The sequence below is a fragment of the Collinsella aerofaciens genome, assembly GCF_028209395.1.
Lineage (GTDB): Bacteria > Actinomycetota > Coriobacteriia > Coriobacteriales > Coriobacteriaceae > Collinsella > Collinsella aerofaciens_AZ.
Window position 1 is genome coordinate 1 of record NZ_JAQLDQ010000004.1, and the last position, 57,671, is coordinate 57,671.

Genomic DNA, 57,671 nt, shown 5'->3' on the forward strand with positions numbered 1-57,671 from the left:
GCGCCTTTAGACGCGAGCCCGGGGCCCGTGGGTTATACCCTAAGAGCAAACCACCCTTTTTAAGGGTGGTTCTGATTCAATCTAAGAGCTAGTCTTGCACCCTTAGGGTAAAAAACACATCGGCAAAAGTATTTGCGAATAGAAAGTTCCCTTTATTTACAGCTTCAACTCGAGGGTCATTTAATTTACCGATATAAATTAATGCACACACTCCGTCTACAAAATCTCGACGACTCTTCTCTGAAAGAAGAGATTCATTCGGCGCGGATTCATTAATTTCAATAATCGAGGAATCTAGCTGGTTTAAAAAACGCTTACTATGGCTCGCCAAATTGTAGACAGAAGAGAATGAGTGGCCGCATTTAACCTCATACCATTGTTCAGGTTCATAATAAGAGAGCACTATCAAAACCGGAAGAAGCGCGAACTTCGGAAAGACTTCAGCGGTTCTATAGGAATAAGAGGGCGAAATATATATGAATTCAAAAATGGTTCTAATTTGATCGAACAACCTGTTTAAAGCACGACAAGATGCGTTTTTATAGTCAAGTAATTCTCCGATTATATCGATAAACGGATGACCCCTGTTAACTCGTAGCCCCTTAAACTCTAAGTAATCCAAAGGCATAATGCGTTGAAGCTCAAAACGCTTATCATAAAACCGTTCGAGATAAGCCCTTCCAACAAAACTAGAACCATAAACCCCTTCAAGCGAATGGGAAAGCTGAACAATATCCGTAGAATAAACGACGATTACATTTGGAAGTTGAAATATGGCTTTTGTCTGCTCTAATAGACGAATAGCGAATTCAGGCTTACAGCGATCCAAATCATCAATAAACAGAATGGCAATTTTGCAACTCTTGGAATTAGACTCGTAATTAGTCGATTTAACTTCTGCCGTAACTGAGTTCGGGTCCTATAATCTTCAAGAAAATCCTTTTCATCGGTACAATCGGTAAGATTTCGAATATTGATATCGATATTATGAATTGCAAGAATGCAGTTAATGATTTCTGAAATTAAAAGCGGAATATTTATTGAGGTATCTACGCAACTCTCACCGATAGACTCGCTAAAGGAAGCTAAAAGAGGGAGAAGCGGATCGTCAAAAAAATCGTTCTCCCAAGCATTAAAATACAAGGGAACGAAATGGCAAATATCGTTATTTTGTAATAAATCCTGAAGTTGAGAACCCAATTCAATATAGTTATTACCCAAAGCCGGATTGAGGCTTTTTAGAATCCATTCAATTTGTTTAACAAAAAAAGTCTTACCCGTTCCCCAAGGTGAATCAACTACAAACGTATAAGGTGGCTTGACCATTAGCAACATCTTTAGGAAGTTGGCAATATCATCCTTTCTGCGCAACGAATTTCTATCGAAAGCGGATTGAATAGCAAGTGAAGTTGGCTCTTCATCCACGCGTTTAATAATAGTTCGTCCTACAGAAGCCATACGATGACTAGCCCCTCTTGAATAGATCTCTCGTGTACATTTTGTCCGAGATGTCCACGAACTCGTTGCCCTAACGTTTATCGACGTTCACGTCGCAGCCGGCCTTGAAGGTCTCAGGGCCGTGCGTCACCTCGGAGCTGAAGAACTCCGGCTCGTCCAGCGTAGGCTCGTAGACCACCACGGGCACGCCCTTAGCCTTCACGCACTTCATGGCGCCCTGGATGGAGCTCGCGCGGAAGTTATCGGGTTGGACTTCATCGTCAGGTATTACATGCCCGCGACCGGCATCTTATCTAGTCGCTACCCTTGCTGGCCTTTCTTGATCGAGTCCGCAATGGCATTAACAAATAGGTCCTGCATTTGCGGCGCAGACATCATATTGCCGACAAGGGAACCCATCAGCTGCTTGGTCATTTCATTCTGCGCGTTGGAGTTCGCCAGCTCGAGGGAGTATCTATGCTCCGCTTCGAGTTTCTCCATCTCAAGCTTATGGGTCTCCTTTAAGTTGTCCAAATCAACTTCGTGCTGTTTCATGAGCTTTTCGATTTCATGCTCATTTGATTCTTTGAGCGTTTGAATATCTGAAGCAGATTTATTTCGAGCAACTAAATAAGAGCTGATGCCCGAAACAATTGAGGCGATTATCGAAACGATATACGGCGCAATAGTTGATAGCTCCATGATGCTATTCCTTACTGCCCCTGCGCGCGGTAGCGCGCCTCGGTGGCCTCCTTGGCCGGGCGCCACCAGGCCTCGTTGGCGACGTACCAGTCGATGGTGGCCTTCAGGCCCTCGGCGAAGTCGGTGTGCGCCGGCCTCCAGCCCAGCTCGCGCTGGAGCTTGGTGGAGTCGATGGCGTAGCGGCGGTCGTGGCCGGGGCGGTCGGCGACCCAGTCGAAGTCCTCGGGGTCGCGCCCCATGGCCTGGAGGATCATGCGGAGCACGGTGATGTTGTCCTTCTCGCCGTCGGCCCCGATGAGGTAGGTCTCCCCCATGCGGCCGCGGGTCAAGATGTCCCAGACGGCCGAGGAGTGGTCCTCGGTGTGGATCCAGTCGCGGACGTTCTCGCCCTTCCCGTAGAGCTTGGGGCGGACGCCGTCGACGATGTTGGTGATCTGGCGCGGGATGAACTTCTCCACGTGCTGGTAGGGGCCGTAGTTGTTGGAGCAGTTGGAGATCGTGGCGCGCAGGCCGTAGGTGCGGGTCCAGGCGCGCACGAGCATGTCGGAGCTGGCCTTGGTCGAGCTGTACGGCGAGCTCGGGTGGTACGGCGTCTCCTCGGTGAACTTGGCCGGGTCGTCGAGCGCCAGGTCGCCGTAGACCTCGTCGGTGGAGACGTGGTGGTAGCGGATGCCGTATTTGCGGACGGCCTCCAGCAGGCGGAAGGTGCCCTCCACGTTGGTGCGCAGGAACGGCTCCGGGTCGGCGATGGAGTTGTCGTTGTGGCTCTCCGCGGCGTAGTGCACGATGGCGTCGTGGCCGGGGACAATCTTATCGAGGAGCTCAGCATCGCAGATGTCGCCAACGACGAGCTCGACCCTATCCTCGGGCAGCCCGGCGATGTTCTCGGGGTTGCCGGCGTAGGTCAGCTTGTCCAGGACGGTCACGTGCACGTCGGGGTGGTTGTCCACCACGTAGTGCACGAAGTTGCTGCCGATGAAGCCGCAGCCGCCCGTGACGATGATGTTCTTCGGGGAGAAGGTCTCCTCTGCCATGTCCATGTCTCCTCAGTTCCTAGTACTCGCGCGGGCTGTTGACGATCTCGCCGGCGGCGACCTTCTTGAGGTGCTGGCCGTAGACCGACTTGCCGTAGGCCTTCGCGGCCTCCTCCAGCTCGGCGGTCGTGATCCAGCCGTTCTCCCAGGCGATCTCCTCGGGCACGGACACGGGCAGGTCCTGGGAGTGCTCCACGGCGCGGACGAACTCCGCGGCCTCGTGCAGGCTCTCCATGGTGCCGGTGTCGAGCCACGCGTACCCGCGGCCGAGGGTGACGACGGACAGCGTCCCCTCCTCCAGGTACATCTGGTTGAGCGTGGTGATCTCCAGCTCGCCGCGCGCGGACGGCTTGACCCCATGCGCCTTGGCGGCCACGTCGCCCGGGTAGAAGTACAGGCCGGTGACGGCGTAGGAGCTCTTGGGCTCCGCGGGCTTCTCCTCGATGGAGACGGCCCTGCCCTCGCGGTCGAACTCCACGACGCCGAAGCGCTCGGGGTCGTCCACGTGGTAGCCGAAGACCGTGGCGCGGCCCGACTCGGCGTTCTGGACGGCGCGCGTCAGGTGGCGCGACAGGCCGTTGCCGTAGAAGATGTTGTCGCCGAGAACGAGGGCGCACGGCTCGCCGGCGATGAACTCCTCGCCGATGGTGAAGGCCTGCGCCAGGCCGTCCGGCGAGGGCTGCTCGGCGTAGGAGAGGTTCACGCCGTAGCGCGAGCCGTCCCCGAGCAGGCGCTCGAAGTTGGGGAGGTCGGTCGGCGTGGAGATGACCAGGATGTCCCGGATGCCCGCCAGCATGAGGGTGGACAGCGGGTAGTAGATCATGGGCTTGTCGTAGACCGGCAGCAGCCGCTTGGAGGTCACGAGCGTGAGCGGGTACAGGCGCGTGCCGGACCCGCCGGCGAGGATGATGCCTTTCATTTGTTATAACCTTTCTTTTCTCGCGGCCCTGCGACCAGCGCGGTTTCCGAGAAGACGGGCGCAGCAGTCGACTCCGAAGGCGATGAACTCTGTCAGGTTCCCTTCCCGGAGAAGTTGCGAGGAGACCGCCTTGACGAGTCGCCCGCCCTCACCTATCTCGCTCGCATGCATAAGGACATCTGAGTGCGACTCCAGGAACATACCAACAGCGCGATTGCGCACGAACTGCTGGCTAGGGGTCAGATTGTGGGAGTGATAGACTTCAGCACCCGGCTCATATGCGACCTTCAGACCCGACGCTACGAACCTGGCGGCCATGAGCATGTCCTCGTTGGTGTTGACGTACTCAAATCCGCCGCAGTCGAGATATGCCGTCCGTCTGTAAGCCGAACAGGAATCTGAGGCAAAGAACGTCTTGATGCCGCATTTATTCAAATCGCTTTTTGAACGGACAGAGGGCGAATCGGGATAATTGAAGCTGCGGACAAGCTGCTCAAAACGGCGGGCATCCGCCTTGGGCAGCTGCCTACCGCTGACCAAGGCGATGCTTGGGTCCCCAACCATGGGGGTGACGAGCCGCTCAAGATAAGCATCGGAAGCCGGAAGTGCGTCTTGGGTTAGAAAGCAAACGAAGTCACCAGTCGTTGCCCTCAGGGCCATATCCCTTGTTGCCCCATGGTTAAAGTCACAGCGTTCGATTTGCAACAGGCGAATCCCCTCGTGCATTTTGACCAAAGGCACTGTGTCGTCATCTGATGCGGAGTCGACGACCAATATTTCCATCGGACGCAAAGACTGACGCTCGAGAGCCGCTAAGAGATCTTCGATTTCGTGTTCAGCGTTAAGGGTCGGAATGATAACGGAAACGTCCACCTATCGCCCCGTCCTCTTCTTGCCGAACATAGCACCAAAGGTGCCGGTAAAGCATTTCCAGTCCATACGGAAACAGCGGTTCCGCACGTAATGAAGTTCGATCTTTTGACGTGTCCCGCTCTCGAAGGTCGCGGCGTTGCGGTCGGTTGCCTGCCACAGGCCTGTGATGCCAGGCTGAACAGAAAGCAGCTCAGCCTTCTCCTCGTCGGAAAAGTGCTGCTCCAGCTCATCTCTTGTAATAGGTCGCGGACCAATGACGGAAAGATCACCGTTCAGCACGTTGAGAAACTGCGGCATCTCGTCAATCGAACACTTGCGAATGAAGCTCCCGACTTTGGTAATGCGGGGGTCATCGTCGACCTTGCGCTCGACTTCCCACTGATGAAGCTGCTCAGGGCTCAGATATTTCTGCACGTCGCCCGCATCGGCGACCATGCTGCGGAGCTTAAGGATCTTGATAGTCTTTCCGTGCATGCCAACACGCTCCTGTGCATACACAGGGCTTCCAGAAGACTCAAGACAAATGAGTGCGCACACAATCGTGATGGGAATAATCAGCACCACACTCACGCAAAGGCTGAATACAAGATCGAAAAGTCGTTTTAAAAATCGATAAGCCAATGTACCGCTTGGCTTTATCTCTAAAGCAACCGAGTCTGGCTTCACGACTGCAACACCGGCATATTCAGTTTTATCTCCCACTATTTCCTTCAAACCTACGTCCCCGCCCCGGGGATCCTCCCTGTCCCGTTAAACAGTCGCCCGCATTTAGGCGATCGCCTTTTTAAGGTTGCGCATGACGCGCTGCTCGGCCGAAAGCACGGCAAGGCCAACGCGCGTAGTTACGCGTCGGCCGCACAGGTTGAGCTCCAGATAAGCAGTGCTCTTGCGTCTATTAATGGTTTTGATAAGGCCTTCGTGGCCCAGCAGCGGACCTGCCGTCACTACGACCTGGTCGCCGTCTTTTAAGGCCTCGCTCATGGGCACTACGCGGTCTCCCCTATGCGTAAAGCCGCCAATAAGCTGAACCTCTTCTTTTGCCAGCGGCACAAACTGACCGTCCTGGGAAAGCACCCGGGCAAAGTCGTCCATGCGCAGCAGATACTGTTGCACGGTGCGGGGATCTGCCGTATCGCAGATTAGATAACCGGGAAAGAGCGGCTTGATCGTCTTGACCCATTCGCCGTGTATCTTAATCTCGGTTTGATATTGGGGATAAAAGAGCTCTTGCATGGCACCAGCCGGCACCATGTGCTCGATGCGCTCGCGCATTACATCTTCTCGACCGTTAATGACCTGGATCACATACCACACGAGCATCACCCCCCCCCTGCTGTCTTACATGTTGCTCACGGGGTTTGGGTATGGCTTCGCCAAGGCGCTTGTGCGCGAAGGCGCTCCATATTCAAACCCTGAGCCCAGTTAGACAAGCACGTGGCTCTGCCCCACCGTGAACGGTATGCATAGAAGCAGCGCTGAGGTCACAGGCACGTATCGCAAGAATGCCCACAACCTCAGCTGGCTGCGTGCGATCCGGTCAAGTGATTTCAAAACTGGACCGCACGCAAACAGCTGAAGGACTGCTACGTTTTGCCATGCAATCTATTAATTATTTGCACCTGTGAATTAACTCAATACAAATAAACAACGTCGCATGACTTCTTTATTGGAGCTCGTGGTTTTTCTGACACCGCCGTTACGGCCGGATGCTGATCGACCCTGCGCTTTGTGGCTTGCTGGAGCCGTGAGCACAGTTGAACTCATGTAACGTTAGGTATCCTAGCACAAGCTGATAGCGAAACTGATTTGGCTTGTGGCGAACAACATATCGTTCATTTAGCGTGCTTAAGGGGGTTGTTTTGGGATGTTGTTCACGTTGATGCAGGTTATTGAGGCGTTGTCAATAATTGGGAGCGTTCCTGAAGCCCAACTGGAGCAGCGAGCTACACTGGTAATCGCGTTTGGATAACAAACTATGTACAGACATGGGAAATAAATTGTGCAACTTTTTGTTGGCGTAGGTGGGGTTTGTGGCGTATGACGTTTTCGCATGAAAAAAGGCCTTCGGAATACCGAAGACCTTTGCATTCACAATGGTGGAGACGAGGGGGATCGAACCCCTGACCTCTTGACTGCCAGTCAAGCGCTCTCCCAGCTGAGCTACGCCCCCGTGACGAGGAGATACTATAGGGGAAGTTGACGCGACGTGCAAGGACTTTTTTGGGTCAGACTCCAAATGCCCATTGATATAAGTAAGCGATGGCGGTGCCGGTGTGGACTTGGATCGTGGCTGTTGACCTAACGACGTTGCTGATGCCCGTGTCGGCTAGTAGACCTAACGAAGCGTGATCTAGCTCCCACTCTAGGCCGCGTTCGCTTACCACCGTCCCAGGGGCTATAGCAATGATAGAGAACGTCTTGTCCACGACGCCCTCGATGGTCCACGATTCGCCTTCATGCAGAATGCGGGCCGTGATCTCGTCCTCGGCAATCCAGACGGGGGCGTCTTTGTAGTTGGCTAGTAAGCCTAGGACGCTTAGGGCCATATCCGGGCGGCCACCGGTGGCGCAGGTCGCAACCACTTCGGCACCCGTCCAGCGACGGCGGACGGAGTCGAGCGCCAGCGCCAGATCGGTATAGTCCTTGTACGGGTCGTGGCGCTCTACTTCAAAGGCTTCGGCGGCATCGACCAACGCGCGGCCCGCATCGCTCACCGTGTCGGCATCCCCCACATAGACGTCGCAGCTCAGGCCAGCGCCCAGTAGCGCATCAAGTCCGCAGTCCACGGCGACAATGTGGTCGCACTCCCCTGCTAGCCTACGCAACAGATCCGCGCTCGCCACAACGGGCGAGCCACAGACCACTAATACCTTACAAGCCACAGCCCTCGCCTATCCCTCAAACGAAAGTAAACGGGCCAAATCCAGGTCCTCATAGCTGTCGATAAAGATATCGCAGTTGGCGCGCACATCGTCGCGCTCCATACGGCCATGCGGGTCATAGATACCCACGCGCTTAAAGCCGGCGGAGCCAGAGCTCTTTAGGCCAAAGACGGCGTCCTCAAACACCCATGAGCGCTCAAACTTGTGCCCATGGCGCCCCTCCAGACGGCGAAGCGCCAGCTCGTATACGTCGGGGAACTGTTTGGAACGTCCCGCCTCGCCCGTGGTGGTCACAAACTCCATGTAGGCATCGAGCCCGGCGCCCGCAAGCGCAGACTTAACCAGCTCGGCTGGCGTAGACGTGGCAACGCACATGGCAATGCCCGCCGCCTTCGCCTGCTCCAAAAATGCCAAGAGCCCCTCGCGCGGTGGCACCTTGGAGTAGCCATCGATCAGGATGTCGCTCAGCTCGCGATACAGCTTCTCGCCATTCGCTCCAATGCCCCAGGTGTCGTGGTAGGCCTGGCACTCGTCCTCGAGCGACAAATGCTCAAATTGGGCAAAATCGTCGACCGTTACGTCAACTCCGTGGCGGTGCAATAACTCGGGCTGAGCATAGGCCCAAACGGGGGTGCTATTAACCAGTGTTCCGTCGCAATCGAAAATAAAAGCGACATTGGGAGCAGCGGTCTGGGACATAAATGTACCTTTCGATGTCAAATGGTAAACATCCTGCTAAAAACGTTTTACCAAACGTCAGACTAACAATCTTGAAACCCTAATTGGTAAAACTGTCAAGAGTTTTACCATCGCAATTCTGCCAGTGGTCTAAACATGGCGCTCGCCGATTAAACACCGCCGCAAATCCACTTTTCTCCATAAAAGTAACGAACAGGTGTTATCGTATTTCGTGCCGAAAGTTCCACCGAGCACGCGAGGTGGAACGAATCATAGAACTATCGCCGTCCCTTCGATTCGTGCAGCCTTGGACCTTTCGCATCTAGTCACCAAGGCAACACGCTGCCGCGTCATGATGGGATCAAACGTGAGCGATACAAAGCTAAAGCCAGCAACAAAAAAGCCTGCTACCCGTAAAGCCGCCCCGCACGCGCCGGAGCTCACCAAGGACGATGTCTACCTGTTTGGCATCGGCACGTGGGAGCGCAGCTGGGAAAAGATGGGCGCGCACCCCGACACGCAGAACCGTACGCGCGGCTGGCGTTTTTGCGTTTGGGCGCCCGGCGTAAAGAGTGTTCACGTCATTGGCGAATTTAACGACTGGGACGAGCAAGCCAACCCGCTGGTGCCCATGCATACGAGCGCTATTTGGGAAGGTTTTATTCCTGGCGCCGAGCAGGGCCAGCTCTATAAATATCTCATCGAGACCAACGAGGGCGAAAAGCTCTACAAGGCCGATCCGTACGCCTTTAAGGCCGAGTGCCCTCCGGGTACCGCCAGCGTGCTGTGGACCCTCGATGGCTACCAGTGGAACGACGCGGCTTGGCTCAAGCGACGCGCCGGCCATAACCACATGTCGCAACCCCTTAACATCTACGAGGTGCATATTGGCTCGTGGAAGCGCCACGGCGACGCGCCGCAGGGCGAGCCCGACGAGTACGGCAACTACCCCGGTCCCATGGACCCCTTCCCCGCGCAGCGCGGTGAGTTTTACACCTACGACGACCTGTCGGTGGAGCTCGTGGACTACGTCCGCGATATGGGCTATACGCATATCGAAGTCATGCCGCTTATGGAGCATCCCTTCGATGGCTCCTGGGGCTACCAGACGACCGGTTACTACGCCGCCACGTCGCGCTACGGCAACCCGCAGCAGCTCATGCACTTTATCGATGCGTGCCACGAGGCGGGCATCGGCGTGATCATGGACTGGGTTCCCGGCGGTTTTTGCGCCGACTCCCACGGCCTTGCCACCTTTAACGGCCACATGCTGTTTGAGCACGAGATTCACCCCAACTGGGGCACGCACAAGTTTGACTTCGCCCGCGGCGAGGTACGCTCCTTCCTGGTCTCCAACGTGCTGTACTGGCTTGAGAACTTCCACGTGGACGGCATTCGCATGGACGGCGTGTCCAGTATGCTGTACCTCAACTTTGGCATTGACGATCCCAGCCAAAAGAAGTTCAACAAGTACGGTACCGAGGAGGACCTGGACGCCAGCGCGTTTATCCGCCAGGTCAACTGTGCTGTTGAGGCGCACTACCCCGACGTGATGATGATGGCCGAGGAGTCCACCGCGTGGCCGCTCGTGACCTACCCGCCGCAGGACGGCGGCCTGGGTTTCCACTACAAGTGGGACATGGGCTGGATGAACGACACCCTGCACTACATGCAGACCGATTTTCCGTGGCGCCCCGGCAACCACGGCCTGCTCACGTTCTCCATCATGTATGCCTTTACCGAGAACTTTATCTGTCCGCTGAGCCACGACGAAGTCGTGCACGGCAAGTGCTCGCTCATCGGCCGTATGCCGGGCGACTGGTGGCGCCAGTTTGCCGGCCTGCGCACGCTGGCCTTCTACCAGATGACGCACCCCGGTGCCAAGCTCAACTTTATGGGCAACGAGATCGGCCAGTTTATTGAATGGCGCTACTACGAGTCCATTCAGTGGTTCCTGACCGAGGAGTACGAGACCCACCGTCATCATCAGGCGTTCATCAAGGCGCTTAACCACCTGTATACCGCCGAGCCCGCCCTGTACGAGCGCGGCTACACCGACGATGGCTTTACCTGGATCGACGCGGACAACTCCAAGCAGTCCATCGTGAGCTTTGTCCGTCAGGGCGAGGACGTCGATGACGACCTGGTGATCCTGATCAACTTTGACCCGGAGAGCTATGAGAGCTTCCGAGTGGGCGTGCCGCGCGAGGGCGATTGGGAGGTCATCTTTGACTCCGACCGTCCCGAGTTTGGCGGCAGCGGATACGCCGGCGAGGAACCCTACACCTGCTCGAGCGAGCCCTATCCCTGGAACGGGCAGATGGACTCTATCGAGATTAAGGTGCCCGGCCTGGCAGGCGTGGTGCTTAAGCGCCGCGGTCCCAGCAGCTATAAGCCGCCCGTGATCGAGGAGCCCAAGAAGGCGGCGCGCAAGTGTGCGTCCTCGGTGAAGCCCAAGACCGCGGCTGCCAAGAAGGCTCCGGTTAAGGCGAAGTCCGCCAAGCCCGCTGCCAAGGCTACGGCTAAGCCCAAGGCCAAGAAGGCAACCAATAAAAAGGCTGCTCCCAAGGCTAAGACAGGCGCTGTTAAAGCATCTGGCAAGGATGCGTAGCAAAGCCGTTACAGCTGTAATCACCCGCCCCGCGGGGGCGTAGGATACAAGTCAAAACCGTTCCGGGAGAAACATCCCCGGGGGAAAGGAACGTATGAATAAGATCTTCGACAACAAGCAGGAGTTTACCGAGCTCTATCGCGATGCTGTCATGAGCATCAGTGGCAAGAGCGTCGAGGCCGCCAGCGACCTCGACCGCTTTAACGCCCTGGCCAAGCTCGTGGCCGAGAAGGCACGCACCGTTGCCACCAAGAGTGACGCCCGCGTCACCGCCGAGGGCAAGAAGCGTGTGTACTACTTCTCGATCGAGTTTTTGATCGGCCGCCTGCTCGACAACTATCTGCTCAACTTTGGCGTGCGCGACATGGTCGCCGAGGCGCTCGACGATATGGGCTTCGACCTTTCCGTCATCGAGAACCAGGAACCCGATCCGGCACTGGGCAACGGTGGCCTGGGCCGTCTGGCCGCATGCTTCCTGGATTCCATGGCAGCCGAGGGCATCGCCGGCTACGGCAACGGCATGCGCTACCGCTACGGCCTGTTTAAGCAGGAGATCGTTAACGGCAGCCAAGTCGAGGCTACGGACGAGTGGCTCACCCACGGGTATCCCTGGGAGGTCCGTCGTCAGGACAAGGCCGTGACTATTAAGTTTGGTGGCCATGTTGAGGGCTTTGAGGAGAACGGCCGCACGTTCTACCGCACGGTGGACACGCAGGATATCCTGGCCGTCCCTTATGACATCCCCGTCGTGGGCTATGCCGGCGAGACCGTCAACAAGCTGCGCGTCTGGGCCGCCGAGCCGGTCGAGGAGCACTTTGACCTGGAGGCCTTCAACCGCGGCGACTATGCCCTGGCCGATGCTGAGCGCGCCGAGGCCGAGGCCATCAGCGCCATCCTCTACCCCAACGACGCCGGCGAGCACGGCCGTCTGCTGCGTCTGAAGCAGGAGTACCTGTTTGTCTCGGCCGGCATCTACAGCCTGCTCGACACCTTTGAGAAGGAGCACGGCGAGAACTGGGAGCTGCTGCCGCAGTTTGTGGCCATCCACACCAACGACACGCACCCCGCCATGTGCGGCCCCGAGCTCATGCGCATCCTCATCGACGAGAAGAAGCTCGAGTGGGATGACGCCTGGAACATCGTGACGCAGGTCGTGAGCTACACCAACCACACCATCCTGCCCGAGGCCCTGGAGAAGTGGCCCATCGGCATGTTCTCCAAGCTCCTCCCCCGCGTGTACCAGATTATCGACGAGATCAGCCGTCGTTGGCACGAGTCGTTCGACACCACGCAGGAGGGCTGGCAGGAGCGCCTGCGTCAGACCGCCATCCTGTGGGACGGCGAGATTCGCATGGCCAACCTGTCCGTGATCTGCAGCCACAGCGTCAACGGCGTGGCCAAGATCCACTCCGACATCATCAAGAACATCGTGCTCAAGGACTTCTATGCCCTGACGCCCGAGAAGTTCAACAACAAGACCAACGGCATCTCGCACCGTCGCTTCTTTGCCGAGGCCAACCCCACCTACGCCAAGCTCGTGACCGAGGCCATTGGCGACGGCTGGCTGAAGAACGCCTTTGAGCTGGAGAAACTCAAAGAGTTCCAGAACGATACCGAGTTCCTGAAGGCCGTGGGTGCCTCCAAGCGCGCCAACAAGGAGCGTCTTGCCGCCTACGTTAAGGCCGAGACCGGTCTGGTCATTGACCCCAACACCGTCTTCGATGTTCAGGTAAAGCGCTTCCACGCCTACAAGCGCCAGCTCATGAACATCATGAAGGTGATGGACATCTACAACCGTCGCATCGCCGATCCCAACTTCCACGTAACGCCGACGACCTTCATCTTTAGCGGCAAGGCTGCCTCGAGCTACACCTTTGCCAAGGAGACCATCCGCCTTATTAACTCCGTGGCCGACGTCATCAACAACGACCCGCGCGTCAACGAGGTCATGAAGGTCTGCTTTATCCCCAACTTCCGCGTGAGCAACGCCCAGCTCATCTACCCCGCCGCCGAGATCTCGGAGCAGATCTCCACGGCCGGCAAGGAGGCCTCGGGCACGTCCAACATGAAGCTCATGATGAACGGCGCCATTACGCTGGGCACCCTCGACGGCGCCAACATCGAGATCGCCGACCTGGCCGGTCGCGAGAACGAGGCCATCTTTGGTCTGACCGCCCCCGAGGTCGAGCAGCTCTGGGCGTCGAACAGCTACTTTGCGTGGGATACCCTCAACGGCGACCGCGAGCGCCTGGGCCGCGTGATGGACGAGCTCAAGGACAACACGTTTGCCGGCCTTTCGGGCAACTTCGAGAGCATCTACAACGAGCTCATGAACAACAACGACCCCGACCTGGTCATGGCAGACTTCCGCAGCTACGTGGATGCGTGGGAGAAACTCACGGGCAGCTATGGCGACCAGGAGACCTGGAACCGCAAGGCCCTGCTCAACACCGCCTCTAGCGGCTGGTTCTCGAGCGACCGCACCATTCGCGAGTACCGCGACGAGATCTGGCACGCGTAAAGGCGCGCGAGCTCCCCTATGCCAGCACGGCATTACTCGACGGGCGTGACGTTGCGCCGCGCCCGTCGCTAATGGGTTTAGGAACATCGATGACAGAAGGAGAAATCGATGAGTAAGAAAGAATGCATCGCGATGCTCCTCGCAGGAGGACAGGGCAGCCGATTGGGGGCACTCACCCAAAAGATCGCTAAGCCGGCGGTTAGCTTTGGTGGCAAGTTCCGCATTATCGACTTTTCGCTGTCCAACTGCTCCAACTCGGGCATCGACACGGTGGGCGTTCTGACGCAGTACCGTCCCTACCTGCTGCATGCCTATGTGGGCTCCGGCGAGGCCTGGGATCTGGACAGCCGTGACGGCGGCGTATCGATCCTGCCGCCGTACGAGACGCAGACCGGCGGCGCATGGTATGCGGGCACGGCCGACGCCATTACGCAGAACCTCGACTATATCAAGGCCAACGACCCCAAGTACGTCCTGATTCTTTCGGGCGATCACCTGTATCGCATGGACTACCGCAAGATGCTCAAGACGCACATTGAGAACAACGCCGACCTCACGGTGAGCGTTATGCCCGTGCCGTGGGAGGAGGCCAGCCGCTTTGGCATCCTGACCACCGACCCCGAGGACGGCCGCATCACCAAGTTCACCGAGAAGCCCGATAAGCCCGATTCGAATCTCGCGTCCATGGGCATCTACATCTTCTCGGCCGACGTGCTGATCGAGGCGCTCGAAGAGGATGCTCTGGACCAGCGCTCGAGCCACGACTTTGGCAAGGACATCATCCCCAAGCTGCTCGGCGAGGGCAAGCGCCTGTACAGCTACGAGTTCCACGGCTTTTGGAAGGACGTCGGCACCATCGCCAGCTTCCACGAGACCTCGATGGACCTGCTGGGCAATAACCCCGAGTTCGATCTGTTCGACAAGCACTTCCCCATCATGTCCAACATCACCACGCGTCCGCCGCACTACATTGGCCCGGACGGCCGCCTGGACGACTGCCTGGTCTCCAACGGCTGCAAGATCTACGGCACCGCGCGCCACTCGATCCTTTCGACCGATGTCATCATCGAGGAGCGCGCTGTGGTCGAGGACTCCGTGCTGCTGCCGGGTGCGCACGTTAAGAGCGGTGCGCACATCTGCCGCGCTATTTTGGGCGAGAACTCCACGGTCGAAGAGGGCGTGAAGCTCGGCTCTGTCGATACCACCAAGGATACGGCCGTCGTTGGAAATGACGTCGTTATCGGGAAGGGGGAATGATCCGATGATCAATCGCAAGGCCATCGGTTATATCACCGCTAACTACTCTTCGACCTACGGCAGCGTGCTGCTCAAGGACCGCCCCATCGCGTCCGTTCCGTTTTTGGGCCGCTACCGCCTGATCGACTTTCCGCTGTCCAACATGATGAATGCCGGCATTAAGACCGTCGGCGTCGTCATGCCGGGCAACTACCGCTCGCTGATCGACCACGTGGGCTCGGGTAAGGACTGGGGCCTGGACCGCAAGAAGGGCGGCCTGTTCATGGTGCCCGGCAACGCGTATGGCACCACCAAGGGCGGCATGCGCTTCCTGCTGCGCGACATTATCTCCAACAAGACGCTGTTCCAGCGCTCGGACAAGCCCTATGTTGTGATGATGGGCACCAACATCATCTTTAACATGGACCTCAACACCATCATCGACGCGCACGAGAACTCCGGTGCCCAGATGACCGTGGTGTACTGCAAGGCCACGCGCAACGTCGATGACGAGACCAAGCTGCAGATCAACGAGAACGGCCGTCTGACGGGCGTGAGCGCCGGCGTCGTGTACGGCGACAACGCCTCTATGGACTGCTGCATCGTCAACCGCGAGACGCTACTCGAGATCATCGACCACTACCAGGCCGCCGACTATCTGGACCTGCTCGAGGCACTCCAGGGCGACTTTGGCAACATCGACGTGTGCAGCTACGAGTACAAGGGCGAGGTCGTGGGCGTGTTTAGCGAGAAGTCGCTGTATCGCCGCAGCATGGACCTGCTCGACCAGACCGTGGCCGACCAGCTCTTCGACCCCGAGCGCCCGATCCTGACCAAGGCCCACGACGTTCCGCCTTCGCGCTACGCGACTGGCAGCCACGCGTGCAACTCGATCATCTCGGCCGGCTGCATCATCAAGGGCACCGTGCGCAACTCGATCCTGTCTCGCGGCGTCGTGGTCGAGGAAGGCGCTTCGGTGACCAACTCGATCATCAACCAGAGCTGCATCATCAAGAGCGGCGCCCGCGTTGAGAACGCCATCCTGGACAAGAACAACGTGGTTCCCACCAACACCGAGCTTCGCGGCACGCCCGAGAACATCTTGGTGCTGGGCAAGGCTCCGTTAACTTCCGACACCACCATCGTACGTTAACGTTGGCACCGCAACATCGCTCGTAACATGCAGAATAGCCGCCCGGTTAGCGCCAGGCGGCTATTCTCGAATTGCAACATGGGAGACAATATGGCTGATTCCAGCAAGAAGATGCAAATCGTGTTTGCCTCGGCCGAGTGCGCACCGTTTGTGAAGACCGGTGGCCTGGGCGACGTGGCGGGCTCGCTGCCTGCGGCGCTTGTGCGCGCTGGCGCCGAAGTCATCGTGATGGTGCCCAAGTACGCCACTATCAAAGACGAGTACAAGGCGCAGATGGAGCACTTCTCCGACTTTTACGTGAGTCTGGGCTGGCGCAATGAGTACTGCGGACTCGAGAAGCTCGAGCACGACGGCGTCACCTATATGTTCATCGATAACGAGCGCTACTTTGCGCGCGACTATCCGTACGGCTTCTTTGACGACGGTGAGCGCTTCGCGTTCTTCTCCAAGGCCATCACCGAAAGCCTGCAGCACCTGCCGGCCGGCTTTGAGTGCGACATTCTGCACTGCAACGACTGGCAGACGGCGCTGGCGCCCGTGTTTTTGCGCGAGTTCTACCAGGGCCTGCCGCTGTACGACCGCGTCAAGACCGTGTTCTCGATCCATAACGTGGCGTTCCAGGGCCAGTTTAGCGACACCGTGATGGAGGACATCCTGGGCGTGGCGCATATTCCGGCGGCCGCCTCGCAGCTGCGTTGCGACGCCTGCAGCATCAACTACATGCTGGGCGCGCTGCGCTATGCCGACGCCATCACTACGGTGAGCCCCACCTATGCCAACGAGATCCAGACGCCCGAATTTGGCGAGGGCCTGGACGGCGTGCTGCGCGAGCGCTCCTATGCGCTGCAGGGCATCCTCAACGGCATTGACGTGGCGGCCTTTGACCCGGCAACCGACAAGCGCATTGCCGCCAACTACACGGTTGACGACCGTTCCGGCAAGGCCGTGTGCAAGGCCAAGCTGCAGGAAGAGCTGGGGCTCGAGGTTCGCGACGACCGCCCGCTCATGGTGATGGTCACGCGTCTGACGCGCCAGAAGGGCATGGACCTGGTCATGTACGCGCTCGACCGCATCTTGGCCGGCGGCGTGCAGGTGGCGGTGCTGGGCACCGGCGACCGCGACTACGAGGACGGCCTGCGCTACTTCCAGGACAAGTACCCCGGCACCATGGCCGCACGCATCGAGTTTGACCCGGCGCTGTCGCAGCGCATGTACGCCGCCGCCGACATGTTCCTGATGCCTTCGAAGTTTGAGCCCTGCGGCCTGTCGCAGATCATCGCCATGCGCTACGGCACCCTGCCCATCGTGCGCGAGACCGGTGGCCTGAAGGACACCGTGCAGCCGTACAACGAGTTTACCGGCGAGGGCACGGGCTTCTCGTTTACCAACTTTAACGGCGACGAGATGGGCGATGCCGTGTTCCGCGCGGCACGCTTGTTCTGGGACAACCGCGATGCCTGGAACCAGCTGGTCACGCAGGCCATGAGCCAGGACTTTAGCTGGACGCGCTCGGCCGATAAGTATCTGGACCTGTACTTCTTTATGCATCCGGAGATTGAGAGGCCGGCGTCTGTTGTCGACGAGCCTGAGGCTGCAGCTGAGCCGGAGTCCAAGGCCGAGGAGAAGCCGGTTGAAGCTGAGCCCGCAAAGGCCGAGCCTGAGGTGAAGGCTGAGGTTGCTCCTGAGGCAAAGGCTGAGGTCAAGCCCGCTGCAAAGCCCGCAGCTAAGAAGACCACGACCCGCAAGACGACCACTAAGAAGGTTACGACGACCAAGTCTGCCGCGACTAAAACAACGGCTGCCAAGGCAACGACCACGCGCAAGCGCACGACCGCCGCTGCCAAGAAGGCCGCCGAAGCCGAGGCTGCTCCCGAGGTAAAGGCCGAGGTCGCTAAGGCCAAGCCGGCCACCAAGGCTCCGGCAAAGACTGCTGCCAAGAAGACAACGGCAGCCAAGAAGACCACGGCAACGAAGTTGACGACCACGAAGGCCGCCACGACCAAGTCAGCCGCAAAGCCGGCAGCCAAGGTCGAGGAGACGCCTGCAGAGTCCAAGGCGGAGGTAACCGTCGAGACCAAGCCCGCCGCCAAGACCACCACGCGAAAGCGCACGACGACGGCCAAGAAGACCACGGCAAAGACCACGACTCCCAAGGCAGAGACTAAGCCAGCTGCTGCCAAAGAGGAGCCCAAGGCCGAGGTAAAGACTAAGCCGGCGCCGAAGGCCGCTGAGGTCAAGGCCGCACCGAAGGCAGAGACTAAGCCCGAGCCTGCCAAGGAGACCCCGGTCTCCCCCGCCGCTCCGGCAGAGAAAAAGGCCCCGTCCAAGAAGACGTCCGTCCGCAAGGCAACGGCCACCCGCAAGCGCCGCTAGCCCACAGACGATCCAAAACCTAATCAAACCCTATGCAAGGGGCGCTCCAACCGGGCGCCCCTTCTCTGTAGGTAGTTGGTAAAACGATTTTCTAGGACAACCGTTCGCCGATGGTAAACGGATGTTGTTTATACAGCCTGTGTACAACAGATATACTTACATCCTGTGCGTAAAGCCCATGGCCCGCAGGCCGTGATTCTATTGAACTGGACCGTATTATGAGATTGATTCACAACAGCCGTCTGCCGCAGTTTCGTACTCCGTTTGGCGCTGTGACCACTGGAACTTCCGTTTCGCTATCGGTGATTTTGGAGGATGCCGACCCCAACCAGGCAACGCTTACCCTGCGTACCTGGGTCGATGAAATCGGTGAGTCTCTGTATCCCATGACGCACGAGGGCGACGGCATATTTACCGTAGAGCTTGAGTGCACCGAGCCCTGTCTTATTTGGTACAGCTTTATCTGCAACATCGAGGGCCAGCCCGAGGTCCGCTTGGGTGCACCGCAGGGTCGCACCGGTGGCGAGGGTGTGACCTACGATTACGCCGAGGTCCCGTCGTTCCAGATTACCGTCTACAAGCATCGCGAGAACCGTCCCACCTGGTACGAGCGGGGCATGGTCTACCAGATCTTCCCCGACCGCTATGCCCGCGACGAAAACTGGCGCGAGCGAACGCTGGCCGAAGTTGAAAAACCGCGCAACGGAATCCAGCGCCGCATGGTCGAGGACTGGAACGAACCGCCCGAGTACGAGCGTGCCGAAGACGGCTCCATCAAGACCTGGGATTTTTACGGCGGCTCGCTCAAGGGTATCCAGAATGACCTGCCTCGCATCGCCGAACTGGGCTTTACAGCCATCTACCTCAACCCCATTTTTGAAGCCGCGAGCAACCACCGCTACGACACCGCCGATTACACCAAGATCGATCCGATTCTGGGCACCGAGCAGGACTTTACTGAGCTGTGCGAGGCGGCCGAGAAGCTGGGCATTTCCATCATTCTGGACGGTGTGTTCAACCACACGGGCGACGATTCGATCTACTTTAACCGCTACGGCAACTATCCCGGTGTCGGCGCGTGGCAGAGCGAGGACTCTCCGTGGCGTGATGCGTTTTATTTCCACGAGGACGGCTCGTACGACTGCTGGTGGGGCGTGGGCAATATGCCCGCCATCAATGAGAGCTCCGAACTGGTACGCGAGCGGATTCTGGGCAAGGACGGTATCATCCGCAAATGGCTGCGCGCCGGTGCCCATGGCTGGCGCCTCGATGTGGCCGACGAGCTTTCCGATGACTTCCTGACCGAGATCAAAAAGGCCGTGCTCGCCGAGAAGCCCGACGCGCTGCTGCTCGGCGAGGTCTGGGAAGATGCCTCCAACAAGATCAGCTACGGCCATCTGCGTCGCTATCTACAAGGCTCCGAGCTCGACTCGGCCATGGATTACCCCTTCCGCGACATGGTCATCGGCTTTTTGATGGGCTACAAAAACGCCTACCAGGCAGCCGAGGATATCGAGACCCTGCGCGAGAACTACCCGCGCGAGGCATTATCCTGCGCGCTCAATCTGCTGTCGAGCCACGACCGCCCGCGCATTATCTCGGTGCTCGGCGGTGGCCCCGACGAGTCGCAGCTGCCCGAGAGTGAGCGCAGCAAATGGCGCCTGGACGAGAACTCCATGGGCCTGGCCAAGAGCCGCTTTTGGCTGGCGACGCTCATGCAGATGACGTTCCCGGGCGTTCCCTCAATCTATTACGGTGACGAGTACGGCTTGGAGGGACTCACCGATCCGGGTAATCGCCGCACCTTGCCGACCAAGGAAGACCTGCACGACTTCGATACGTTCGCAATCGTCAAGAACGCATCTGCTGTGCGCCGCGCGCTGCCGTTTATGATCGACGGTGAAATCAAGGCCTTTGCGCTCAATGACGAGGTGCTGGCCTACAACCGTACCGGTAAAGACGGCGAGTCCGCGACCGTCATCATCAACCGCAGCCTGCGCAACTCGCATCGTGTGACGATTCCGGCGCTCGACGAATGTGCAAGTGACGTGATCAGCGGTCATGAGTGCGAGATCCACAACGGCACGGTCACGCTCGACCTGTACCCGCTCGGTTCGTCGATCATCTATCACCACGCCGAGCAGCGCCTGCAGGAGCCGCTCGATCACGGTGCGGGTGTTGTATGCCATATCACATCAGTGCCGACCGACGACGGCGAGCCCGGTACGATCGGCGCGCCCACGCGTCGTTTTATCGACCATCTGGCCGCCATGGGCATGCGCTACTGGCAGGTTCTCCCCGTCAACCCCACGGACTTCTTCCGCTCCCCTTACGCCGGTCCTTCGGCCTTTGCAGGCAATATCGACCTGCTGCCCGAAAGCCACGAGGAGCTGGCAGCCGACTTTGAGACCTGGAAGGCCCGCGGAGGCGAGGATGCCGATCCGCTGTACACCGCGTTTAAACATCGCAATGCCGATTGGCTCGAGAAGTACTGCGTCTACATGGCCGTCAAAAAGTACTTTGAGGGCGAGTCTCGCCACAATTGGCCGGCAGATGTCGCTCGCTACAACGAGCATCTAATCGACGACAAGCGCTTCCACAACGAGGCCGAGCTTCAGGCGTACATGCAGTACCGCTTTGACCTCGCTTGGTGTGAGCTCATGAACTATGCGCACAAGAAGGGCATCGAGGTCATCGGCGATATTCCTATGTACGTGTCCGACGATTCGGCAGACGCGTGGAGCGAACCCGAGAACTTCTGGCTGTCCGATACCGGCAAGGCGATTGAGATTTCCGGCGCGCCGCCCGACAACTTTGCGCCCGAGGGCCAGATGTGGGGCAACCCGACGTTCCGCTGGGACCACATGAAGCAGAACGGCTATAGTTGGTGGATGGATCGCCTGCGCCGCGCGTTCTCGCTCTACGACCGCGTGCGTCTGGATCACTTCCTGGGATTCCACAGCTATTACAGCATTCCCGCGGGCAAGGCATGCGCCGACGGCCGCTGGCTGGCGGGCCCGGGCAAGGACCTGTTCCAGACCGCCTATGACGAACTGGGTCCGCTCAACTTTATCGCTGAGGACTTGGGCTATCTGACGCCCGGTGTTCGTGCCATGGCATCGACCTGCGGTTTCCCCGGCATGGACGTGCTGGAGTTTAGCGACTACGACGTTCGTTGCGGTGTGCATCCCACGCCCGGCAAGATTCTGTACACCTCGACGCACGATACGTCGACACTCGCCGGTTGGTGCACGCGTTCCTTTGCGGGCGGCGATGAACCGAGCGGTGTTGATGCGGCGGCCAAGCTGATGGGTGACGCGCTGGCAAGTGACGCTCCCCTGGTGATGATGCCGCTGCAGGATGTCCTGGGGCTGGGCGACGATGCGCGCATGAACGTTCCGGGCGTGGCCACGGGTAACTGGACTTGGCAGGCTGACGAGGCCGACGTTGCGGCCGCCGAGGACAAAACCGCACAGCTCCTGCGCAACAACCATAGATTCTGGGGCGAAGCGTGATAAAACCCCCGATATAGGGTACAGTTACAGACGTTTGAATTTTTGCGGGCAGAGTAATCTGCCCGCTTTGTGCTGAAAAGGAAGTATTATGGCGCGCTACGATTACAAGTGCTCGAGCTGCGGCAACGTGTTTGAGGTTGAGCATCCCATGTCCGAGACTCCCGAGGTCGTGTGCCCCAGCTGCGGTGCCCCGGCGGCCAAGACGTTCTCGGCCAGCGGCATTAAATTTGAGGGCAGCGGTTTCTACAACACCGACCAGCGAAGCGGCGGCGCCAGCACCAGCGCCACCAGCGGCTGCTGCGCCAACTGCCCGCACAACCACTAGAAACAACGCGGCCCCGCGATCAACGCCGATCGCGGGGCTATTTCTTTGCTCTATGGGTAGTTAATTAAGCTACCCAGGTTTCCTTGTGAGTTGCGGTGAAATAAGGACTGTTTGGCGGGCAGAAGCGGCTTTTCATTCCCTATTTCACCGCAACTTAGTCGTTACTTGTGGACCAGTCTGGCGCAGAAGTGGCCGTCGTAGGAGTCGGCGTTTACCGGCACGCTTTGGAAGAGGCCTCGATCGTTCTGGCGTACGGATACGAGCTTCTTGGCCTGATCGAACTCGGGGAGTTGCAGAATCTGTGCCTCGGAAAGCGGTGCCACGCTAAAGCCGGCACCCTCGGGAGAAGCAAGGAACGCGTCCACCACCTGCGTGTTCTCCTCGTCGAAGACGGAGCACGTCGCATAGATGAGCTCGCCGCCGGCAGCCACGCGCGCGGCGGCTTCCTTGAGCATCGACAGCTGCAGTTTGGGCAGCTCAACCGTCACATCCTTTTCGGTCAGACGCCACGGAATCTCGGGATGACGACGCATGGTTCCGGTGCCCGAGCACGGCGCATCGATAAAGACCGTGTCGAATTTAACCGGCTCGCCAAGCATGGCATCAAACGATGTGAGCACCTCATCAAGCTCGCAGGCATCGCCCGAAACCGTACGAACGCCCTGAATACCCGCCTTGTGAAGGCGCGCGAGATTTAGGTCGCACTTACGGTCATGAAGATCAAGTGCCGTATGCAGACGCTCATAGCCGGCGCGCTTGGCCTGGCACATCATCACATAGGTCTTGGTACCGCGACCGGCGCCAATCTCAAGGCAGCTTCCAGGGCGCGTGGCAGCTGTGGCGATGAGCTGAGCGTTAAGGTCCGAGGCCACCGCGGCAGCACGCTCAAACACACCCGAAGCAACGGTAACCTGGGCATCAACCGGAGCATGGCAGCCCGGGAAGACAGGCGCGACGAGCTGCGAGATATACGGATCGGGCTTAGTCGCAAAGGCGTTCTCATGCAGGGCCAGCGGCGCGGGGGCCAGATTGCCGGCAAAGTTAAGCGCACCCTCGGGCGTGTCAAACGACGCCATAATACGAGCGCACAGCCAACGCGGCAGACCCATCAGGCGCGACAGACGAACCAAGCGTCGCTCAGACTCGTCTACATCGGACGCCGTGGCAAAGTCCTCAACGTTGTCCGCGACCTTATGCAGCACGGCATTGGCCAAACCGGCGGCAGACTTAGCTCCGCTGCGCACCAGCTCAACGCCCTGACTCACCGCAACGCGGCCAGGCGTATGCAGATAGAGCATCTCGAAGGCTGAGATACGAAGTGCCATGCGAACACGCGGCGCAACCTTTTTAGGCTTATCGAGAAACTGATCGAGCAGCTCGTCCAAAATACCCTGCGTAGCGGCCACACCCAGCGCCAAGCGGGCGGCAAAAGCGGAATCGCGCTGGTCAATAGCCTTGGCCGATGCGCGAGTGGACAGCACGTCACGCGCATACATGCCGCGGCGATCGGCCTCCATTAGCACATCGAGCGCAAGTTTGCGCGCGGGAGACAGCTTGCTCATGACAAAACACCCCAGATAAGATCGGCGCCTTGCAGCCCAGCAGCCCAAGCAGAAGCGGCCATGGCACGCTTGCCATCGGGCTTAACCTCGAGCAACTCAACCGGGCCATCGGAAAGACCAAGGTAGACGCGCTTGGCTTGAACGGCAACAGCGCCTTCGCCAAGCGACACATCAGCCGGCTCAGCATCGAGCACGCGAACCGACTTGCCGGCAATCACACAACGAGCGGGAGCGGTGTCGGACGAGGCAAGCACATGACGCACACAATCAAGTGCCGCCATCTGAGGGTCAAGACGCATCTCCTGCTTAGAAATCTTGGCAGCATGGGTAACAAGCGACTCATCCTGTTCAATCCACACGGCGGTGCCATCGGCAAGCGAAGGAAGCGTATCGGCAAGCAGTTTGCCGCCAAGCTCACCAAGCTCCATGGTCAGCGCCTCAGCATGCTTACCAGCAACCAAGGTCGAGGCCTGCGCACAATAAGCGCCGGTATCCACGCCATGCCCAATACGCATAATGGAAACGCCGGCAACCTCATCACCAGCGAGAATCGCACGCTGAATGGGAGCAGCCCCACGCCAACGAGGCAGCAAGGACGCATGAACATTCACAATACCAAGCGGCGCCATATGCAGCACGTCATCCGGCAAAATGCAACCATAGGCAGCCACGCAGAAAATGTCAGCCTGGGCAGCCTTAAGCGCCTCAACGACCTCAGGCGTCATACGATTAGCCTCAACAACCGGCAACCCCAGCTCAAGCGCTTTAGCCTTAACAGGAGACGGCTCCAGCTTCTTACCACGCCCGCGAACAGCATCAGGACGAGTAACAACAAGCGCAATCTCGTTACCAGCCTCAACAAGCGAAACCAGCGAAGGCACAGCAAAATCAGGCGTACCCATAAACACAATACGCATAAAGAACGTCTCCCCTCAACCAAAGCCGAGACGGCTACAAATAGCGGCGGAAAGCCAAGTCACCAGCCCATCCGCAATAACATTTCAACAAAAACAAATATACCCAAAACCAAAGAAAGAGCCGCATAAAAGCAGCCCTCCCAACAAAGCACCTATCAGCGAAGACGCCCCTCCCTGGCCCGACGGCACCCGGGCGAAACGAAGAGCGACAACGTAGTCCCTGGGATGGGGCCCACACATATCGTCCCGCGCGCAGTTTCGCAGCGCAGCGAGAATGTTTGAGCACGGGATGATATGTGTGGGCCCCATCCCAGGGACGGACAATTAACCTATTCGGTCTCGCCCGGTCGAGCGCCGCGGGCCAGGGCGTCCTGGTACTCCTTGACTGCCTTGAGCCTCTGCATGGGCTTCAGTCGCTCGAACATGGTGTTGCCGTGCAAGTGATCGATCTCGTGCTGCAGGCACACGCAGAACAGGTCGCCCGTGGCCTCGTAGCGAATCAGGTTGGCGTCCAAGTCGTACGCCTCGACGACGACATGGTCAGGACGCTCGATCTCGCAGCTAATGCCGGGGATGGACAGGCAGCCCTCGCTAAACGGCACCAGATGGTCGCTCTGCTCCACAATCACGGGATTGATGAGCACGTACGGGTCGTAGTCGTTTTTGTCGCTGTAGTCGCAGTCGATGGTGACGAGCTGAATGAGCTCGCCGATCTGCGGGGCAGCCAGGCCGCAGCCGCCGTTCTCGAACATCATCTTCTTCATCTTCTCGGCAAGCGTCTCGATCGCCGGGGTGATCTCCTCGATGACGGCGCACTCCTGGCGCAGACGAGGGTCGGGCGACAGTACGATTCCGTTGGCTTCCATGGCCATCCTTTCGGGTTGTTACATCAAATCATAGGCGTCGACGTCAACGCTCACACTCACGCCGCGCACAGAGCCCACCTCTTTGAGGCAGGCGTCGATATCATCAGAGACATGGTACCCCACGGGCGACTTCACAAGCAGATGGAAGCGGTAACGGTCCTTGGCTCTCTCGATTACACACGAAGCCGGGCCCAGCACCTGCGGCACGGCACTCCCCGCCTGCAAAAAGTCGGGCGCGGCAGCATGCCAACGGCGCTTGAGGAGCTTTGCAATGCGCCCGATGTAGTCCTGTGCTTCGTCTCGGTTCGCTGACCACACCAAGATGTTGACCAGGCGAACAAAAGGCGGGTACAGCGCGTCGCGGCGCTGGTCCAGGTCGTAGTCGGTAAAGATCGAACGGTCATGCTCAGCGACGGCGCGAATGACCGGGTCCTCGGGCAGGTAGGTCTGGATGATGACCTCGCCGGGGCGATCACCACGACCGGCACGGCCGGCGACTTGCTCCAGCAGATCGTAGGCGCGCTCCCCTGCGCGGAAGTCCGGCAGCTTGAGGGCGAAGTCGGCATTGACCACACCCACGAGCGTGACCTCGGGAAAGTCGAGGCCCTTTGCGATCATTTGGGTGCCCAGCAGCACCGCGCAATCGGCGGCATCGAACTTCTCAAGCAGCTTTTTGTGCGCATCCTTGCCGCGCGTGGAATCGGCATCCATACGAATAATGGCGACGTCCTCGGGCAACATCTGGTGCAGTGCGTCCTCGATCTGCTGCGTACCCAAGCCCATTTTTGCCAGGTAGCGACTGCCACATTTGGGGCAACGGCTCGTGGGCGCGGGATACGGCTGCACGCGCCAAGACGAACCGCATGTGTGACACTGCAGCGTGTGCGTGCGCTCGTGATACGTAAGCGCGGTGGAGCAGTGGTTGCAGGTGGGGACGCAGCCGCACTCGCGGCACATAAGGAACGGCGCAAAGCCACGGCGGTTATGCAGCAACACGGCCTTCTCGCGGCGCTCGACCACACGCTCCAGGCCTTCCATCAGCGGTTTTGAGAACATAGAGCGGCTGCCGTGCGAGAACTCGCGGCGCAGGTCGGCAATGCGGACTGTCGGCAGCACGGCGTGTCCCGGGCGCTCGGGCATCTCGACGCGCGTCCAGGTGGCACCGTTATACGTGCCACGGCGGCAGCGGTCGAGGGCCTCAGCAGAAGGCGTGGCCGAGCCCAGCGCGAGCGGGCAGCGATAGCGACGCGCCATCTCGGCCGCCACTTCGCGCGCATGGTAGCGCGGGCTGGAACCCTGCTTGTAACTGGTCTCGTGCTCCTCGTCGATGATGATAAGGCCCAAGTCGCTGAGCGGGCAAAAGAGCGCCGAGCGGGCGCCCACGACCACGCGCGCGGCACCGCTGGCGACCATATCCCATTGGTCCAAGCGTTCACCGGCCGAAAGGCGCGAGTGGAAGACCGCAACCGTTTCGCCAAAGCGCGAGCGAAAACGGCCGACGGTCTGGGCCGTCAGCAAGATCTCGGGCACGAGCACGCAGGCCGAACGGCCGGCTGCCAGCACGCGCTCGATGGCGGAGAGGTAAACCTCGGTTTTGCCGGAACCGGTGACGCCATCGACGAGCACCACGTCGCCGTGTGCATCCAGGCGAGCTCGCTCAATCTGCGCGAGCGCCTGCTGCTGGCCGTTGGTGAGTGCCACCGGCGCCTTACCGCTCGCCGAGGACAGCGTGGTCTGCTCGCTGCAGCCACGCCACGCACGGCGCTCTTCCACCACCACGACACCGCGTTTTTCAAGCGCCTTGATGGTCGCCGACATGCTGTTATAGAGCAGGTTGAGGTCGCGCGTCGTGACCGGGCCGCATTGGAGCGCCTCGATGAGCTGACGTTGGCGAACCGCTGTCTTGGGCGGCGTGTAGTCGAAACCCTCGGGCGTGAGCATGACCCAGCGGTTTTGGATAGGCTTGACGGCGGGGCGCTCAACCGTCCACACGCCGTCATCGCCCTTGACCACGCGCGGACTTCCACCCGGGGGCAAGAACAAACGCAGGCACTCGGAAAGCGTCGCGACATACTCGCGGCTCATCCAGCGTGCGATACGGGCAGCCTCGACAGTAAAGAGCGGTTTGCTGAGGATAGCCTCGATGGGCTTGATGCGTGCGGGGTCGAGGGCGATGTTGCCTTGTAGGTCGCCCAGCTCAGGCGCAATGTCGACAATATAGCCCGCGGCGGCACGGTTACCAAAGTGGACCAGGACCGTTGATCCGATCTGCGCTTCGCTAGCAAGAGGTTGAGGAATGCCATAGGCAAACGGCTCGGACAGCGCACGCGTTGGGATGTCGAGAACCACGCTCGCATAGGCGGCGATGGGCTCAGGTGCGGGCTCGGGCTGCGCCGGGGCGGCGGCAGGAGCCGCGGACTTCGGAGCTTCCTCCGGTTCCGGCGAACCAAACAGCGAAAGTTGCTCGACCATGGCCCCAGCACCTCCTATCCCATACGTCTACAGAAACAAGAGCCCCGCTCGGGTGAACGGGGCTCGGATACATACGTTTGCGCAGCGATTACAGCGCCATCGTGCGGGCGCGGTCGATGCGCGCCAAGCAATCGTCGCGGCCGACGAGTGCCATGGTCTCGCCCAACGGAGGGCTCACCATGTTGCCGCAAACGGCGACGCGCACGGCCTGGAACACCACGCGCTTCTTAAGGTCCATCTGCTCGGGCAACGGCTCAAGCGCAGCGTCGATGTTGGCAGCCGTCCACTCGTCCACGCCCTCGAGCGCGCCCTTGGCGGCATCCAGAATGGCACCCATGCCCTCCTTGGCCAGGCCCTTGTTGACGGACTTCTCGTCATACTCGAGCGTCTCGGCCGTAGCGAAGATGGGAGCGGCGACGGTCACGGCGTCGGCCGGCATCTTGGTGCGCGGCTTAACGATGGCGGCAAGCGCGTCGATCCAATCCTCGCCGTACTCGACATTACCCTCGATGAGACCCGCCTCGTGCAGCTCGGGAACCATGATCTCGTCGGCAAACTGAGCATCGGACATGCCATTGATGTACTCGGCGTTGACCCAGTCGAGCTTCTTGGGGTCGAAGGTCGCCGGGTTCTTGGAGATGCGGTCGAGCGAGAACTTGCTGGCCAGGACATCGCGCGGGATGATCGTGGTTTCGCCGTCGAGCGACCAGCCGAGCAGCGCCAGGTAGTTGACAAAGGCGTCGGACAGGTAGCCGGCGTCGCGGTACTCCTCCACCGAGGTGGCGCCGTGGCGCTTGGAGAGCTTTTTGCCGTCGGCGCCCAGGATCATGGAGATGTGAGCGAACGTGGGCACGGGAGCGCCGAGGGCCTCGTAGACCATGACCTGACGCGGGGTGTTGGACAGGTGGTCGTCGCCGCGGATGACGTGGGTGATCTTCATCATGGCGTCGTCGACGACGGTCGCGAAGTTATACGTGGGCGTACCGTCGGAGCGGAAGATGACAAAGTCGTCGAGCTCCTTGGCGTCGAAGGTCACCTCTCCGTGGACGGCGTCGTGGATAACGACGTCGCCGCGGTCCTCGGGCACCTTGATGCGCAGGACGTAGGACTCCCCGGCCTCGATGCGGCGGCGGGCCTCCTCGGGATCAAGATCGCGGCAACGGCGCTGATAGCCCTGGAAGGGGTCCTTGCGCTCCTGCGCGGCCTTGCGGTCGGCGTCGAGCTGCCCCTTGGTGCAGAAGCAGGGATAGGCCTTGCCCTCGTCCCAAAGCTTCTGGGCGGCCTGCTTGTACAGGTCCAAGCGCTCGGTCTGGGCGTAGGGGCCAAAATCGCCGCCCACCTCGGGACCCTCGTCCCAGTCCAGGCCCAGCCAACGCATGGCGCGCAGGATGATCTGCGTGTTCTCGTCGGTGGAGCGGGTGGGGTCGGTGTCGTCGATGCGCAGGATGAACGTGCCGCCGTTAGCACGGGCGAAAGCCCAGTTATAGATAGCGGTGCGGGCGCCGCCAATGTGCAGCTTGCCCGTCGGTGAGGGTGCAAAGCGGACGCGAACGTCTGATGCCATGGAAATCTCCTCGATTGCAGGATGGATGTCTAACCGCACCAGTATAAAGCATCAAAGCAACCTCCGCACAAAGGGCACCGACCTACTCATTGGGGATACTCATTGGGGACAGACTTAAATGACCAGTCATTGGGCAACCTGTCGGCACTTAGGAAGGCTGGTCATTTAAGTCTGTCCCCAATGAGTAGGTGCGGAAAGGGTGTGAATGTTTGATTTACGCGCTATGATGGGCCCTTGCATAGAGAGCCCGGCGGAATGGTAACGGTCGCCGGGACACGTTTTTGAAAGGACAATCATGTCAGAAGAACTTCGTTCCATCCCACCCCAACACGGGTCCTTCGTTTTTACGTCGGAGTCGGTGACCGAAGGCCATCCCGATAAGATCGCTGACCAGATCAGCGACGCCGTCCTCGATGCAATCCTCGCCAAAGAAATAGAGCTGCAGGAGCAGGGCTACATCGCCCCCAACGGCGTGCCTGCCAACGTGGAGAACGTCCGCTGCGCCTGCGAGACCCTCGTGACGACCGGCACCGTCATCGTCGCCGGCGAGATCCGCACTCAGGCCTACGTCGACGTGCAGGAGATCGCCCGTGGCGTTATACGCCGCATTGGCTACAACCGTGCCAAGTTCGGTTTTGACTGCGACACCTGCGGCGTCATGAGCCTCATCCATGAGCAGTCGCCCGATATCGCGCAGGGCGTTGACGAGTCCTTCGAGACCCAGACCGGCGCTACCACCGACCCGATCGACCTGATCGGTGCCGGCGACCAGGGCATGATGTTCGGTTATGCCTCCAACGAGACCAAGACCCTTATGCCCATGCCACACTACCTGGCAAGCCGCCTGGCCGAGCGCTTGGCCGCCGTGCGTCACGACGGTACCCTCGCCTATCTGCGTCCCGACGGCAAGACCCAGGTCACCGTGCGCTATGAGGAAGGCAAGCCCGTCGAGGTCACGACCATCGTCATCTCCACGCAGCACGCCGCCGAGATCGAGGACATGGGCAAGATCAAGGCCGACCTCATCGAGCACGTCATCACCCCGGTCATGGCCGCCGAGAACATGCCGTGGGACAACGCGGACATCTACGTGAACCCCACCGGTCGCTTTGTCGTGGGCGGCCCCATGGGCGACACGGGCCTCACCGGCCGCAAGATCATCGTCGACACCTACGGCGGCTACGGCCGTCACGGCGGCGGTGCCTTTAGCGGCAAGGACTGCACCAAGGTCGACCGCTCCGCCGCGTATGCCGCGCGCTGGGTCGCCAAGAACGTGGTCGCCGCCGGCCTGGCCGATCGCTGCGAAGTCGAGCTTGCTTACGCCATCGGCGTTTCCAAGCCCCTCTCAATCATGGTCGACACCTTCGGTACCGCGCATGTTGCCGAGGACAAGATCGTTGAAGCCGTAGAGAAGACCTTCGACCTGCGCCCGGGCGCAATCATCCGCGACCTAGACCTGCGTCGCCCCATCTACGAGAAAACAGCAGCCTACGGTCACTTCGGCCGCGAAGACGCCGACTTCACCTGGGAGAAAACCGACCGAGTCGATGAACTCAAAGCAGCCTGCGGCCTGTAAGCTAACGAGAAAAGCCACAGCCAAATAGAAACGCACCAATAGAAGTACCGGCTCCAACCGGTACTTCTTTTTTATTAATCCGGTGGTGAAGATATATCGATATGAGCCCACGCTGCGTCACCAGCTAATGAATTTTGCAGCATGCGCACTTCTACCATGTATCCTTAGTCCCGAGGGGCGGGGCATAAGGTTGATCGCGAGTTCCGCACGAGCCGGAGAGCACTTAATGTGCTCTCCGTGCGAGCAGGACTGCCCGAGCAGGCGACCTTATGCCCCGCCCCTCGGGACGACGAGACAAGGCAAAGGAGCAGCCATGGCAGGCAAGCCGCAAACACTAGCTACGACCTCGGCATTCGAGATCTTGGGGCCCGTCATGGTCGGCCCCAGCTCATCGCACACCGCCGGCGCCCTGCGCTGCGCCCAAGTTGCCGCCAGCCTGCTGGAAGGCCGCATCACCAAAGCCACCTTTGGCCTGTGGAACTCCTTCGCCCACACCTACCACGGCCACGGCACCGATCGTGCGCTCGTCGCGGGCATCCTAGGCCTCGACACCGATGACGAGAATATCAAGCAGGCCTTCGACCTCGCTCGCGAGCAGGGCCTCGAATATCACTTTGACATCAAGGGCGACGACGCCTCCATCCACCCCAATACCGTCGACATTGACATGGTAGACGACACGGGCGCCACGGCACAGGTCCGCGGCGAGAGCCTGGGCGGCGGCAAGATGCGCATCAGCCGCATTAACGGCGTCGGCGTCGACATCTCGGGCATGTATTCCACGCTCTTCGTGGCGCACAAGGACGTCCCCGGCGTGCTCGCCGCGCTCACGAACCTGCTCGCCTACGCCCATGTAAACATCGCGTTTTGCCGTACCTACCGCACCGAGGTGGGCGGCCAGGCCTACTCCGTCTTTGAGACCGACGGCGCGCCCGACGACACCGTCGTCCCCATGCTACGCAAGCTCGACAATGTCGATTACGCAACGTTTATCGAGCTCCCCGGTTCTGCCTCGTCGCTCTCTCCCGGCGTCTCGGCCAAGGAGATCTTCGACGACGGTGAGCAGCTGCTCGATGCGTGCGAGGAACTGGGGCTCAGCATCGGCGCCGTTATGGCCGTGCGCGAGGCGCGCCTGACCGGCGAGGCGCACGCCGTCGCCGCCATGCGCCGCGTGCTCGACGTCATGCGCGAGGAGACCACGGCCCCCATCGCCAATCCGCAGCGTTCGCTCGGCGGGCTTATCGGCGGCGAGGCCAAGCTCGTCGAAGCAACCCGCCGCAACGATTTGAGCACGAGCCTGATGGGCACCGTCCAGACCGACGCCGTGGCCCGCGCGATGGCCGTGCTCGAGCGCTCCGCCACGATGGGCGTGATCGTCGCCGCCCCCACGGCAGGCTCCGCGGGTGTCGTGCCCGGCTGCGTGCTGGCGCTCGCCGATCACCTGCAGCTCGATGACGAGCAGGTCATGGACGCACTCTACTGCGCAGCCGCCATCGGCCTCAACCTCACCACGAGCGCCTGCGTCGCCGGCGCCGAGGGCGGCTGCCAAGCCGAGGTCGGAAGCGCCGCCGCCATGGCGGCCGCCGCGCTGGTGCAGATGCTCGGCGGCACGCCCGAGCAGGCGCTCGACGCCAGTTCCATCGCGCTGAGTAACCTGCTGGGCCTCGTTTGTGACCCCGTCGGTGGCCTCGTGGAGGTGCCCTGCCAAAACCGCAACGCCATCGGCGTGGCAGCGGCCTTTAGTTCGGCACAACTCGCCCTCGCAGGCATTAAAAGCTTGGTGCCGTTTGACCAGATGGCACATGTCATGCTATCGGTGGGCCACGCGTTGCCGGCCACGCTGCGCGAGACGGCAAAGGGCGGCATCGCGCAGGCTCCGGCCGCACTTTCAGCCTGTGCAAAATGCGGCGTGTGCGGATAGCGGCAAAGAACGACTCAAAGGTGGGACAAATGTCCCACCTCTTTTGAATGCCACCGTTTCCGTACCACAAACAGCAGGGCAATCGCTATAATGCAAGCCCAGTAAAAACACGATGAGCCGCAAGGCGAAAATCGAAGGATATGCATACGATGTCGCAAAACGATCGAACTCAACTGATTCCCGATCCGCAGCAGCCGAGCAGGCACACCGGCGGCGTTCAGTCGCCGCGTCCTATCGCGCCGAGCCACGGTCAGCAGCGTAGTGCAGCAAACGCTTCCCAACACCCGAACCAACAGCGACAGCAGCGTCAACAACGTCAGCAGCGCCAGGCAAACGGCAATGCGCCCAAGCAGCCCCCCACGCACGCTCGAGGCGATCGCGGCCCCGCGCGCAAACCCGCCGAGAACAATAAGTCGGGCAAAAAGACGACGTTATTTGTCGTCCTGGGCCTAATCGTCATTGTCTATATCGTAGGCGTCGTAGCGTTTTCGCAGGTAGCCTACCCCAACACCACCATCGCCGGCGTCGACGTCTCGTTCTCCAACGCTTCGTCTGCCGCCACCAAGGTCAATTCGGCATGGAAGCACTATAAGCTCGCCGTGACAGGCGATGACTTTAGCTGGACCTATCAGCCCGAGTCCGATGAGCCCATCGTCGACGGCGAAGCTGCCGCAAAAGAAATCATCAGCCACAACGAAGCCTTTATATGGCCGGTCCGTCTTGTGGAATCCTTAAGCGGCAAAACCAAAACAACCGCTACCCCTAACGAAGTCGATCTTGATCAAGACGTCGACCTGTCCATGCTCTCCGACACCTTTGACCAAAAGAAGTTTGAGAAGGATCTGGGCACCGCCATCGACGAGTTTAACGAGGGCCGTTCGGGCACGTTCGAGGCCAATAGCTCCTATGACGAGCAGGCCGGCAAGTTTACCGTCGAGAAGGCGCGCTCCAACGAAAAACTCAACCGCGAGCATGTCATTAAGTATGCCGAGCTCGAGCTTGCCTCGCTGGCCGAGACCGTAGATCTTTCCAAGCTCGGCAACGATGCCTATGAGCCACTCAATGGAACGCTGACAGATGATCAGATTCAGGCCGCATGCGATGCCGCCAACAACTTCTTGGGCGTCAACGTGACCCTCAAGCTCAACGGCGAGGATGCCGGCAAGGTTGATGGCAGCTCCGTGTTGCAGTGGATCAGCTTTGCCGATCCGGCCAACCCCACGCTCGATACGTCGCAGATCAGTAGCTGGGCAGCCGAGCTCGCCAACGGCTTTAATACCGTGGGCTCCACTCGCTGGTGGACGCGCGCCGATGGCAAGCAGTGCGCCGTCGAAGGCGGTGACTTTGGTTGGTCCATCGACAGCAGCTCGCTCGCCAAGCAGGTCGAGGACGCCATTAACAACAAGCAGACCGGCGAAATCGAGATCAAGTACTCCCAGAAAGCCGACACCTTTACCGCAAAGGGAGAGCCCGACTGGAAGGCGTATATCGACGTCGACCTGTCCGAGCAGCACGCGCGCTACTATGACGAGAACGGTAATATCGTTTGGGAGGCCAACTTTATTTCCGGCAAACCGGGCGAAGACGCCACCCCCGAGGGCGTGTGGCAGATCAACAGCAACGACGGCGGCAGCACCCTGATCGGAGCCAAGGACCCCGAGACCGGTAAGCCCAAATATGAAAGCCCGGTGAGCTACTGGATGCCGTTCGAGGGCAATATGATCGGCTTCCACGACGCCACCTGGCAAAACGACAAGAGCTTCGATAATGCCGAGTCGTACAAGTGGTGCGGCAGCCACGGTTGCATCAACCTGCGCCTGTCCGATGCAAAGGCACTGCACGATTGCATCAAAGTCGGCCTGTGCGTGGTTGTCCACTCGTAGGAAAACACGCCTTCACACAACGGGAAACTGACGCTCCAATCTAACAGTTCCGAAAGAATCCGCCATATGCGCCCGCCTCACGCGACGGGCGCATATACTTATTGAGGAACTTTCTATAAAGGAGACGCCATGTCGAATGTCCCCACCATCAGCTCGGGACCAAATGATACCGAGCGAGCGCCCGAGGGTGCCACCGAAACGATTCCCCTCACAACAGACGTGCACGCCACACAGCAAAATGGCAGCACAAGCGATACAACCGAGATTTCTGACGAAGAGGCCTACGCCAAGCTCAAAGCAAAACGTGCCGAACGTCGACGCAAAAAGCTGATTCGACGCGGTATTGCCGCCGGCGTCGTGGGTGCCATCGCGCTCATTGCCATTGTCGCAACCCTGGTTGTCAATGCGCAGCCTCAGAGCGCTAGCGGGCCTGTGACCGACATGGTGACCGAGGGCACGTTTACCACAACGGTCGAGGCGAAAGGCCAGCTCAAACCCATTTCGTCCTCAGTGGTCTCCCCTTCTGTCGACGGCACGGTCGATTCAATCAACGTGCAGGCGGGCCAATCCGTCAACGAGGGCGACGTGCTTATGACCATTAAAAACGACGAGCTCGATCGCAACGTTGCCGAGGCGCAGCGTGCAGTTGCAGCCGCTCAAGAAGACCTCGCCAACGCACAGAAAGCCGCAGCCGCCGCGCAGGCCACCCCAACGACGAACGTTGATGGAGCTTCCGCAGCGGCTGGCATCTCCGCCGCATCGGCGGACACGAACGCCGTATCGGCCGCGCAGCGCAGCCTCGCATCGGCCCAGGCAAACCTCGACCAGGCGAACGCCAAGGCCGCCAGTCGCACGGTCACGGCCCCGAGCTCGGGTAGCATCGTGGAGCTTAACGCCAAGGTGGGCGCCACGGTAACAGGCGGCATGATCATGGGCGAAAGCGATACGAGCGGCGGCAAGCAGTGCATGCAGATCGCCGACCTATCCAAGATGAAGGTGACCGTGCAGGTGGGCGAAAAGGACATCGCCAAGATCGCCGTTGGGCAGAGCGCCAACGTCACGTATCCCGCGTTTCCCGATATCGTGAGCCAGGGCACCGTCACGGCTATCGCGTCGGTGGCAAACTCTGACGCCGCCAACGGTGGCGGCGGCAGCGTAACCTTTAACGTCGACATTCTCATAGAGGCGCCCGACGCGCGCCTGAAGCCGGGCATGACAGCCGAGGTATCAGTGGTGACCGAGCAGCTCGACGACGTGGTGATGGTGCCGACGATGGCGCTCATGACCGAAGACGGCGAACACTATTACGTCAACGTGGCGACTGATGACGAGGGCAAGCAAACCCGTCGCGTGAAGGTGACCGTCGAGACGCAAAACGACAACGAAGCCGTAGTCGGCAAGACACAGGTCAAGCGCGACGACCAGGGCAACGAGATCAACCCCAACGTGCCGGTTACCAAGCTGCGCGATGGCGACACCCTCGTCATGGACACCGGAGCGGACGCAGCGGCTGACGGCGGCTACGGCGCGGATTCGGGCAGCATGTCTGCCGACGAGGGCATGTAATGCGTCCCGTTATCGACATCCGCAACGTGCACCGCATCTTTGAGAGCGAGGCGGGGTGCGCCCACATCCTGCACAACGTGAGCCTGGCGGTAAATCCCGGCGAATTCGTCGCTATCACTGGCCCCTCGGGCTCGGGCAAATCAACGCTCATGAACATCCTAGGCTGCCTGGATAAGCCGACGGCGGGCGACTACTACCTGCAAGGGCTCAACGTGGCCGAGCTCGATGATGACGAGCTCACCGAAGTTCGCGCCCTGAGCATTGGCTTTGTCTTTCAGAGCTTCAACCTGCTGCCGCGCCTGTCGGTTATCGAAAACGTCATGCTGCCGCTGGCCTACACCAATGTGCCCCGTAGCCAGCGCGAAATGCGCGCCGTGCACGCGCTGCAGGCCGTCACGCTACCGGTCGACCACTGGGACCACCGCATATCCGAGCTCTCGGGCGGCCAGATGCAGCGTGTCGCCATCGCACGCGCCCTCGTTAATGACCCGCCCATCATCCTGGCCGATGAGCCGACGGGAAACCTGGACTCCGCTACCGGAGCGCTTGTGATGGAGACCTTCCATAAGCTCCAGAAGCGCGGCAAAACCATCGTGCTTATCACACACGACCCCGGCATCGCCGCCGAGGCCGACCGTGCCGTGACCATCCGCGACGGTCGCATTCACGACGGCGCGTATATTCCACATGCACCGCGGACCCTACGCAGCGCCGTAGATAGCCTGCCCATGATTTCCGCCTCCGCCAACCCGCCGAAAGGAGAGATGGCATGAGCGCCCGCGATCTTATCCAGGAAGCCCTTCACTCGCTCGAGGCCAACAAGGGGCGCAGCTTGCTCACCATCCTGGGCATTGTCATCGGCATCGCCTCGGTTATCGCCATGACTTCGCTCATCGGCGGCATCCAAAACAGCTTGGTCAACAGCCTGGGCCTCAATGCGGCACGCATGGTGCAAATCTATTCGTCGCAAGAACTCACCGAGTCGGACATCGAGAAGCTTCAAAAACTGGTGCCGCAGATAGAGCAGATCGGCATTGTCGACAGCGCGTATACCGAGTACAAGACCGGCGATAAAAGCTATACCGTCATGGCACAAGGTGTCGATAGCGACATGCTCGACGCCGTGGGGGCCAGCAAGCTCGTTGCGGGGCGCACCTATTCCCAGGCCGAGTCCCAATCAGGCTCGCGCGTGGCGCTCGTCAGCCGCAACGGCGCCGATCAGCTTTACGGCAACGAACAGGATGCGCTGGGGAAAACCATCAAGGTTTCCAACGGCGAGGTGCAGATTGTAGGCGTGATTGATGGCGGCAGCGACTCCATGGGCTCGCTCACGCTGTATATGCCACGCGAAACCATCTCCGGGCTGTTTAGCAACGAGAATCCTTCATTCCCCAGCGTGACGGCACTTGCCGCCGAGGGCACGGACATGGATGAGCTTTGTAAGACCATCGAGTCCAAGGTGCGCGCGATGAAGGGCATCGAGGAGGAGGATGAGTACGACAGTGTATCGGCGACATCCATGAAAAGCGCCATCGATGCACTCAACTCCTTTATGGGCGCGTTCTCGCTCATCATGGGCGCTGTCGCCAGCATCTCGCTGCTTGTCGGCGGTATCGGCATTATGAATATGATGCTCACCAACGTGACTGAGCGCATCCGCGAGATCGGTATTCGCCGTGCCCTGGGCGCCAGTCGTCGCGATATCACCGCGCAGTTTTTGGCCGAGTCTTCGGCGCTGTGCGTCACCGGTGGCCTGTTGGGTGTCATGATTGGCTATCTGCTGGCCTGGGGCCTCGCGATGTTTGCCTCCGGATCTGGGGTTCTTGGCGAGCTCGGTGCCAGCGGGCAAATCACACCGAGCTTTTCAATCGCCACGGTGCTGCTGGCCTTCGCCGTCTCCGTCGGCATCGGCGTAATCTTTGGCTTCTACCCCGCTCGCCGCGCAGCAAAGCTCGACCCCGTCGAGTGCCTACGCTACCAGTAAGCCAACACCAACAAGTTGCGGTGAATTAGGGACTAAATATGCTATCTAGCAGCAAAACAGACACTATTTCACCGCAACTAATTGAAGGGCTGCTTGCGCCAGTTCCGCGCGTCGTCCTCGAGCTTTTGGCGGATGACGGGCTTGTACGGGTCGAGCTTGCTCGGGGCGCTCCTCCTCGCGGGCGGGAGGGCGCGCAGGCGCGGCGAGCGCCTAGCGCGCGAACTCCCGTAAGAGTGCGTCTTCCACTTCCCGAAGCGAAAGGGCCCCGCCTCCCTCGGCGGGACGGGCGACCACGATACAGCGCACTCCCACGTCGCGCGCGGAGGCGATCTTCTCGGCCGTGCCGCCTACGGTTCCCGAGTCCTTGGTCACAAGCCACTGGGCGCCCACCTGCCGAAGCATCGCCTCGTTGAGCTCGCGGGTGAAGGGCCCCTGCATGCCGATGACGTGCGACGGCGAAAACCCCGCGTCGATGCACTTCGTTATAGCACCGGGCAGCGGGAGCACACGCACGAAGAAGCGCTCCGCGAAATCGGCGACGCGCGTGTAGGGAGCAAGCTCCTTGCTCCCCGTCGTGAGAAGCGCGCGACCCGGGTTCTCGGAGAGAAAGCGCGCCGCGCAGGCGATCGACGCGACCGACACGACGCCTTTGGGCAGCGACTCGGCCGGGCGCGCAAGGCGCAGGCATCGTGCACCCACGGCGAGCGAAGCGGCCCGGATGTTGCCGCTTGCGAGCGTAGCGAAGGGGTGCGTGGCGTCGACGACGATGCGCGCGCCGGAAAGCTCGCGCTCCATGTCGGCCTCGTCGAGCCTGCCCGCATGCACCTCGATGCCCGGAAGCTCGCCCAAAAGCTCGCCTCCGTACTCGGTTGCCGCGTAGGCACGGGCGGGGATTCCCGCCCCGCTCGCCCATTCGCACAGAAGGCGGCCCTCGGTGGTGCCGGCGAAGATGCGCAGCGCCGGCGCGGATGCGGGGGCCGTCACTTCGGGCCGCCTGGGCGCGTGATCTGGTAGAGCAGCGCGTTCATAATGGCGGCCGCCACGGTCGAGCCGCCCTTGCGACCCCTCGCGACGATGGCCGGCACGCGTCGCGCGAGTAGCTCCTCTTTCGCCTCGACCACGTTCACAAACCCAACCGGCACCCCAACGACGAGCGCGGGCGCGATCTTCCCCACGTCCATGAGCTCGGCGAGGCGCAGAAGTGCTGTGGGAGCGTTGCCGACGGCCACGATGAGCGGACCCTCGATGCCGCAAGCTTTGTCCATGCTCGCAACGGCGCGAGTCGTGCCCGCGGCGCGCGCCGTTGCGGCGACATCAGGGTCGGCCATATAGCACACGGCCTGGCAGCCGAGCTTCGCGAGCGCGGGCTTGCTTATGCCTGCGAGCGCCATGTTCGTGTCGGTGAGCACCGTGGCCCCTGCGCGCAGTGCGTCGAGCGCACAGTGCGCGGCGTCATGGGTGAACACGAGGGAATCGGCGTACGAGAAGTCGGCAGTGGTGTGGATGACGCGCTTCACGACGGGCTCTTCGAGCGGCGGGAACGTGCGGCCGCCGAGCTCTTCGGTGATGATCTCAAAGCTGCGCCGCTCGATGTCGCCGGGCGCCATCTCCTTGGAATCCATCTAGTACTCCACTCCTTCCCTTGCACATATCCCCTGCTCGTAGGGGTGTTTCTCGCACCGCATCTCGGTTATGTAGTCGGCCTTCTCCACGATCTTGCGGGAAGGCGCGCGCCCGGTGAGCGCTACTTCGACGCCGCGCGCGGACATATCGAGCGCGCGGTCCACGAGCGCCTCGTCGACAAGCCCCTTCGAAAGCGCGTCGAGCGCCTCGTCGAGCACGACCAGCCCCTCCTGCGCGCCCTCGAGCTCGGCGAGCGCGGAAGCGAGGTTCCCATCGTGCAACTCGCGCGTCGCGGCAAGTTCTTCCGACGTCATGGACCAGGTAAACTTGTCCGACGCCTTCCCCGCGAACACGGGCACGCCGAAATGCTCGGCGAGCAGGCGCACCTCCCCGCTTTCGCCGTCTTTCAGGAACTGCACGACGACGACGCGGCGGCCTGCGGCGAGCATGCGAAGGGCGAGGCCCATCGCCGCCGTGGTCTTGCCTTTGCCGTCGCCATGATACACGTGGATCATACGCCCTCCTCGATAATGCGGTAGACATACTCCATGTCGAGCGCCCCGCGCACGGAGTCGGCCAGGCGGTCGAACTCGCGCGCACGGTGATCGGCCGCGGACACCGCGCCCTCAGCACCCACGACGCTCTCGGGGAGGCCGCGCATGCGCGCGAGCGAGCGCGCGAGGGCGAGTGCCACCCCCGGTTCGTCGAACAGGCCGTGGAGATAGGTTCCGAACACGTTTCCGCAGGCCGCGCCTTCTGGTTTGCCGCCAATCGTGCCCGCAGGGGCGCAGGAGACGGTCGTTTCGCCGTCGTGAATCTCGTACCCACGCGCCGTCATGCCGTTCCACACCGAGAACGCGCCTTGAGCGCCCGTGATGCGCAGCTCCGACTGGGCGAGGCGCTTTTCCTCCTTGAACACCGTACTTGCAGGGATGAGCCCGAGCCCGCGCGCGGTGCCAGCGCCTTCCCTGCCGTGCGGATCGGAAAGCTCGTCTCCCAAAAGCTGGTAGCCTCCGCATATGCCGAGCACCGGCGTGCCCGCGCCCGAAAGCGCGCGTACACAGGCTCCGATGCCGCTAGCCGCAAGCCAGCGCGCGTCGTCGAGCGTGGTCTTCGAGCCGGGGAGCACCACGAGGTCGGGCCGGCCCAGATCGGTCGTCGAGGAAACGTAGCGCACGCCCACGCCGGGCACGCGCGAAAGCGGGTCGAAGTCGGTGAAGTTCGACAGGTGCGGAAGGCGCACGACGGCGACGTCGATGACGCCGCGCGCCTCGCGGGCAGATAGGCGCGGCGCGAGCGAGTCCTCGTCGTCCAGGTCGAGCGTAAGATACGGCACGACCCCAACCACGGGAACCCCGCACATCTTCTCGAGCGGGGCCAAACCCGGGCGCAGGATTTCCACATCGCCGCGGAACTTGTTCACCACAAGCCCCCGCAATAGAGCGCGATCCTCGGGCGCAAAGAGCGCGACCGTGCCGTAGAGCTGGGCAAACACCCCGCCTGGGTCGATGTCGCCCGCGAGCAGCACGGGGGAGGACACGGCGCGCGCGAGCCCCATGTTGACGATGTCGTTTTCGGCAAGGTTGATTTCGACGGGGCTGCCGGCGCCCTCGATGACGATGACGTCGTTTTCCTCCGCGAGCGAATCGAACGCCTCCAAAATCTGCGGCATGAGCGCCTTCTTTCGCGCGAAGTAGTCCCTCGCAGCGAAGGCTCCCTGCGCCTTGCCGGCCACGATGAGCTGGCTTCGGTGGTCGCTTTCGGGCTTGAGCAGGATGGGGTTCATGCGCACGTCGGGCGCGATGCCGCACGCCTCGGCCTGCATGATCTGGGCGCGCCCCATCTCGAGCCCATCGGCCGTGACACCGCTGTTGAGCGCCATGTTCTGGCTCTTGAAGGGAGCCACGCGCAGGCCGTCCTGCGAAAGCACACGGCACAGCCCCGCCGCAAGCAGGCTCTTCCCCGCGTTCGACATGGTGCCCTGGATCATGATGGGCTTCGCCCTACCCACGGGTATCGACCTCCTTCGCCGAGCCTCGGCCATCCGCGCCCGCCATAGCGCCGCTGCAAGAAGCGCCGCCCCGTTCGTCGGGTTCGCCTTCGTCCGATGCGCCTTCCGCCCGAAGCGCGCGGCTGAACGCCATCGCAAGCCGGGCGTTCTCCTTGCGCGTGCGCACCGCGACGCGGCACCAGAAACGGGACAGTACCGAAAACGAGTCGCACGTGCGGACCAAAACCCCCTGTTTATACAGGCGCTCGGGGATGTCTTTCGCCGGTGTGCGGACTAAAAGGAAGTTCGCATCCGACGGCACGACGGAAAGCCCGAGCGAGGAGAGCTCGTGGGAAAGCCACGCTCGCTCGCCCGCCAATACATCGCGCGTGCGCGAGACGTATTCGACGTCTTCCAGGGCGGCGATGCCCGCGGCCTCGGCGACCGAGGAGACGGGCCACGCCTGCCCCGCCCGGCGAATCCCCTCGAGGAGTTGGGCGTTTCCGCTGATCAGATATCCTAACCGCAACCCCGCCATTCCGTAGAGCTTGGTGAACGCGGAGAGCACGGCCACATGGCGCGAACACGCGGCGCGTGCGGCCACGCTCCTTTCGCGGGCGTCGGGCGCAAATCCGAGGAAGCACTCGTCCACGACGAGCAGCGCGCCCACCTGCTCGCAGCGGCAAGCCGCGGCATCGATCACGCGGGGGTCGACGAGGCGCCCCGTCGGGTTGTTCGGATTGCAGAGGTACGCCACGTCTCCCGGCCCCTCGATCGCGCGGGCGAAGGAGGCAGGCACGTCGAAGTCGTCCGCTTCGGAGAGCGGGAACTCCTGCACGCATGCGCCGTAGTACGATGCCGCCTCCGCATATTCAGAGAACGTCGGCGCGCACACGACGATGCGTTTCGGGCGCACCGCCGCAGCGAGCCGCCAGATGATGTCGGACGCGCCCGCGCCGCAGACGATAGTATCTTCGGGAATGCCCTGGGCGCGCGCTAGGGCGCGAACGAGGGCGAGGCTTTCCCTATCGGGGTAGGCGTCGATTCGAGAAAGCGACTTGCAAGCTGCGGCGACGGCGCGCGGCGAGGGGCCTGCCGGATTCACGTTCACCGAGAAGTCGATGAGATCGGAGGCGCCCCCTTCGCAACCGATGCCGAGCGATTGCGCGCTGCCCCCATGCGTACGGGCGCGCAGGATTCCCCCGGTAGCCCGGAGCGCGGCGTGGTCTTCCCTCATGCCATCGCCCCCACGGCGAGCACGACCGCCGCGCGCGCGGCGCCGAAGACGACGAGCGCGCATACGGACGCGGCGAGCATGAGCCTTGTCGCCCGGGCGATGTCGCCCCACTCGATTTCACGGGACGCGTCGCCTATCGTCGGTTTCTCAACGAGCTTGCCGAAATACACCGCGGGTCCTGCCAGGCGCAGCCCGAGCGCGCCCGCACACGCTGACTCGGTCTGCGCCGAGTTGGGGCTCGCATGGCGACGCCTGTCGCGGCGCCAGATGCGCGCCGCCCCGCGCGCGTCGAGCCCAACGATCGGGCACACGGCGATCATGAACAGGGCCGATAAGCGCGAGGGAATCCAGTTCACCGCATCGTCGAGGCGCGCCGAGGCGCGACCGAAGTCGATGTAGCGCTCGTTTTTGTAGCCCACCATGCTGTCGAGCGTGTTCACCGCCTTGTACGCCATGCCCAAGGGCGCACCCCCGATTATAAGGTAGAAAAGTGGCGCGATGACGCCGTCGCTCGCGTTCTCCGCCACCGTTTCCACGGCGGCGCGCGCGACGCCCTGCTCGTCGAGAACAGACGTGTCGCGTCCCACGATGAGCCCGACGGCTTCACGCGCCGCGACAAGGCCGCCCTTCGAGAACGCGCGGGCCACGGCCAGGCTCTGGCGGCGCAGCTCGCATGTCGCGAGAATCTGATAGCTCGCCCATGCCTCGGCCACAAAGCGCAAGCCAGGGTGAACCATGCCGCAAAGATGCAGGATTCCCCAGGTCAAAAGCCAACACGCAAGCGGAAGCGCCACCGCGAGCACAAGCCCTGCGGCGCGCGTGCCCGCGGACGTTTGCGGGAATGCGCCCCGCAGGCGGCCTTCGGCCCACGTGATCGCGCGCCCCATGGCGACGACGGGATGGGGAAGCCAACGCGGGTCGCCGAAGGCAAGGTCGGCCGCGAACCCGGCGGCGACGGCAAGAATCGTCATCACCGGGCATCGCCCCCCGAAGCGGGGCGAACGTCGCGAAGGCAGCGCCCATCCCAGGTGGCGGCCCATGCGCCGCCCGGCTCGGTATGCACGTCGAAGTATCCCATTTTCGGGACAGCTAGCTCGGAGAGCAGCGCTTTCACGGTACCCGCGTGAACGACGAAGACGGCGCGCCCACTCCCCTGGGCGCGCTCCGATTCGCACGCCCCCCGAAACGCCGCGACGACGCGGCGGGTGAAATCGCTCTTGCCCTCGCCATGCGGGCAGCGCGTCTCGCACCAAGAGTCTACCCAGGCGCGGTAGCGCACATCCTCTTTAAGCTCGGCGGCACTTCGCCCCTCGAAGTCGCCGAAATCCATCTCGCGCAGACCGGGGCACGCCATAAGCCCCGCGTTCGGGAAGAGGATGCGCGCCGTCTGGTCGGTGCGGGCCATGCCGCTCGTGATAACACGGAACACGTCACGATCGCACGCGAGGTCGCGCAAAGCGCGCTCGCCCGCGCTCGACAGGGGCTCGTCGGTACCCGCCCCGCTGTAGCGATGGTCTTCCGTGCCCGCCGTGGCACCATGGCGCACGAAGACGACTTCCAAAGGCGCGCCCGCGCCCTGCGTCCCTCGAGGCGCATCGGCAAGGTTTCCTTTGATGACCTGGGGAATCCCGCACGTCATGCGCACGACGACGTCGGCGCGCGCAGCGAGCGCGCATCCCAGGCGCCCCGCGAGCTCGCGCCATTGGGCGTCTTCCGCATGCATAGGGACAACCCCAGAGCCGACCAAGGACAGAATCACTGCGTCGAAGCCGATCAGCCGCTCGAGCGCCCGGTCAACGTCGAGCGCGCGTACGAGTTCCTCAGCACGGTACGCGACGCGGCCGGAAAAAGACGCGGGCACGCCGCCCTCCGCAAGCTGCGCTGCGTCGACGAAATCGTCCGCCGCGAACCCGAGCTTTTCGCGCACGAAGGCCCTCTTCCCCGAGTGCGAACCACCTACCACGAGCATCATAGGAGCATGCCCCCCGCCACCAGCATGGCAAGCATCGCGAGCTCGGCCCATTGCAGAAACCATCCGGCCAAATCCCCCGTCACCCCGCCGAAGCGGGACAGCGCAACATGGCGGTACCACGCGAGCGCCAAAAGCCCCGCCACCGCCATAAGGGCGCCGACGACATGAGCGCACGCGACCATCCCTGCAGCCGAAGCCGCAGCGAAAGCGCAAAGCGGCACGACGATCGCCGCGCGCTTCTTCGCAGGCGAGAGTCCCGCGGCCATGCCGTCCGCCCGCGCGGCAGGCCAGCATTCAGCGGCGAGTCCCGAAAGCGCGCGGGAGAACACGAGCGAGCACAGAAGCGCGAGGAACGCCCCCGCCGTAAGCGGCAGCGCAGTGAACAGGGAAAACTGCAAAATAAGGTACACAACAACACCGATGACCCCGAAGGCGCCCGCCCGCGGGTCGTGCATGATCTCGAGCTTTCGCTCGCGCGGAGCCCAACTTGCAAGCGCATCGGAGGTGTCGCAGAGCCCGTCTAGGTGGATGCCTCCCGTCACCGCCACAGGCAGCGCCGCGAGCACGGCCGCGACGATGGTCGCGGGCACGCCGAGCAGGTTCGCCATGTACCCCCACGCCGTCATGAGGAAGCCTTCCGCAATGCCCACCAGGGGAAACGCGGCAAGCGCATGGGTTGACCCGAAATCGGTCCAGGCCGATTTCGGGACGGGGATGCGCGAGAACGTTCCGAACGCCGCGCCGATTGCCTCTGCTATCTTCACCTTGTAGGTCCTTCGCCTTTCATCCACACGGGAATCCCGCATACCACTTCGACTGCGCGGTCGGCCAGCGCCGCCACGCCCGCGTTCACGCGCGCGAGCGCGCGCCTCCATGCCTCGGTCCCCTCATCGTAGCGCATCCCATCGGCGAACACGTCGACGGAGACCACCACCGTATACGCAGCGGCCTGAGCGAGCCGTTCGATGTCTCCGAGCACCTCGCGCGCCGCAGCGTCGGGGTCACGTGGGGACAAGCCGCCTTCCGCGAAGAGCTCATTCGCAACCAGGTTGCCCACGTCCTCCAAAAGAAGCGTGCAGCCGCGCGGAAGCCCGGGCACTGCGGCGCCCACGTCACGCGTGCGCTCGAGGGTGGAAAACCCCTTGCCCTCGCGCAGCGCCCGATGGCGCGCGATGCGGCGGGCGCCCTCTTCCCCGAAGGGCTCCATCGTTGCCAGGTACACGCGGGGGCCGTCGCGCCCGAGGCACAGGGACTCGGCGTAGGCGCTCTTGCCGCTCGCGGCGGCGCCGTTGACGAGCGTCACCGTCATTTCCCGGCCTCGAAATGCTCGTAAGCAGCCATGCCAGTCGCCGTGAACGTCTTCCCATCCCGGTACACGCGCAGCGCCGAATCCAGAAGGGGCAGATACGCCATGGCGCCCGCGCCCTCGCCCAAGTGCATGCCTGCGTCGAGGGGTGCCTTTATGCCGAGCTCGCGAAGGAGCTCCTGGCTTGCGGGCTCGCTTGATGCGTGGGTGCCCACGAGGTAGCCCAAGGCGTTGGGGCACAGGCGCGCCGCGCACAGGGCCGCCGTGCAGGATATGACCCCGTCGAGGAGCGCCGGCGCCTTCGAGGCCGCGGCTCCCAGGTAGAAGCCGCACATCGCCGCGATGTCGAATCCGCCCACCTTCGAGAGCACGTCGATCGGGTCGGCGGGATCGGGCGAGTTCGCGTCGATAGCGCGCTCGACCACGTCGCGCTTGCGCGCGAGCGAGGCGTCCGAGAGCCCCGCGCCGCGGCCGACGAGGCTCCGCGCGTCCGCCCGGATGAGCACTGCGGCCACCGCCGCCGAGGTGGTCGTGTTGCCGATGCCCATCTCGCCCGCGGCGAGAAGGCGCACGCCGGCGCGAGCAAGCCCGCACGCAACGGCGATTCCGACCTCGATCGCGCGCACGGCCCCATCGCGAGACATAGCGGAGCCGTGCGCGATGTTGCCGCTCCCCCGCCGCACATTCGCGCGTACCATGCGCGCGTCTTCTATGCCCCGGGCCATACCCACGTCGACGGGCACGACCTCGGCACCCGCGAACGCCGCCATGCGGCAGGCACTCGTGGCCCCCTCGCACATGTTGCGCGCGACGGCTCGCGTCACGTCTTGCCCGCTTTGCGACACGCCTTCGGCAACAACCCCGTTGTCGGAGAAGAATACCGCGAGCGCACGGGGAAACTCGGCCACCTCGGCGCTCCCCTGAGCTGCGGCGATACGCGCGACGGCGTCTTCAAAGTCGCCCAATCCCCCCAAGGGGTGCGCGATGGAGTCCCACGCGGCGTACGCGGCGGCGCGGGCGCACTCGTCTGCGGGCGCGATCCGGGAGAGCGCGGCTTCGAGCACGGCGCCCGGCGCCGACGAGAACGCGCGCTCGACTTCCTCGTGGATGCAGGCAAGCGCGGTTTCAGTTGCTTCAGCCATGCCGTCTCCTCTCTGCGAACGACGCTGCGGCAGACGCGAACGCGCGCGCAACGTCGGGGTTCGCAGGATAGTACACATGCGGGAAGCCCGCAACCAGGGACGGGGTGGTCGTCATGCACGGCCAGCCCTTGTCGCGCCGGGGCTTCTGCGCCCAGAAGTCGCCGCCCGGGCAGGTGGACTGCCAGTAGTGGAACTCGTGCGCACGGATGCGTGTGCCGCGCGGCCCGTAGAGCCCGTCGCGTTGGGAAGTGAGCTCCACGTACCCGAAATGGGACAGCCTTCCCCCGTTCTCGCTTGCGCCCTCAAGGGCGCCCGCAACAGGCCAGCGCCGCCCCTCGCTATCGGCGATTTCGCGCTGCAGGTACAGAAACCCACCGCATTCGGCGACCGTCGGCATGCCGGATTCCACCGCATGCCGCACCGCCTCGCGCATCGGCGCGTTCTCGGAGAGCTGCTGCGCATGGAGCTCCGGGTAGCCGCCTCCTAGATAGAGGGCGCTTGTCCCCCGGGGCAGCTCACGATCACACAGGGGGCTGAAAAAGGCCAGCTCACAACCCAGGTCCTCGAGCGCGCGCAGGTTCTCCTCGTAGTAGAACGAGAACGCCTCGTCACGCGCGACGGCGACGATGGGCCGCGCTCCCGCGATCGGCTCCAACCGGTAAGGTTCCTCGCGGATATCGGGTGCCGTCGCCGCTATTTCGAGCAAGCGGTCGACGTCGACGCTCTTTTCCACCAGCTCGGCCATTTTGTCGATGCGCGCGGAGAGCTGCTCGACCTCGTCGGCGGTCACAAGCCCCAGATGCCGGCTTTCGAGCGAGAACGCCTCGTCGGCGGGGATATTCCCCAAAACCGCGACGCCCGTGTGCTTCTCGATCGCAGGCGCCGCGTAGGCGCAGGCAGCGGCGCTCGTCTTGTTCAGCACGACGCCGCGCACGTTCGCACAAGGCAGGAACTCGGCGATGCCGCGGATTACGGCGGCGAGCGATAAAGACGCCCCGCGCCCGTTCACCACTAAAACGACCGGCGTTTCCGTGTCGCGCGCAACCTGGTAGCTGCTCGCATCGGCCACGCCGGGCGCCATGCCGTCATAGAAGCCCATGACCCCCTCGAGCACCGCGACATCCGCGCCCGCAGCGCCGCGTGCGAGCAGGGCGCGCAGCGTCGGGGCATCGGTGAAGAAGCCGTCTAAGTTGCCCGAGCGCGCACCCACGACGCGGCGATGAAAGAGCGGGTCAATGTAGTCGGGGCCGCATTTGAAGGCCGCGCATGCAAGGCCGCGACGCGCGAGCGTGCGCAGAAGCGCGCACGTTACGACCGTCTTGCCGCTCCCGCTCGAGGGCGCAGCGACCATGAAGCGCGGGATGGACGTGCTCACCGGGCACCGCCTTCCCCACCTGCACCACGCGCGCTGACGAGGAACACGGGGTTTTGCGCCTTCATAAGATGGTGCGAGCCTACAGCCTCGGCGCGGGCGGCCGACACCTGGCACGCCTCGAACCCCTTAAAGCGCGAACCCGAAAGGAGCGCGCACGCCTCGGTGAGCGTCTCAACGGTGACGCATGGCACGCACAGGCGAACCTGCGAGTTCTTCTCGAGCGCCGCCTCCACGATGGAGGGAAGCTTACCCGCGCTCCCGCCGACGAACACGGCGTCGGGGATGGGCAGTTTCGCGAGCGCTTCGGGGGCGACACCGGGGACCGCATGCACGTTGCCGCACCCAAATGCATCCGCGTTCTCTCGGATGAGCCGCACGCCGGTCGCGTTGCGCTCGACCGCCCATACCGACCCCGCTCGCGTGACGAGCGCCGCCTCGATCGACACGCTCCCCGTGCCGGCGCCGACGTCCCACACGGTGTCGGTCGCGGCAAGGCGCAGCTTCGCGAGCGCGACGGCGCGTACCTCCTGCTTGGTCATGGGAACGTCACCGCGGATGAAGAGCTCGTCGGGAATGCCCGAGGAAGCGTACGGCCAACGGGAGCTCGCGGCGCGGGATGCACCCGCAGGCGACCCGGCGCCGACTGCGAACTCGATAAGCATCACGTTCAAGTCGTCGAACGTCTGACCTGCGATTTCACTTGCGGTCGCACAGGTGATGCGCTCGTCGGGGTACGACAGGCGCTCGGCCACCGTCACGCGCGCGTCCCCGAAGCCCGCCTGCACAAGCTCGCCCGAAAGCCGCGAGGGGTCTTCCCCGCCCGACGTGGCGAGGAAGAGCTCACCTGCGCGCTCGGCCTCGGCCACGATGTCGCACGCCACGCCGTGAGCGCTCGCAAAGCGCCAATCCTGCCATGGACGCGCGAGGCGCGCGGCGAGATACGACGCTGAGCTTATGCCGGGAACAACGCGCACGTCCACCTGCGCGTTGCCGGAGAGCGCCTCCACCAGGCGGCGCGCGCCGCTGAACAGCCCCACATCGCCCGTCATCACGACCACGACGCGCTGCCACGAAGCCACATCGGTGAGCGCGGCGACGATGTCCGCCGTCTTCACGAGCTCGCATCTCACCACGTCGGGCGGCACGTCGATGCCGGCAAGCGCGCGATGAGCGCCGATGACCACGTCGGCGATGTCGATCGCGTCGAGCGCCGCGCGCGAGAGCAAGTCGGGGTTTCCGGGCCCCGCCCCGATAATCGTTACCTTTCGCATGGAATCTCCCGATACCCGCGCGGCGTGACCATACGGCCGCCTACGAGCTTCGTGTCCGCGTTGCCGACGAACACGGTGGTGAACATGTCGGCGTCGATCTCCCCCAGCTCGGAGAGCCTGCACATGCCCGACTGCTGCCCCTCGCGCCCGATGTTGCGTACCCAGCCGCAGAGCGTGTCGGGGGCCTTCCATTCGAGCATAATCTTCGCCGCGCGTGAGAGCCTGTCGGCGCGCTTTCTGCTGCGCGGGTTGTACAAACAGATGCAAAAGTCGGCGCTCGCCACGGCGGCGAGCCTGCGCTCGATGACCTCCCATGGCGTGAGCAGGTCGGAGAGCGATACGACCGCGAAGTCGTGGGCAAGCGGGGCGCCGAGCACCGCCGACCCGCTCTGAGCCGCGGTGGCCCCGGCGATAACTTCCACGTCTACATCGGGGTAGTCCTCCGCAAGCTCCAGCACGGGGCTCGCCATGCCGTACACGCCCGCGTCACCGCTGCACACGAGCGCCACGGCTTCTCCGCTCTGCGCGCGCGAAAGCGCCAGGCGGCACCGTTCGACCTCGTGCATCATCGGCGTCGCGAGATGCGCCGCGTCGGGCACGGCGGCGAGCGCGAGCTCCACGTATTTTGTGTACCCCACAACGATGTCGGCCGCCTCGAGCGCGCGCCGGGCCGCAATCGTCATGCCGTCGGGGCCGCCCGGGCCGATCCCCACCACGAAGAGCTTTCCCATCACCGCTCCTTAAACGAAAGTTTAATAGTTACCTTGGAAAACGCGACGGTCACGCCGCCGTGAGCGAGCTTCGGGAAGATAAGTTTGCCCCCGTCCGCGAGCGCCGCGCGCTCGCACACGTTGTCGACCCCCACCGTCGCGCGCACGAAATCAGATGGCGAAACGCTGCCTTCGACCTGCGACAACTCATCTGCGGAATACGTCGCAAGCGGAATATTGCGCGCGCGGCAGAAGGCGAGCAGACCCTCCTCGTGCGCCTTCACGTCGATCGTCGCCGCCTTGCGCACGGCCGAAGGCGAGATACCCGCCTGCCCGCACGCGAGAAGAAACGCCTCCCCGATCGCTTCGGCGCACGCACCGCGACGGCATCCTATGCCCGCAACGATGCAGGGCACGACAAGGCGAAGCGGCTCGGGCGCAGGCGCCTGCGCCCTCACGCCCGCCGGCTTCCCCGTCTCACCGGCGGGCAAGACCCCGCCCGTTGTCTCCGCCGCGCGAAAGGACGCACCTGCATTCGCGCCAGCAAACGGCGACACGACGATATCGGCCCGCGCGCGGTCGGAAGCAATGTCAACCCCCTCAGGCGGCTGTCCCGAAATCGGCATGTCGGAATAGAGCGCCACGCGCCCGCCCGAAAGCAGCCGCGCCGACACTCGCTTGATGGCCTCGGGATTCGAAACGGCGAGCCCCGCACGGCGCGCCCACGTATCCACCGCCCACACGCCGCGGACGTCAGTCGCCGTGGTGATGACGGGGATGGCCCCTGCCGCGCGTGCCACAGTTTGCGCAAGCTCGTTCGCACCGCCCAAATGCCCCGACAAAAGCGGGACGGCAAAGCGCCCCGCCTCGTCGATCGCCACAACCGCGGGATCGTTTGCCTTCGAGGCGACATGCGGCGCGATCGCCCGCACGGCGATGCCCGCCGCACCCACGAACAGAAGCGCGTCCGACGCTTCCCACGCGAGCGCCGTCCATGCGCGCAGGTCGGCCTTCCCCTCGCCGAACCCGCGCGAAACGGAAACGTCCCAGCCAGGGTCATCTTCACCTGTCTGTGCGCAATCGGAAAGCGCGCGTGCGGTGCGCTCCGCCAACGCATACCCCCTCTCAGTGAACGCTATGCAGGAAACCCTCATCTAGCGCACCACCATCGTCGAGAAGTAGCTGCCCCGATCGGGCACATCGTCGAGCGAACGGTACACGCGCTCGCCCGGAAGCCCACAGTCCTCTACGAGCTCGGCACCGTCGAAGGCGCCCTCCTCGCGAAGGATGCGCTTCGTGTCCGCAAGCGAGCGGCGCGCCTTCATGACCACCTTCGTCCCTGGCCAGCCGATTGCGCGGCCCACCCCATACAGCACGCCTTTACTCATACGTCGCCCCCAATTCCCCGATAACTGCTTCGGCGCCCGACGTGCGGAAAAGCTCGCGGCGCTCGGCGTCGAACACGACCGCGGCGATGTCGCATGCGCCCGCCGCGCGGCGGCGCAACCTGTCCTCGATTGCCGCAGCGAGCGAGGCGCGCGCAGCGTCCCCCACGCCGGCGGCCTCGATTACCTCGAGCGCCGCCGTGGTCGTGACCGACGACATGATCTCGCGCACGGTCTTCGCGCCCGCGCCGGCCAAGGCCGCGTGGGCGGCCAGAATCTCCGCGCGGCAGTCGGCGGTACGCGAATGGGTGTCCATGATGCCGCCAGCGACCTTCACCAGCTTGCCGATGTGTCCCACAAGAAGGACATTGGTGAATCCCTCGCGAACGCAGCAATCAATCGCATCGCCCACAAAGTTGGAGATGAAGACCACCGGCGCACCGTTTAGGTGAAAATGCCCCGAGATGAACTGCCCGCCGTAGTTGCCAGGCGTGAGCACGACTCCGCGCCGCCCCATAGCCGCATGCTGCCGGATCTCGAGCTCGATGCTGTCGCGCAAGGCAGCGAGACTGCGCGGCTCGACGATGCCCGTCGTACCCAGGATGGAGATGCCGTCCTCTATCCCCAGGTGCGGGTTAAAGGTCTTTTCGGCAAGGGCAACACCCTCGGGTACCGAAATCGTCACAGCAATATTTCCAGAAAAGCCGTGCGCGGCACACACCTCGCGCACCGCCGAAGTGATCATCGCGCGCGGCGTCGCGTTGATGGCGGCCGCCCCCACCGGCTGCTCGAGCCCGGGCAACGTCACGCGCCCCACGCCCACGCCGCCATCGACGGAAACTTCCGATTCGTGCGCGGGCACGTCCTTGCTGCCCGCAGCACCCGTGCCCGACCCCGCATGTTCCACGCGCGCGTACACGAGCACGCCGTCGGTCACATCGGCATCGTCGCCTGCGTCCTTTCGCACGGCGCACTGGGCACACCCCTCGCCGATGCATGCGTCGACCACGTTCGCCTCGACGGGCAGCCCGCCGGGGGTGACGATCGACACGAGGCCGACGGGCTTTCGTGACAAGAGCATCTCGCAGGCGGCCTTCGCCGCGAGCGCGGCGCAGCTCCCCGTGGTGTAGCCGCAGCGCAGGCGGGTCGTCCCGGTATATATGTAATGCTCGAAGGCCACGCTAGCTGCTCGCCTTCCGATACCCCGTGGCAAACGAAGGGTCGTAAAGCTTGCTGCGCTCGTACGACTCCGCTTGCGCGCCGTTGTGCGCAAGCCCGCCGCGAGCTCCGAGCACGCGGCCCACCACCACGAGCGCCGTGCGGTCGATGCCCTCTCGCGCGCCCGCATCGGCGAGCGTGCCCACTGTGCATCGCACCACGCGCTCCTCAGGCCAGGTCGCCTTGTACACGAGCGCCGCCGGCTCGTCGGAGCTGCGGCCCGCGGCCAAAAGCTCGGCGGAAAGCTCGGCGAGCATACCCGAGCTCAGGAAGATGACCATAGTCGAGCCGCTTTCCGCCATGGTGCGCATGCCCTCGCCCGCGGGCATGGGGGTGCGCCCGGAAAGCCGCGTGATCACGACCGACTGGCTGATTCCCGGCAGCGTGTATTCCTGGCGAAGCGCCGCCGCGGCACCGCAAAAGCTCGACACGCCGGGCACCACCTCGTAGTCCACGCCGCGCGCGTCGAGTGCGTCCATCTGCTCCTGGATGGCGCCGTACAGGGACGGGTCGCCTGTGTGCAGGCGCACCACTTCCTCGCCCCGCGCATCCGCCGCGCACATCACGTCGAGCACTTCCTCCAAGGTCATGTGCGCGCTGTCGTAGACGACACAGGATTCCTTGCACTCAGCGAGCAGCTCGGGGTTCACAAGGCTTCCCGCCCAAACGACCACGTCGGCCGCGCGCAGAAGGCGCGCCCCGCGCAGCGTGATAAGGTCGGCGGCGCCCGAGCCTGCGCCAACGATATGAATCATCCGAGCCTTCCCTTCCCGTTTCTCATCGCAACCGTTTACGCCGCCATTCGCGCAGCGGGCAAAACACGGCGCATGCGGCGCAATCGGCGCAAATACGCAGGCAGGAGGCGCAATGCCGCCCGCCCTGGCTTTGACACGTTCACAAGTGCCCACTATCATAGTAAAAGATTCGGCAACGAGCATATGACAATCGGATAAAAGGAAATGACCGGCGCGGCGCCGCACAGCCCGCGCTGGCTTGCGGAGGGAACCAGGTGGGAATCCTGGGCAAGGGACATTACTGTATAGGACGCGCGGGCGAACCGCCTCGCGCCCCAAGCCAGACTGCTTCGCCTTTTCCTCACGGCATCGCCGTGGCGTTAGCTCCTTGTGAACCCCGAGGGGTGCGCTTTTCTTTCGCTTGTGCCGACAAGCAACTGTCGCCGGGGGACCGGCAAACCGAGGAAAGGAAAAACCATGTCCGACCAGATGTCACGCCGCGGCTTCATGGGCGCCGCAGCAACCGGAGCCGTCGCGCTCGCCGGAGTCGCGCTCGCGGGCTGCTCCAACACCTCCGCGAGTTCCGAGAAATCGAGTGAAAAGGAGAAGGCCGTGAAGCCGGTCATCCTCGTCACGAGCTTCGGCACGAGCTACAACGACTCGCGCCACATCACCATCGGCGCCATCGAAGACGCTATCCGCGAGAAGTACTGGCAGGACTACGACATCCGCCGCGCCTTCACCGCGCAGATCATCATCGACAAGCTGAAGAAGCGCGACGGCATCACGATCGACAACATGACCGAGGCGCTCGACCGCTGCGTGAAAGACGGCGTGAAGGAAATCGTCGTGCAGCCGACGCATCTCATGGGTGGCCTGGAATACACCGACGTGAAAGACGAGCTCGACAAGTACGCCGACAAGTTCGACAAGATCTCGCTCGGCGACCCGCTGCTCACCTCCGACGACGACTACAAGAAGGTGGCCGCAGCCATTAAGGAGAACATGGCGTCCTTCGACGACGGCAAGACGGCGCTGTGCCTCATGGGTCACGGCACCGAAGCCGATTCCAACGCCGACTATGCCAAGATGCAGGAAGTGTTCAAGAACGAGGGCTTGACGCAGTTCTTCGTCGGCACCGTCGAGGCTGAACCGACCTGCGAGGATGTTATCGCCGCCGCGAGCGCCGCAGGCTACAAGAAGGCCGTGCTCGCGCCGTTCATGGTGGTCGCGGGCGACCACGCGAACAACGACATGGCAGACGAGACCGACCCCGACAGCTGGGCTGCGAAGTTCGTGGCCGCCGGCTTCGAAGTGACGTGCCTGCTCCAGGGTCTGGGACAGAACGTCGCGGTCGACGAAATCTACGTCTCGCACGTGGACGACGCCATCGCCAAGCTGTAAACTCGCCGCGCACGGGGGCGCCGGTCGCGTCCCCGTGCAACGGGCATGCGCCTTCCCCGACTGACGGCGCATGCCCGTTGCATTCGCATCCCGCCAGCCCACCGCACGGCGCGGGCGGTCGAAGCGATTGAAAGGAACCCCCTCCATGTTGAAGAAAACCCTCGCCTTCGCCCTGTCAGCGGCGCTTTTCGCGTTCTCGCTCGCCGGCTGCGGCGGAAATTCAATCGACAGCGCAAAGGCAAGCGATGCCGATTCCCAGGAAAAGACCGAACAGGCGGCCGATGCGCCCGAGGGCGCAAGCGCTGCCCCCATCACCGCCGACAAGGTGGCCGACGGCACCTATCCGATCACCGTAGATTCCAGCTCGAACATGTTCAGGATTGTGGACGCCCAGCTCATCGTGGAAAACGGCTCCATGCACTGCGTGATGACGCTTTCCGGCACGGGCTACGGCAAGCTCTTCATGGGCACGGGCGACGAGGCTGCCGCCGCAAGCGAGGCCGACTTCATCCCCTATGTGGAAAACGCGGAAGGCAAGTACACCTACGACGTGCCCGTTGAAGCGCTCGACGAGGACACCGCCTGCGCCGCGTGGAGTATTAGAAAAGAGCAGTGGTACGACCGCACGCTCGTGTTCGAATCCGCCGGCGTCGATCTGCGCGCCGACGCACTGAAGTAACGCCATGCGGTCGATTCTTCCCAAGGGGGAAAGCAGGAAGCGTCGCAGCATCGCGGTGCGCGCGATCGCCTGCGTTCTCGTCGCCCTGCTCGCGCTTCCCTTCGCGGGGTGCAGTGCGAGCCCGAACGCGACCGGTGGCACGGCAGGCTCTCAGGAATACACTGTGAGCGTCTCGCTCTCCGGCGGGTCAGGGCGCGCAAGCATCGCCTCACCCACCACAATTGTGAAGGATGGCGACAACTACACCGCGACCATCACCTGGTCGAGTTCGAACTACGACAAGATGACCGTCGACGGCGTAGACTACGCGCCCGTAAACGACGGCGGCAACTCCACGTTCGAGATACCCGTCACGCTCGACGAGGACATCGCCGTGTCGGCCGAGACCGTCGCCATGTCGACGCCGCACACCATCGACTACACGATCCACTTCGACTCATCCACCATGAAGAAGAAAACGGGCGACGATGCAAGCGGCGACTCCCCTGCGGGAACGGCTTCAAGCGCCGCGGCCGACTTCCACAACGCCGATTTGGGCTGCGGCTGGGAGCCGACGGGGACGCTTCAGCTAGAATACGCCAAGCACTTCACTGTCGACGAGTTCGAAGGCGGCTTGCGGCTTATCTGCGTTTCGAACGGGGAGCGCTTCCTCGTGGTGCCGCAGGATGCGAAGGTACCTGATGGGTTGAGCTCCGACATCGCGGTCATAAGGCGCCCCGCCGACAAGGTGTACCTCGTGTCGTCGGCGACGATGTGCCTGGTCGACGCGCTCGATGCGAACGACAATATCCTCATGTCGGGCACGAAGGCCGACGATTGCTCGGTCGGGGGCTTCAAAAGCGCGCTCGAAAGTGGGGCGATCGCCTACGGCGGCAAGTACAGCGCGCCCGACTACGAGCGAATATCGGCCTCGGGCTGCACGCTCGCCATCGAGAACACCATGATCAACCACACGCCCGATGTGAAGGAAAAGCTGCAGAAGCTCGGGCTCGTCGTGCTCACCGAACAGTCGTCGAGCGAGCCCGAAGCACTCGGGCGCGTCGAGTGGATTAAGC

At 62.3% G+C, this 57,671-nt stretch carries 49 protein-coding genes and 1 tRNA gene (1 of these 50 running past the window's edge); 16 read left to right on the top strand and 34 right to left on the bottom strand.

The genetic code is table 11. The annotated features are described in order from the left end of the window. Window positions 1-88: 88 nt before the first annotated feature. From PMW67_RS02845 to PMW67_RS02900, 12 genes are all read right to left on the bottom strand, one after another. Window positions 89-829 carry a P-loop NTPase fold protein gene (locus tag PMW67_RS02845; protein WP_271738690.1) on the bottom strand — a complete coding sequence of 247 codons (741 nt, stop codon included), beginning with the start codon at window positions 827-829 and terminating at the stop codon, window positions 89-91. Next, the gene (locus PMW67_RS02850; protein WP_271738691.1) at window positions 790-1,458 is read right to left on the bottom strand and encodes a P-loop NTPase fold protein; all 669 of its coding nucleotides are present in this window, start codon (window positions 1,456-1,458) and stop codon (window positions 790-792) included. Before PMW67_RS02850 ends, PMW67_RS02845 begins: the two co-directional genes overlap by 40 nt. Before the next feature lie 70 nt (window positions 1,459-1,528). Beyond that, complete coding sequence (locus tag PMW67_RS02855) at window positions 1,529-1,669, bottom strand: hypothetical protein (protein ID WP_199572709.1); 141 nt, start codon at window positions 1,667-1,669, stop codon at window positions 1,529-1,531. Between the two features lie 89 nt (window positions 1,670-1,758). Next, on the bottom strand, window positions 1,759-2,139 hold the full coding sequence (locus PMW67_RS02860; RefSeq protein ID WP_271738692.1) for a hypothetical protein: 381 nt from the start codon (window positions 2,137-2,139) through the stop codon (window positions 1,759-1,761). Window positions 2,140-2,150: 11 nt separating this feature from the next. Continuing rightward, window positions 2,151-3,173: a dTDP-glucose 4,6-dehydratase gene (rfbB, locus tag PMW67_RS02865; RefSeq protein WP_271738693.1), complete on the bottom strand. Its 1,023-nt coding sequence runs from the start codon at window positions 3,171-3,173 to the stop codon at window positions 2,151-2,153. A gap of 19 nt (window positions 3,174-3,192) precedes the next feature. After that, window positions 3,193-4,092 carry a glucose-1-phosphate thymidylyltransferase RfbA gene (gene rfbA / locus PMW67_RS02870; protein ID WP_271738694.1) on the bottom strand — a complete coding sequence of 300 codons (900 nt, stop codon included), beginning with the start codon at window positions 4,090-4,092 and terminating at the stop codon, window positions 3,193-3,195. A gap of 3 nt (window positions 4,093-4,095) precedes the next feature. Further along, on the bottom strand, window positions 4,096-4,965 hold the full coding sequence (locus PMW67_RS02875) for a glycosyltransferase family 2 protein (protein ID WP_271738695.1): 870 nt from the start codon (window positions 4,963-4,965) through the stop codon (window positions 4,096-4,098). Continuing rightward, window positions 4,966-5,667: a sugar transferase gene (locus PMW67_RS02880; RefSeq protein WP_271738696.1), complete on the bottom strand. Its 702-nt coding sequence runs from the start codon at window positions 5,665-5,667 to the stop codon at window positions 4,966-4,968. A gap of 66 nt (window positions 5,668-5,733) precedes the next feature. Next, complete coding sequence (loaP, locus tag PMW67_RS02885; protein ID WP_271738697.1) at window positions 5,734-6,285, bottom strand: antiterminator LoaP; 552 nt, start codon at window positions 6,283-6,285, stop codon at window positions 5,734-5,736. Between the two features lie 774 nt (window positions 6,286-7,059). Beyond that, window positions 7,060-7,135, bottom strand: a tRNA-Ala gene (locus PMW67_RS02890). A 55-nt stretch (window positions 7,136-7,190) separates the two neighbouring features. Further along, the gene (locus PMW67_RS02895; protein WP_271738698.1) at window positions 7,191-7,847 is read right to left on the bottom strand and encodes a thiamine diphosphokinase; all 657 of its coding nucleotides are present in this window, start codon (window positions 7,845-7,847) and stop codon (window positions 7,191-7,193) included. Between the two features lie 9 nt (window positions 7,848-7,856). Next, complete coding sequence (locus PMW67_RS02900) at window positions 7,857-8,546, bottom strand: HAD family hydrolase (protein ID WP_271738699.1); 690 nt, start codon at window positions 8,544-8,546, stop codon at window positions 7,857-7,859. A gap of 331 nt (window positions 8,547-8,877) precedes the next feature. Here PMW67_RS02900 and glgB point away from each other — a divergent pair, with 331 nt between their 5' ends. The 7 genes from glgB (at window position 8,878) to PMW67_RS02935 (ending at window position 22,259) form a co-directional block, all read left to right on the top strand. Beyond that, window positions 8,878-11,136 (top strand): 1,4-alpha-glucan branching protein GlgB, encoded by a 2,259-nt coding sequence (gene glgB / locus PMW67_RS02905; RefSeq protein WP_271738700.1) that lies wholly within the window; start codon window positions 8,878-8,880, stop codon window positions 11,134-11,136. Between the two features lie 94 nt (window positions 11,137-11,230). After that, window positions 11,231-13,657: a glycogen/starch/alpha-glucan phosphorylase gene (locus PMW67_RS02910; protein WP_271738701.1), complete on the top strand. Its 2,427-nt coding sequence runs from the start codon at window positions 11,231-11,233 to the stop codon at window positions 13,655-13,657. Window positions 13,658-13,765: 108 nt separating this feature from the next. Further along, the gene (locus PMW67_RS02915; protein WP_006233920.1) at window positions 13,766-14,914 is read left to right on the top strand and encodes a glucose-1-phosphate adenylyltransferase; all 1,149 of its coding nucleotides are present in this window, start codon (window positions 13,766-13,768) and stop codon (window positions 14,912-14,914) included. Between the two features lie 4 nt (window positions 14,915-14,918). Further along, entirely contained in the window at window positions 14,919-16,046 is a 1,128-nt protein-coding gene (gene glgD / locus PMW67_RS02920) for a glucose-1-phosphate adenylyltransferase subunit GlgD (RefSeq protein WP_055310615.1), read from the top strand. A 90-nt stretch (window positions 16,047-16,136) separates the two neighbouring features. Beyond that, window positions 16,137-18,419 (top strand): glycogen synthase GlgA, encoded by a 2,283-nt coding sequence (gene glgA / locus PMW67_RS02925; RefSeq protein WP_271738702.1) that lies wholly within the window; start codon window positions 16,137-16,139, stop codon window positions 18,417-18,419. Window positions 18,420-18,637: 218 nt separating this feature from the next. Continuing rightward, window positions 18,638-21,934, top strand: a complete 3,297-nt coding sequence (locus PMW67_RS02930; RefSeq protein WP_271738703.1) for a 4-alpha-glucanotransferase — start codon at window positions 18,638-18,640, stop codon at window positions 21,932-21,934. Window positions 21,935-22,022: 88 nt separating this feature from the next. After that, window positions 22,023-22,259: an FmdB family zinc ribbon protein gene (locus PMW67_RS02935; protein ID WP_022094966.1), complete on the top strand. Its 237-nt coding sequence runs from the start codon at window positions 22,023-22,025 to the stop codon at window positions 22,257-22,259. A gap of 161 nt (window positions 22,260-22,420) precedes the next feature. On the opposite strand, the gene PMW67_RS02940 is transcribed toward PMW67_RS02935, so the two are convergent. From PMW67_RS02940 to gltX, 5 genes are all read right to left on the bottom strand, one after another. After that, window positions 22,421-23,821, bottom strand: a complete 1,401-nt coding sequence (locus tag PMW67_RS02940; protein WP_271738704.1) for an RsmB/NOP family class I SAM-dependent RNA methyltransferase — start codon at window positions 23,819-23,821, stop codon at window positions 22,421-22,423. Then, a complete protein-coding gene (fmt, locus tag PMW67_RS02945) occupies window positions 23,818-24,738 on the bottom strand; it encodes a methionyl-tRNA formyltransferase (RefSeq protein WP_271738705.1) in 921 nt (306 codons plus the stop codon). Before fmt ends, PMW67_RS02940 begins: the two co-directional genes overlap by 4 nt. Window positions 24,739-25,067: 329 nt before the next feature. Next, window positions 25,068-25,604 (bottom strand): peptide deformylase, encoded by a 537-nt coding sequence (gene def / locus PMW67_RS02950; protein WP_022094969.1) that lies wholly within the window; start codon window positions 25,602-25,604, stop codon window positions 25,068-25,070. 18 nt (window positions 25,605-25,622) lie between these two features. Beyond that, window positions 25,623-28,076, bottom strand: coding sequence for a replication restart helicase PriA (gene priA, locus PMW67_RS02955; protein ID WP_271738706.1), 2,454 nt, complete (start codon window positions 28,074-28,076; stop codon window positions 25,623-25,625). Between the two features lie 88 nt (window positions 28,077-28,164). Further along, window positions 28,165-29,640: a glutamate--tRNA ligase gene (gltX, locus tag PMW67_RS02960; protein ID WP_271738707.1), complete on the bottom strand. Its 1,476-nt coding sequence runs from the start codon at window positions 29,638-29,640 to the stop codon at window positions 28,165-28,167. A 295-nt stretch (window positions 29,641-29,935) separates the two neighbouring features. Here gltX and metK point away from each other — a divergent pair, with 295 nt between their 5' ends. From metK to PMW67_RS02990, 6 genes are all read left to right on the top strand, one after another. Beyond that, the gene (gene metK, locus PMW67_RS02965; RefSeq protein WP_271738708.1) at window positions 29,936-31,216 is read left to right on the top strand and encodes a methionine adenosyltransferase; all 1,281 of its coding nucleotides are present in this window, start codon (window positions 29,936-29,938) and stop codon (window positions 31,214-31,216) included. A gap of 313 nt (window positions 31,217-31,529) precedes the next feature. Then, complete coding sequence (sdaAA, locus tag PMW67_RS02970; protein WP_271738709.1) at window positions 31,530-33,137, top strand: L-serine ammonia-lyase, iron-sulfur-dependent, subunit alpha; 1,608 nt, start codon at window positions 31,530-31,532, stop codon at window positions 33,135-33,137. A 149-nt stretch (window positions 33,138-33,286) separates the two neighbouring features. After that, entirely contained in the window at window positions 33,287-35,020 is a 1,734-nt protein-coding gene (locus PMW67_RS02975; RefSeq protein ID WP_271738710.1) for a L,D-transpeptidase, read from the top strand. Between the two features lie 129 nt (window positions 35,021-35,149). Further along, entirely contained in the window at window positions 35,150-36,586 is a 1,437-nt protein-coding gene (locus PMW67_RS02980; protein WP_271738711.1) for an efflux RND transporter periplasmic adaptor subunit, read from the top strand. Beyond that, window positions 36,586-37,359 (top strand): ABC transporter ATP-binding protein, encoded by a 774-nt coding sequence (locus PMW67_RS02985; protein ID WP_195444297.1) that lies wholly within the window; start codon window positions 36,586-36,588, stop codon window positions 37,357-37,359. The genes PMW67_RS02980 and PMW67_RS02985 overlap by 1 nt, the downstream gene beginning before the upstream one ends. Further along, window positions 37,356-38,570, top strand: a complete 1,215-nt coding sequence (locus PMW67_RS02990; protein ID WP_271738712.1) for an ABC transporter permease — start codon at window positions 37,356-37,358, stop codon at window positions 38,568-38,570. Before PMW67_RS02985 ends, PMW67_RS02990 begins: the two co-directional genes overlap by 4 nt. Before the next feature lie 210 nt (window positions 38,571-38,780). Here the strand turns inward: PMW67_RS02990 and cobK are convergent, their stop codons facing one another. From cobK to cobM, 17 genes are read right to left on the bottom strand one after another with little or no spacing between them, the layout of a single operon-like run. Beyond that, entirely contained in the window at window positions 38,781-39,554 is a 774-nt protein-coding gene (gene cobK, locus PMW67_RS02995) for a precorrin-6A reductase (protein WP_271738713.1), read from the bottom strand. Next, window positions 39,551-40,192, bottom strand: coding sequence for a precorrin-8X methylmutase (locus PMW67_RS03000; RefSeq protein WP_271738714.1), 642 nt, complete (start codon window positions 40,190-40,192; stop codon window positions 39,551-39,553). The genes cobK and PMW67_RS03000 overlap by 4 nt, the downstream gene beginning before the upstream one ends. Continuing rightward, window positions 40,193-40,708 (bottom strand): cob(I)yrinic acid a,c-diamide adenosyltransferase, encoded by a 516-nt coding sequence (locus PMW67_RS03005; protein ID WP_271738715.1) that lies wholly within the window; start codon window positions 40,706-40,708, stop codon window positions 40,193-40,195. Further along, complete coding sequence (locus tag PMW67_RS03010) at window positions 40,705-42,204, bottom strand: cobyric acid synthase (RefSeq protein ID WP_271738716.1); 1,500 nt, start codon at window positions 42,202-42,204, stop codon at window positions 40,705-40,707. Before PMW67_RS03010 ends, PMW67_RS03005 begins: the two co-directional genes overlap by 4 nt. Then, window positions 42,197-43,420 (bottom strand): pyridoxal phosphate-dependent aminotransferase, encoded by a 1,224-nt coding sequence (locus PMW67_RS03015; protein WP_271738717.1) that lies wholly within the window; start codon window positions 43,418-43,420, stop codon window positions 42,197-42,199. Before PMW67_RS03015 ends, PMW67_RS03010 begins: the two co-directional genes overlap by 8 nt. Next, a complete protein-coding gene (cbiB, locus tag PMW67_RS03020; protein WP_271738718.1) occupies window positions 43,417-44,391 on the bottom strand; it encodes an adenosylcobinamide-phosphate synthase CbiB in 975 nt (324 codons plus the stop codon). The genes PMW67_RS03015 and cbiB overlap by 4 nt, the downstream gene beginning before the upstream one ends. Beyond that, a complete protein-coding gene (locus tag PMW67_RS03025; RefSeq protein ID WP_271738719.1) occupies window positions 44,391-45,347 on the bottom strand; it encodes a histidine phosphatase family protein in 957 nt (318 codons plus the stop codon). The genes cbiB and PMW67_RS03025 overlap by 1 nt, the downstream gene beginning before the upstream one ends. A gap of 41 nt (window positions 45,348-45,388) precedes the next feature. Beyond that, window positions 45,389-46,156 carry an adenosylcobinamide-GDP ribazoletransferase gene (locus tag PMW67_RS03030; RefSeq protein ID WP_271738720.1) on the bottom strand — a complete coding sequence of 256 codons (768 nt, stop codon included), beginning with the start codon at window positions 46,154-46,156 and terminating at the stop codon, window positions 45,389-45,391. Continuing rightward, window positions 46,153-46,701: a bifunctional adenosylcobinamide kinase/adenosylcobinamide-phosphate guanylyltransferase gene (locus PMW67_RS03035; protein ID WP_271738721.1), complete on the bottom strand. Its 549-nt coding sequence runs from the start codon at window positions 46,699-46,701 to the stop codon at window positions 46,153-46,155. Before PMW67_RS03035 ends, PMW67_RS03030 begins: the two co-directional genes overlap by 4 nt. After that, window positions 46,698-47,840, bottom strand: coding sequence for a nicotinate-nucleotide--dimethylbenzimidazole phosphoribosyltransferase (gene cobT, locus PMW67_RS03040; protein ID WP_271738722.1), 1,143 nt, complete (start codon window positions 47,838-47,840; stop codon window positions 46,698-46,700). Before cobT ends, PMW67_RS03035 begins: the two co-directional genes overlap by 4 nt. Next, complete coding sequence (locus tag PMW67_RS03045) at window positions 47,833-49,215, bottom strand: cobyrinate a,c-diamide synthase (RefSeq protein ID WP_271738723.1); 1,383 nt, start codon at window positions 49,213-49,215, stop codon at window positions 47,833-47,835. The genes cobT and PMW67_RS03045 overlap by 8 nt, the downstream gene beginning before the upstream one ends. Further along, window positions 49,212-50,486, bottom strand: a complete 1,275-nt coding sequence (cbiE, locus tag PMW67_RS03050; RefSeq protein WP_271738724.1) for a precorrin-6y C5,15-methyltransferase (decarboxylating) subunit CbiE — start codon at window positions 50,484-50,486, stop codon at window positions 49,212-49,214. The genes PMW67_RS03045 and cbiE overlap by 4 nt, the downstream gene beginning before the upstream one ends. Then, window positions 50,474-51,217 (bottom strand): precorrin-3B C(17)-methyltransferase, encoded by a 744-nt coding sequence (cobJ, locus tag PMW67_RS03055; protein ID WP_117769633.1) that lies wholly within the window; start codon window positions 51,215-51,217, stop codon window positions 50,474-50,476. Before cobJ ends, cbiE begins: the two co-directional genes overlap by 13 nt. Continuing rightward, window positions 51,217-52,308 (bottom strand): cobalt-precorrin 5A hydrolase, encoded by a 1,092-nt coding sequence (locus tag PMW67_RS03060; protein ID WP_271738725.1) that lies wholly within the window; start codon window positions 52,306-52,308, stop codon window positions 51,217-51,219. Before PMW67_RS03060 ends, cobJ begins: the two co-directional genes overlap by 1 nt. Window positions 52,309-52,350: 42 nt before the next feature. After that, window positions 52,351-52,584 carry an SAM-dependent methyltransferase gene (locus PMW67_RS03065; protein ID WP_195503385.1) on the bottom strand — a complete coding sequence of 78 codons (234 nt, stop codon included), beginning with the start codon at window positions 52,582-52,584 and terminating at the stop codon, window positions 52,351-52,353. Then, complete coding sequence (gene cbiD, locus PMW67_RS03070) at window positions 52,577-53,761, bottom strand: cobalt-precorrin-5B (C(1))-methyltransferase CbiD (protein ID WP_271738064.1); 1,185 nt, start codon at window positions 53,759-53,761, stop codon at window positions 52,577-52,579. The genes PMW67_RS03065 and cbiD overlap by 8 nt, the downstream gene beginning before the upstream one ends. A gap of 1 nt (window position 53,762) precedes the next feature. Further along, on the bottom strand, window positions 53,763-54,554 hold the full coding sequence (gene cobM / locus PMW67_RS03075; protein WP_271738726.1) for a precorrin-4 C(11)-methyltransferase: 792 nt from the start codon (window positions 54,552-54,554) through the stop codon (window positions 53,763-53,765). 456 nt (window positions 54,555-55,010) lie between these two features. Here cobM and PMW67_RS03080 point away from each other — a divergent pair, with 456 nt between their 5' ends. From PMW67_RS03080 to PMW67_RS03090, 3 genes are all read left to right on the top strand, one after another. After that, window positions 55,011-55,937 carry a sirohydrochlorin cobaltochelatase gene (locus tag PMW67_RS03080; protein WP_271738062.1) on the top strand — a complete coding sequence of 309 codons (927 nt, stop codon included), beginning with the start codon at window positions 55,011-55,013 and terminating at the stop codon, window positions 55,935-55,937. Window positions 55,938-56,082: 145 nt separating this feature from the next. Then, window positions 56,083-56,616 (top strand): hypothetical protein, encoded by a 534-nt coding sequence (locus PMW67_RS03085; protein WP_035138217.1) that lies wholly within the window; start codon window positions 56,083-56,085, stop codon window positions 56,614-56,616. A 4-nt stretch (window positions 56,617-56,620) separates the two neighbouring features. Continuing rightward, window positions 56,621-57,671: the 5' portion of an ABC transporter substrate-binding protein gene (locus PMW67_RS03090; RefSeq protein WP_271738727.1), read on the top strand. 521 nt of this gene lie beyond the right edge of the window; only the first 1,051 of its 1,572 coding nucleotides appear in the window; it begins with the start codon at window positions 56,621-56,623; its stop codon lies beyond the right edge, outside the window.

What these genes read in the sequence shown, in the direction of transcription:
- PMW67_RS02990 (WP_271738712.1), top strand. Translation starts at nt 37,356, where the DNA reads ATGAGCGCCCGCGATCTTATCCAGGAAGCCCTTCACTCGCTCGAGGCC.
- PMW67_RS02850 (WP_271738691.1), bottom strand. Translation starts at nt 1,458, where the DNA reads ATGGCTTCTGTAGGACGAACTATTATTAAACGCGTGGATGAAGAGCCA.
- cbiE (WP_271738724.1), bottom strand. Translation starts at nt 50,486, where the DNA reads ATGCGAAAGGTAACGATTATCGGGGCGGGGCCCGGAAACCCCGACTTG.
- PMW67_RS03065 (WP_195503385.1), bottom strand. Translation starts at nt 52,584, where the DNA reads ATGAGTAAAGGCGTGCTGTATGGGGTGGGCCGCGCAATCGGCTGGCCA.
- glgA (WP_271738702.1), top strand. Translation starts at nt 16,137, where the DNA reads ATGGCTGATTCCAGCAAGAAGATGCAAATCGTGTTTGCCTCGGCCGAG.
- PMW67_RS02855 (WP_199572709.1), bottom strand. Translation starts at nt 1,669, where the DNA reads ATGAAGTGCGTGAAGGCTAAGGGCGTGCCCGTGGTGGTCTACGAGCCT.
- loaP (WP_271738697.1), bottom strand. Translation starts at nt 6,285, where the DNA reads ATGCTCGTGTGGTATGTGATCCAGGTCATTAACGGTCGAGAAGATGTA.
- PMW67_RS02900 (WP_271738699.1), bottom strand. Translation starts at nt 8,546, where the DNA reads ATGTCCCAGACCGCTGCTCCCAATGTCGCTTTTATTTTCGATTGCGAC.
- PMW67_RS02935 (WP_022094966.1), top strand. Translation starts at nt 22,023, where the DNA reads ATGGCGCGCTACGATTACAAGTGCTCGAGCTGCGGCAACGTGTTTGAG.
- rfbB (WP_271738693.1), bottom strand. Translation starts at nt 3,173, where the DNA reads ATGGCAGAGGAGACCTTCTCCCCGAAGAACATCATCGTCACGGGCGGC.
- cobJ (WP_117769633.1), bottom strand. Translation starts at nt 51,217, where the DNA reads ATGGGAAAGCTCTTCGTGGTGGGGATCGGCCCGGGCGGCCCCGACGGC.
- rfbA (WP_271738694.1), bottom strand. Translation starts at nt 4,092, where the DNA reads ATGAAAGGCATCATCCTCGCCGGCGGGTCCGGCACGCGCCTGTACCCG.
- cobT (WP_271738722.1), bottom strand. Translation starts at nt 47,840, where the DNA reads ATGGCTGAAGCAACTGAAACCGCGCTTGCCTGCATCCACGAGGAAGTC.
- PMW67_RS02975 (WP_271738710.1), top strand. Translation starts at nt 33,287, where the DNA reads ATGTCGCAAAACGATCGAACTCAACTGATTCCCGATCCGCAGCAGCCG.
- gltX (WP_271738707.1), bottom strand. Translation starts at nt 29,640, where the DNA reads ATGGCATCAGACGTTCGCGTCCGCTTTGCACCCTCACCGACGGGCAAG.
- def (WP_022094969.1), bottom strand. Translation starts at nt 25,604, where the DNA reads ATGGAAGCCAACGGAATCGTACTGTCGCCCGACCCTCGTCTGCGCCAG.
- sdaAA (WP_271738709.1), top strand. Translation starts at nt 31,530, where the DNA reads ATGGCAGGCAAGCCGCAAACACTAGCTACGACCTCGGCATTCGAGATC.
- cobM (WP_271738726.1), bottom strand. Translation starts at nt 54,554, where the DNA reads ATGATTCATATCGTTGGCGCAGGCTCGGGCGCCGCCGACCTTATCACG.
- glgB (WP_271738700.1), top strand. Translation starts at nt 8,878, where the DNA reads ATGATGGGATCAAACGTGAGCGATACAAAGCTAAAGCCAGCAACAAAA.
- PMW67_RS02915 (WP_006233920.1), top strand. Translation starts at nt 13,766, where the DNA reads ATGAGTAAGAAAGAATGCATCGCGATGCTCCTCGCAGGAGGACAGGGC.
- PMW67_RS02860 (WP_271738692.1), bottom strand. Translation starts at nt 2,139, where the DNA reads ATGGAGCTATCAACTATTGCGCCGTATATCGTTTCGATAATCGCCTCA.
- PMW67_RS02930 (WP_271738703.1), top strand. Translation starts at nt 18,638, where the DNA reads ATGAGATTGATTCACAACAGCCGTCTGCCGCAGTTTCGTACTCCGTTT.
- PMW67_RS03000 (WP_271738714.1), bottom strand. Translation starts at nt 40,192, where the DNA reads ATGGATTCCAAGGAGATGGCGCCCGGCGACATCGAGCGGCGCAGCTTT.
- PMW67_RS02910 (WP_271738701.1), top strand. Translation starts at nt 11,231, where the DNA reads ATGAATAAGATCTTCGACAACAAGCAGGAGTTTACCGAGCTCTATCGC.
- PMW67_RS03035 (WP_271738721.1), bottom strand. Translation starts at nt 46,701, where the DNA reads ATGACGGTGACGCTCGTCAACGGCGCCGCCGCGAGCGGCAAGAGCGCC.
- glgD (WP_055310615.1), top strand. Translation starts at nt 14,919, where the DNA reads ATGATCAATCGCAAGGCCATCGGTTATATCACCGCTAACTACTCTTCG.
- cbiB (WP_271738718.1), bottom strand. Translation starts at nt 44,391, where the DNA reads ATGACGATTCTTGCCGTCGCCGCCGGGTTCGCGGCCGACCTTGCCTTC.
- PMW67_RS03005 (WP_271738715.1), bottom strand. Translation starts at nt 40,708, where the DNA reads ATGATCCACGTGTATCATGGCGACGGCAAAGGCAAGACCACGGCGGCG.
- fmt (WP_271738705.1), bottom strand. Translation starts at nt 24,738, where the DNA reads ATGCGTATTGTGTTTATGGGTACGCCTGATTTTGCTGTGCCTTCGCTG.
- metK (WP_271738708.1), top strand. Translation starts at nt 29,936, where the DNA reads ATGTCAGAAGAACTTCGTTCCATCCCACCCCAACACGGGTCCTTCGTT.
- priA (WP_271738706.1), bottom strand. Translation starts at nt 28,076, where the DNA reads ATGGTCGAGCAACTTTCGCTGTTTGGTTCGCCGGAACCGGAGGAAGCT.
- PMW67_RS03085 (WP_035138217.1), top strand. Translation starts at nt 56,083, where the DNA reads ATGTTGAAGAAAACCCTCGCCTTCGCCCTGTCAGCGGCGCTTTTCGCG.
- PMW67_RS03015 (WP_271738717.1), bottom strand. Translation starts at nt 43,420, where the DNA reads ATGAGGGAAGACCACGCCGCGCTCCGGGCTACCGGGGGAATCCTGCGC.
- PMW67_RS02940 (WP_271738704.1), bottom strand. Translation starts at nt 23,821, where the DNA reads ATGAGCAAGCTGTCTCCCGCGCGCAAACTTGCGCTCGATGTGCTAATG.
- PMW67_RS02980 (WP_271738711.1), top strand. Translation starts at nt 35,150, where the DNA reads ATGTCGAATGTCCCCACCATCAGCTCGGGACCAAATGATACCGAGCGA.
- PMW67_RS03080 (WP_271738062.1), top strand. Translation starts at nt 55,011, where the DNA reads ATGTCCGACCAGATGTCACGCCGCGGCTTCATGGGCGCCGCAGCAACC.
- PMW67_RS02985 (WP_195444297.1), top strand. Translation starts at nt 36,586, where the DNA reads ATGCGTCCCGTTATCGACATCCGCAACGTGCACCGCATCTTTGAGAGC.